Genomic DNA, 57671 nt, shown 5'->3' with positions numbered 1-57671 from the left:
CCGATCAGGGTGCTCAGATGGACCACGCCGATCGACGGCGTCTCGGGCCAAATTTTTTCAGTGACGAGAGGGTCGCAGCCAATTCAGTATATTGGCCCTTTGGTGAAGCGAGCAGAACCGACCGAGGCTGATTTTATCGATATCGAACCCGGACGATCGATTTCGGCGACCGTCGATCTGTCATTGTACTACGCCATCTATGAAGCAGGGAACTATGCGGTTACCTATGATACAGAGCGAGTGGGTCTGCTGGTTGGTCATCCAGCTGCCCTGAGACGCGCCCAGGTTCTGAGCAACGCCGCCACGTTCAGGCTTCTATCCGGTCGAATTCCTCCGGAACGGATACCGCTCTCGGCACCCAGATTCGACCATTGTGACAGCTCTCAACAGGCTGATATTGGCGCTGCGCTGGCGGAGGCAAACAACATAGCCTCGGCTGCCCTGCAGGTTTTGCAGGGCACGCCCTCTGCCCAGCAGCCGAATTCCCAACGATATCGGACATGGTTTGGGGCGCATACCGTAGGACTGTACGCAAAGGCCACTGGAAATTTCTCGAAGATTGCGGATGCTCTTGCAAACAAGACAATAACGTTTGGATGCCACGGCAGCATCTGCGGACCGGATGTCTATGCGTATGTGTTCCGTGATCAACCTTATAATATTTTTGTTTGTCAAAAGTTCTGGTCGGCCGCTCTGAAAGGAACGGATTCAAGATCTGGAACGATTGTACACGAAATTAGTCACTTTGAGGTCGTCGCCTTCACGGACGACTATTCCTCCGGCGGTCAAAATTTCGCCAAGCAACTCGCGGTTGAAAACCCCCCGCAAGCTACAGAAAATGGCGATAGTCATGAATACTTTGCCGAAAATAGCCCCGAGCTTCCGATGTGAGGAACGCCACACCCAATTGAGCTAGCATGGATGCGGGTGCCGCATCGCCATCGGAAACGAGCAAGGATCACCGAGGGTTGCAGCCTCGTTGATGCAAATCGACATTCCGCGGCGACCAGCGGGCGTCACAGCTTTCCTACTCCGTTGTGCTCGCTTTTTTTCTGCGCCGATTGGTATGCGACTGCGCAACGGCCATCTTTAGCTCCGGTGTGATCTCCACAGGCGCATTCTCTGCCCCATGTGGGTTCTGCAGCCCCTCGACGTGGACGGTCGGGAATGGGAGTTCGATGCCCTGCTCCTTGAAGGCCTGGCGGAGGCGTAGAAAGAATCTGCCTTTCATAGCGAAGGCGCCTCCAGGCCTGGTTGTGACCTTGACCCTCAATACGATGCCGTACTCACCGAACTCCTGTACGCCCTGCATCTTGATCGGTTCGATCACCCAGTGTTTGAATTCGGGATCTTCCGCCAACTCCAGGCCTATCCGCTTGATCAGCTTGCGAGCGAAGTCGATGTCGGTGTCATAGCCGACGGTGATGTTGAATTTGTCGGTAACCCAGTCGCGGCTCTGGTTCTGGACGGCTCCGAGTTCACCGAAAGGTATTGTGAACAGCGGGCCCCGATGGTGCCGCAGCTTCACGGAGCGCAGCGAAAAGCTCTCCACCGTACCCCTGTAGCTGCCCGATGAAATGTATTCGCCGACGCGAAACGCATCGTCGAGCAGATAAAACACGCCTGAGATCACGTCCTTGACGATGGTTTGTGCACCAAAACCCACGGCGACGCCGACGACGCCGGCGCCGGCAATCAGCGGGCCGATCTGGATACCAATTGAGGCGAGCATCATCAGCACCGCCATAACGACGATCACTGCCAGCAGAATGTTCTGGATGATGGGCAACAGCGTGCGCAGCCGCGCCTGCTGCGGATCGAGGGTTGGGATGTCCTCCTCGCCGATCACCGCATGCGGCGTTTCGATGCCCAGCTTTCGTTCGATCAAGGCCTTGATGATCGACCAGCCGAAATCGGCGGCAAGAGCAATGACAATGACATTGATCAAGCCGCGCAATATGAGCGTGGTCGTCGTATCGCCGTCTCGCATGGCCTGCATGTCCAGACCCCAGACACGCGCAAGAAGGTAAGCCGCCGCCAGGATCAGGATCATCCGGATTCCGCGATCGATCACAGCGATCGTCACCGCCGGGATCGTAGGCCGGCCGGCATCTTCCGAACCCGGCCGCAGGACGAAATTGACCCCGCGCTGCGTCAGCAGGATTGCAAAAGGCAGGACGAATGCGGCCAAGGTAAACCAAAACCACGTGTACAGGCCGACGATGCGCTCCAGGAACAGAGCGACGAAATAGGCAGTCAACAGCCATGTCGCTGCCGTGTGGCCGTGCCCATCGTCCCGCCGTGTCCTAGGCCGACGCCAGACGGCAAGCAGCAGGAGCACCAGCAGCACGAAATCGGCGCCCACCGACAGCACCATCATGCCGTCACGGTCGATGCCGAGACCCGGCAGGAGGATAAAGGCGGCGGCGAAGAAGGCGAAGACGCCGACGATCCGCGTCAGCCAATAGGACCAATGGTCGGCCGTCTCGTTGCTGACCGGCAAGGCACGAACCTCGACGGCGTTCTCGACCTGCATGAAGGAAGGGACGAGCAGGGCTATGAGGTACGTGCGCACCCCCCATGTAACGACTGCAGCCATCAGGAATGTCAGCACGATCTCACGGATGAGCATTGGCCAGTCGAACAGCATGAACGCGCCGGCGCTGCCCAGCGCGAACGAGACGATCAGCAGGCTGGAATAAAGCAGGCGGCCACCAATCTTCTTGGCCCGCCCGGTCGGCGTATCCTTCGATTGCGCGATAATCCAAAGGCGAAATGGACGCGTCAGCTTGTACGTTGCCCAGGTGAGCGCAAGGCCGGCAGCGATGAAAATCGCGATCAGCATCAATACGCCGGCAGGTCCCCTGCTGGACATATCCTCCATGGTCGCTTCCCGAACGCGCGCGAATTGGCCGGGCAGCGAGGGCAAAGTTCGCACGATCCGTTCGATGTGATGCTTGATCCGATCGAGCGTCGAGGATGCCATCGTGTTCATCTGGCCCGGTGCGGCCGCGGCGTCGGACGATGCGTCAGCCGGTGAAGCGCCTGCCGCGGCAGGGGCTGCCGTTGAGCCGGCGTCCTGATTTCGTTGTTCGGCCACCCAGGCCTTCACCGACGGATCGTCGAGAAGCTCGAACAGCTGTTTGACCCTTTCGGGCGGGACGGTCGCCGGCGCCTGGGCCTGTGCCGGACCGGCCAGGAAGAGGGCTATCCCGACGACAAGCGACCCGGCAATCAGGACAAACATCGCGGTTAGATATCGGAGACGTCGTGCCGGACGCGCCGGATTCCTGGCTCCCAATCGTCGAATCATGAGCGGCATCGCGCTGTAGCCTTCCCTCAAAACGGCAAGCAAGACATCCATGCCCGTCGTTGCTCCTACCTTGAAGAAGCCCATGTTGTGGTGCAAGACGTCATCATTGCGAGCTAGACAATTGCGCGATATCGCCGCGCGTCCGTGCCCACAACGAAGTGTGATTCTGGAGTGAATAGCGCCATCGGGCCTTTCGCGTTCGCGCCGGTCGGCGCAGTGTGCAGAGAAGTCGGTGGGTTCGCGGATTGCTAGGCGATCTGCGGCTTCTTGGGTGATTCAAATTGAAAATTGCGCCTTCATGTTTCAAAACAGGTCGGTAGACCAGGATGGTTTCGGAGCCTGCGGGTCGGTGACGGCCCTCAAGGCGAGAATTCGAAAAGACGTTCAACAATGACCCAGCACGCAGAAAACACTCGAATTCTCATGTACAGCCACGACACGTTCGGGCTCGGCCACCTGCAGCGCTGCCGGACTATCGCGCATTCGCTGGTCGAGGATTTCCGCGGACTTCAGGTGCTAATCATTTCGGGTGCGACCATCGCTGGCGCCTTTGATTACCGCGCCCGTGTCGACTTCGTGAAGATCCCCAGCGTCATCAAGTTGCGCAACGGCGAATATACCTCGCTGGAAAAGGATATCGATCTGCACGAGACGCTAAGGATGCGCCAGTCGATTATCCGCCACACGGCCGAGAGCTTTCGGCCGGATATCTTCATCGTGGACAAGGAACCGCTCGGCCTGCGCGGCGAGATCGAGGACACGCTGTCCTACCTCAAGACGCGAGGCACCACGCTCGTGCTGGGCCTGCGCGAGGTGATGGATGCGCCGCATCTGCTCGAAGCCGAGTGGGCACGCAGGGATGTGATGCGAAAGATTGGCATGTTCTACGACAAGGTCTGGGCCTATGGTCCGCCGGATTTCTACGATCCGTTGACCGGCCTGGATGTGCCGCCGGCTGTCAGGGCAAAGATGACCTTCGTCGGTTTCCTGCAACGGAGCCTGCCGCGGAACGAGTTGCCCGGCCATCGGCCCGAGGGCGACTATATCCTCGTTACCACCGGTGGCGGGGGTGACGGCGCCGAACTGATCCACGACGTTATCGATGCCTATCAGCAGGATCCGCAATTACAGCACAGGGCGCTGATCGTGCTTGGGCCTTACATGCCGGCGCGCAAGCGCAACAAGCTGCTCAGGAAGGGGTCCAAGATCCCCTACATCAAGATCATCGAGTTCGACAACCGCATGGAAGACCTGATCGCCGGCGCCAAGGCGGTTGTGGCGATGGGCGGTTACAACACCTATTGCGAGATCCTGTCTTTCGACAAGCCGGCGCTGATCGTGCCGCGCATCGAACCCCGCGAGGAACAGCTGATCCGCGCCCGGCGTGCAGCAGAACTCGGCCTCATCGAGATGCTTTTGCCGGAAGAGGCCAAGGATTCCCAGCGGTTTGCCGATGCACTGGTGGCGCTGCCGGACCGGCCCCGCCCGTCACAGAGCAATCCGCATCTGACGCTGGAAGGGCTGCCTCATATTTCCGAAATCGTCGCGGAACTGCTCGACCGGCGGGCCGGCCATCACCTTTCGGTCATCGAAGGATCGAACTGAGTTGCAACGTCGCAAGATCGTCGTGGTTCTGAAGGGCTATCCGCGGCTGTCGGAAACCTTCATCGCGCAGGAACTGCTCGGTCTGGAGCGTGCGGGGTTCGACTTGGTACTCGTCGCGCTCAGGCGGCCGACCGACGCGAAACGCCACCCCGTGCATGACGAGATCAAGGCGCCGGTCCATTATCTGCCGGAATATCTGCATCAAGAGCCGCTACGCGTGGTTCGCTCGCTGTTTGCCTGTCTGCCGCGTCCGGGCTTCTGGCGCGCGCTCGGATCGCTGGCGACCGATATCCCCCGCGACTTTACGCGCAATCGCGTGCGCCGCTTCGGGCAGGCACTCGTGCTGGCGGCCGAATGGCCGCAGGACGCGGGATGGTTGCATGCGCACTTCGTGCACACGCCGGCATCGGTGACGCGCTATGCCAGCCTGCTTCTTGGTCTGCCCTGGAGTTGCTCGGCCCATGCCAAGGACATCTGGACTTCGGAGGACTGGGATCTGGCCGGCAAGCTGTCCTCGGCGCGTTGGACGGTCACCTGCACAAAAACAGGCTTCGACCGTCTGAAGGAACTCGCCAACGGCAACTCGTCCGTGCATCTGAGCTATCATGGGCTCGATCTTGATCGCTTCGGCAGCTTCGGCGAGGCGCGAAAGCAGCATGACGGCTCGGCGCCGGGCGAACCGGTTGTCGTTCTCAGTGTCGGGCGCGCCGTCGAAAAGAAGGGTTACGATATCTTGCTGGAGGCCCTTGCCCTCCTGCCAGCCGATTTGGCGTGGCGTTTCGAGCACATCGGCGGCGGCGAGGAACTGGAACGGCTCAAGGCGCTGGCGCGAAAGCTCGGCCTGGATGGTCGCGTCGCCTGGAAAGGTGCGCTTGCGCAGGAGGAGGTGCTTGAGCACTACCGAAGCGCCGACATTTTCGCCCTGGCCTGCAGGATCACTGCAAATGGTGACCGGGACGGCCTGCCGAATGTTCTGGTCGAGGCGGCCAGCCAGCGGCTTGCCTGCGTGTCGACCGATGTTTCCGGCGTGCCGGAGCTTTTGTCGCCGGATGAAACCGGGCTGCTGGTTCCGACGGAAAACCCGATTGCCTTGGCACAGGCGCTGGAGCGCCTGATCCGTGATCCCGCGCTGCGCGCTCGCCTCGGCGACGCCGCCGAACGGCGCGTGCGAAGCAATTTCGACCATATGGCAAGCATTGGGCAGCTCAAGCAGCTGTTCCAACAGGAGTGGCAGGCTGCCGAATGAAGCGGCTGCGCGCCTTCTTGTATGTCCAGCACCTGCTCGGCATCGGTCATCTCGCGCGCACCAGCCGCATCGCGGCGGCTCTGGTCGATGATGGGTTTGACGTCACCGTCGTGACCGGCGGAGCGCCGGTCGCGGGGTTTCCGGGACCGGGGGTAAAGTCGGTAATCCTGCCACCTGTCACCTCAAGTGATGAAGGATTTTCCGGCCTTGTCGACCTGCAAGGCAAACCCATCGACGATGATTTCAAGAAGCGGCGTTCAGAGATGCTGCTGCAGGCATTTCGGGATTGCAGGCCTGATATCGTCATGATCGAGGCGTTTCCATTTGGACGCCGGCAGATGCGTTTCGAACTCATGCCGCTGATCGAGGCCATCGACGCGACGTCGCCCAGGCCGCTGTTGGCGACGTCTGTCCGTGATATCCTTCAGGAGCGCGTCAAGCCGGGCCGAAACGAGGAAACGGTCGATCTTATCAACAGGCATTTCGACCTTGTCATGGTTCACGGCGATCCGGCTTTCGCAACCATCGACAAGACATTTCCACTGGCTGGGGCGATCACAGCCGAGGTCACCTACACGGGGCTCGTTGCGGCGCCGCCACCGCCCGCGGCCTCAGAGCGCTTCGACGTTCTGGTGTCGGTTGGCGGCGGCGCTGCCGGAAAACACCTGGTCAGCTCCGCCATCGCCGCCGCAAGGAATGCCAACAACGCTTGGAAATGGTGTTTGATCACCGGCCCAAACTTGCCGAAAGACGAATTTGACGCCATCGCGCGCGATGCCACGCCGGGGCTGTCCATCTTCCGGTTCCGCGAGGATTTCGCCAGCCTGCTGACCGGCGCCCGTCTGTCGGTCTCGCAGGCGGGTTACAACACGGTCTGCGATGTCCTGCGCGCGGGTTGCCGCTCCCTGCTGGTTCCATTTGCAGCCGGTGGGGAAACCGAACAAACGGTTCGCGCCCTGATGCTCGAAGAACTCGGTCTTGCAACGGTGCTGACGGAAAAGGACTTAACGCCTGAAGGTTTGGCGCAAGCGATCGAACAGGCGCTGGTGGCGCCGGCGCCATCCGCGCATCGCCTCGACCTGGAAGGCGCGCATCACGCGGCGCAAATCCTGCGCGAGCGGCATCGAACCTGGTCCTTGAAGTCCTAACGCGGGTCGCGCCCGGGTTAGAGACGCGCAAAGCGCTTCAAACAGTTCCAATCAGCATGAAGCGCGTATAATTCTTCGTCGGCAGCTCGCCGGAGAACCTGATCTCGCGCAGCGCCGCCATGACTTCGAAGGCTGCCAGTGAAGCCACGCAGTTGACGTGCGTCGGCTCGCTGAAATAGTCGTTCGATTGCAGCAGGACCGTCGTGCCGCGCGGAAGCAGAGCAAGCCAGGCGCCGAGATCGGCTATGTGTTCGCAGCTTGTATTGACCACAAGGTCGGGTTGCCCGGCCGCATAGTCGAGTGCGTACATATCGTCCGTCAGCGCCCGGAACCGGTCGCCGGCTTCCCGGTTGAGGGTCAGGGCCACCGCGCCGACTTCGGGATCGATGTCGATGCTATCGACCGCCGCTATGTCGAAACGGGCGTCGTTGAAAAGCATTGCCGGCAATACGCCGTACCATCCACCCAGCACCCATATGCGCTCGAACCGGCCGCCGCAGCTTTCGAACAGCCTGTCGAGCGCCCACATCTTGCACGCGACCTGTTTGTGGTTGAAGGCGTTGGCGATGTCGGCCCGCGGATGCTTGGCGATGACGCGTGCCAGCCCGCTCACGAGAGGGTGGTTGACATAGGCAGCAATTCCCCGCGTAAGGTCCAGGGCCTGCTCGTGCCCGTCCAAGGCGGCATTGCGTGGTTGCGTGACATCCATCATAGTCGTCTTGTATGGTGGGATTTCGGGCGACACAACGCAATCTTGCCCCCCGCAAGGCTGTTTGATCCGGGACGTGATTATGCTGTTAGCCGCTGCGCCATTGCCCGGAGAGGGCCGGTTGCATCTGTCCGGACCGAAGGCGTCCTGGGTGCTGCACTGCGGCTGCGAGCTTGTCTTTGGCGACGAAGACCTTGCCGATGCGCCCTTCGACGGCAGGTGCTCTCACATCCTGCATCCTTCCAGCTGAAGGACCCACAGTCGCATATGGAACCCAGCCTAGCCCGCTATATCTGGAGGCACACCAGGAAGCAGCAGCTCTGGATATTGATGATCGTCCTGCTTTCGATGATCCCGTATTTCATGTCCTTCGACCTGCCGAAGCTGATCGTCAACGGCCCGATCCAAGGCAAGGGCTTCGAGCAACCGGGCGCCACCCAGCCATTCATGAGACTGCACTATGACCTGCCGTTCATTGGCGAGGTCCAGTTCTTCTCCGGCTTTCAGCTCGACCGCTCGGCGACGCTGCTTGCCCTCAGCGTCGTGTTCCTGTTGCTGGTCGTCATCAACGGCTTGTTCAAACTCTACATCAACACCTACAAGGGCCGCCTCGGCGAACGCATGCTGCGGCGTATCCGCTTCGATCTGGTCGATCGAGTGCTGCGGTTTCCGCCGTTTTACTTCAAACGGGTGAAATCCGCCGAAGTGGCGACCATGGTCAAGGACGAGGTGGAGCCGCTGGGCGGCTTCATCGGCGACGCCTTCCTGCAGCCGGTGCTGCTCGGCGGCCAGGCGCTGACGGCCATGCTGTTCATCATGGTCCAGAATTTCTGGCTCGGAACGATAGCGGTCGTGATCGTGGTGATCCAGATCGTGCTGATCCCGCGAATGCGGCGGCGGCTGATCGTGCTCGGTCGCGAACGGCAGCTGACGGCGCGCGCGCTTTCGGGCCGGGTTGGCGAAATCGTCGACGGCATCGGCGCGGTTCACGTCCACGACACCTCGAACTACGAGCGCGCCGACATAGCTGCCCGGCTCGGGCTCATCTTCAAGATCCGCTTCGATCTTTACCAATGGAAATTCATGGTAAAGTTCCTCAACAATTTTCTCGCGCAGCTGACGCCCTTCCTGTTCTACATGATCGGCGGGTATCTGGTCATCGAGGGGCGGCTGGACGTCGGCCAGCTCGTGGCCGTGATCGGCGCCTACAAGGACCTGCCCGGACCGATGAAGGAACTGATCGACTGGGATCAGGCGCGGCAGGATGTCCAGGTCAAATATCAGCAGGTCGTCGAACAGTTCACCGTCGACGGTGTCATTGCACCGACAATCGGGGCATTGACGATCGACGCCCCCGGGCCGATGACCGACACGCTGTCGGCGATCGGTCTGTCGGTAGCGGACGATGGCGGTGCATTGCTCCTCGACCGTATCTCCCTCCAGGTCAAGCCGGGTGAGACGGTGGCGCTGGTCAGTACCGCAACAGGTGGAGCGGAGGCGCTGGCGGAAGCCTTCGCGCGGCTGAACCGGCCGAAAGGCGGCAAGGTCGCTTCGGGCGCCCACGACCTGCTTGAACTCCCCGAAGCAGTGACCGGCCGGCGCATGTCCTATGCCTCGTCGGATGTTTTCTTGTTCCAGGCAAGCCTCCGCGACAACCTGCTCTACGGGTTGAAGCATGCCCCGCTGACATCGGTGACTTACGACGGCGCTGCGGCGGACCAGCGCCGCTGGAACATCCACGAGGCGCGCCGGTCGGGCAATCCCGATCATGATATCCAAAGCGACTGGATCGACTATGCTTCCGCCGGCGCTACCGGCCCGCACGACCTCTTTGAAGCCGTGCGCCGGGTGCTCGACGCGGTTATTCTGTCGCGCGACATTCTGGATCTTGGCCTGCGCTCTTCGGCCGACCTGACGCGTCACACGGAGCTTGCCAGGCGAATCGTCGAACTGCGTGCGGCGCTGCGAACGCGGCTGGAACACGAAGGGCTGAGCGGACTGGTGGTTCCTTTCGAACCGGGCGCCTACAACAAGGAAGCAACGATCGGCCAGAACCTGCTCTTCGGCGCTGCCGCCGGCCCCGAACTGGCCGACAGGGCTCTGGCGGCCAATCCGTATTTTGCTTCTGTGCTGAGCCAGGCCGGCCTCGACCGCACGCTCTACGAAATGGGCATGGAGATCGCAGACCAGGCGATCGAGCTGTTTGCCGACCTGCCGCCCGATCACCAGTTCTTCCAGCAGCTCGCCTTCATGAGCGCCGAGGAGATACCCGCCTACGAAACCTTGCTGCAACGGCTCAAGAACCGTCCCTACGAGGCGGTCTCAGAGAACGATCGCGCCATGATCGTCACCTTGAGCTTTGCCTATATCGAGCCCCGGCATCGCTTCGGCCTGCTGAGCGACGAGCTGATGAGCAAGATCGTCGCTGCGCGCAACGGATTCTATGAAAACCTGCCGCCCGAGCTGCAGAATGCGGTCGAACGGTATGATCCCGCCAAATACATCGCCGCGGCTACCGTCATGGACAATGTCCTGTTCGGCCGCGTGGGCAACAACCATCCCGACGCGCCGGACCGCATACGCTCCATCGTCTATGACATTCTTGACGAGCTGGGGCTTTATGCCGAAGTTCTGGATGTCGGTCTGGACTTCAATGTCGGTTCCGGCGGCAGGCGGCTGACCGGTGGACAGCGACAGAAGCTCGACGTCGCCCGGGCCCTGCTCAAGCGTCCCGATTTTCTCATTCTCAACCGGCCGCTGTCGGCGCTCGACCAGCGTATGCAGGACAAGGTGCTGCAAAACGTGCTCGAGGAGGCCAGACGCGACGGCCATTCGCCGGCAATTGTGTGGGTGGTGACGAATCCGGCAATGGGGATGATGTTCGATCGCGTTGTCGTCTTCGACTCGGGCCAATTGGTTGAAGACGGAACACACGAGACACTTTTGGCGGAGAGCGGTATCTTCAAGGAACTGCTATCATAGAGCATTGGACATTCAGATGGGATCATTCTGCCGGTGGGAACTTGTGGCAAGGTCAAGGGATTCGGGTTTCCGGCTGATCGGGCCCGCCACCTTTCGCGTGGTTCGTCCCGCCACCCGGAAACAGAATTGATCCTATCTGGGGGTCGGTTGTTCTAGTCTCGCAGACGTGAGTTTTGGGAAGGTTCGCGACAATGCTGCTCAAGGATGAGGTTGGAATGCTGCAACGCGTTCCCTTGTTCTCTGGCATAGAGCCGACAAAGCTCAAGCTGCTTGCGTTCACATCCGATCGCGTGAGCTACGCCGCCGGCCAGATCCTTTTCCGGCAGGGTGATGAGGGAGATGCGGCCTATGTCATCCTTTCAGGCAGGGCGGATATTCTGGTCGATTCCGACAGCGGACCGATAAAAGTTGCCGAACTGCTGCCAAATTCGATCGTTGGCGAGATCGCCATATTGTGCAACAGCTCCCGCACGGCCACCGTCAGAGCCGCAAGTCCGGTCGAAGCCTTGAGAATTCATAAGGATCATTTCCTGAGGCTTATGAAGGAGTTCCCGGAAATGACCATCGAGATGGTTCGGGTTCTTGCCGATCGCCTGAGCCATACGACCGCGGATCTGATCGACGCGCGAAGCGCCAATAACGAATGAATTGCGCTCGATCCTTGCCGTCGTGATGGTACGGGCCTCTCACGGACAAGGTCATCAGGAGGAAAACCTTTCTCGCCTAGCAGCAGTTGTTTGGCTACGATGGCCGAGGGGGACTACGAAGGGCTTGCATGGACGACGACGTTTTCCTGGTCAGGTTTTGGGGCGTGCGCGGCAGCATTTCGGTATCGGGGCCAGAATTCTCTCGCTATGGCGGCAACACAATCTGCATCGAGATGCGATGCGGCAAGCATACGCTTCTATTCGACGCGGGCTCTGGTCTGCGGCCTGCCGGCTGGGCGCTTCGGGCGTCGGGCGTGACCGATTTCGACCTGTTTTTCACCCATTGCCATTACGATCACGTCATCGGGCTGCCGGCTTTTAAGCCGATGTATGACCGGAGCGTCAAACTCAGGCTTTGGTCCGGGCATCTTGCAGGACGCATGACGACCCGGCAGATGGTCGATGAGTTCATGCGGCCGCCCTGGTTTCCGGTGAGACTGGATGTCTGCAAGGCAAGCCTCGACTATCGCGATTTCGTATCCGGAGACGTGCTTCGGCCGGGCCAAGGGGTGGTGGTCCGAACCGGCAGTCTTACCCATCCCGGTGGCTGCATAGGCTACCGGGTCGAATGGGGTGGCCGCGTCGTGGCGGTGATCACGGACACCGAGCACGAGCCGGGCCAGCTCGATCAGGCGATCCTCGATCTCATCGAGGATGCCGACCTCGTCATTTACGATTGCACCTACACCGAAGAGGAAATGGAGCGCTACCGCGGCAACGGGCACTCGACATGGCAACAGGGCGTCAAGCTCTGTGAGGCTGCCGGCGCGCGGGGGCTTGCCCTGTTTCACCACGATCCGTCGCGCACCGACGATCAGTTGGACGAGATGGAGAAATTGGCCAAAGACAGGTTTGCCGGCGCTTTTGCCGCGCGGGATGGCCAGACGCTCGTATTTCCCGTCTCATCGCATAAAAAGCGCTGAGCTATTTTCCTTTGCCGGCGCTGCGCCCGATCAATGTTCTGATCGGAAGCCATGCGCAGCCTTCAGCCTGTACGGTGACTGCGAACAGCCGTTCAAGGAAAAGCCAGGCCGATTCATCATGCACGAGATGGTGGGTGAGCAGGCCGACCGGTTCGCCGCCATCGAATGCCTGCTGCAGTTGCGCGACGATAGCCTGAACCAACAGGCCATGATCGCGGCAACCGCGCGTGCCATGCCAATCCATGATGTCGACATTGCTGTTGATGACCGCCAGCGAAGCCGGCTTCGGCGGCCCATAGACCGACAATGCCGTAAATCCTATCGATCCAAGGTCGGAAACCAGGCCGGCGTCGATCCTGTTCCAGGGTGGCACCAGCATCGGAACGGCACGTGCGCCGTGCAGGCCAGTTACGTGCGACAGCCCGCGCGCCAGGTCATCAAGCACCGCCTCGCGCGGCCGATGCGGGCCGAGCTCCTGCTTTTTCTGGTCCTCTGGCGCATGATTCCGGTGCGCCCAGCCATGGATTGCGACCGTGGCATGCGGCGCCTCGTCAAGCCGGACGACAAGCTTCTCATCAGTCCGGGCCGGAATCACGGCCAGGGTGACCGGAACCGCGAATTCACCGGTGAGGTGGAGCAGCCGGTCAAGCGCGGGCGTCGGATCCACGGCGTCATCGTCGCGCAGCCAGAACTCTGCCTTGCGGCCCGCCCGTTGCCAGCGCGCTAGGTCTTCCACCAGGGGTTGCCAGATCCGATCGGGTGTCATGAAACCGGGATCTTCGCAAGAAGTTCGGTCAGACACGCAGCCGCTGCACCGAGGGAACGCTCTTCGAGGGTGAAGCGTCTGGCTTCCGCGGCCATGATGGTTCTTTCGTCGTTCCGGGTCAGGAGCCTTTCAATGGCGGAAGCGAATGCCGCCACATCGCCCGGCGGGGTGAGAAACCCGGTCTGGCCATCCCGCACGACCTCCGGCACGCCGGCGATGTCCTGGGCTACCACCGGAAGGCCGGCGGCCTGTGCTTCAAGATAGGCAATGCCATAGGCTTCGCCGAAACCCGGCCAGACGTAAATTCCCCCACCGTAGAGGACATCCGGCACGGCGGTTGGCTCAATCGCGCCAAGCCATTCGATACGGTCGGCGGGCAGGCCCGCGAATTGCGCTTTGACCTCTTCACGGACAGGCCCGTCCCCGACGACCGAGATGGTCCAGGGCAGGTGGCCGATCGAGCCGAGTGCTTGCGCCAGCATGCGATAGCTTTCGAGCTTGTCGCCCGGGCGCATCATGGCGACGGTAATGAGGCGCGTCGGACAGCCCCGTGTCGGGGTTTCCCGGAATGCCGATGTGTCGATGAAGGGCGAAAGCATGCCCAGAGCGGCATCGGGTATCGCCTCTGCCAGTCCCTGACGATCCCTTTGCGTGAAGCAGATGTTCAGCGCCGCCTGTTCGACAGCTCGCACCACCAACGCTTGCGCATCGGCCCACAAACCGGTGTTGCGCCGCGTCGAATAGGAGGCTTCCGCTGTCACATAGGGGACGGCAAAGGCCGATGCCAGCTCTGGCCCGATCGGGTCGGGCGCCTTGTAATAGGGATGATAGGTGAACCAGAGATCGGGTTTGCCATCACGATCCCAAAGCCTTGCCAGCCGCGCGGCTTCCTCTCGGGCCTCGATCTTGAGCGCATCGAAACTTTTCGACTCCGGTTCGCGTAGATAGAAGCGCAATTCGGAAGCCAGTTCGACGCTATGCCCGCCGCGCTCCAGCGCCTTGACCAGCGCCCTTGCCATCTGGCGGTCGCCGGAGGCAACGGGATGATTGGGTGACTTCAGCGGCGCGTAGAAGGCAATTCGCATTTCCGGACCCTATCATCGCAAAGCCAGCGCAAGTCAATTTCGCAGCACGATCGACTTCACCTTCAAGCAGTGGAAATGTGCTATCTCATGCTCATGGAAACAGCCGCCGCGTCCGACCCGTTTGTCGCTTCTCTGCCGGTCTTCGCAAAGTTCGAAAGCGTCGCCGATATAGACAACTATCGGCCTCTCCCCGATGGCTGGGCGTTGGCCACGGCCGACATCGTCGGCTCGACCAAGGCGATCGAGGCTGGGCGCTACAAGACCGTCAACATGGCCGGCGCCAGCGTCATTTCGGCGCTGCTCAACGCGCTTGGCCGGCAAGACCTTCCCTTTGTCTTCGGCGGCGACGGCGCGCTGGTGGCGTTTCCCGGCTCGGCGCTGGAGATTACCCGCAACGCGCTGGCGGATGTGCAGAGATGGGTGGCGGACGAACTGAACCTGACCCTGCGTGCCGCAATCGTGCCGATAAAGGACATAAGGGCGCAAGGCCGCGACGTTCGCGTGGCGAGATTTCAAGCCTCCGAAGCGGTCTTCTATGCGATGTTCGCCGGCGGTGGCGGCAGTTGGGCGGAAGCCGAGATGAAAGCGGGGCGCTACCGCATCGATCCTGCGCCGACTGGCGCGCGGCCGGATCTGACCGGCCTCTCCTGCCGCTGGAACCCGATCGAAGCCCGGCATGGCGAAATCGTCTCGATCATAGCCATACCGGGGGCGTCGCGCGACTTGCGCGGTTTTCAGTTTCTGGCGTCCGACATCATCGCCCTTGCCGGCAGGCAGGAACGCGATGGCCACCCGGTACCGGTGAACGGGCCGGACTACAGTCTGCTGCCTGCCGGCCTCGATATCGAGGCGCGCGCCACGGCGCCGGCAGGACGCCGGTGGCTAACGAAGCTGTGGGTCATGTTCCTGATGACGCTCACGGCCGTCACCGACAGATATGGCTGGACGATCGGCAGTTTCGATCCGAAGGTCTACAAACGTGACGTGGCCAGCAATTCGGATTTCCGGAAGTTCGACGACGGCTTGAAGATGACCATCGACGTCGACGCGGATGTGTTGCAACGGATCGAGAACCGTCTGAAGCAGGCGGAAGAGGCGGGCATCTGCAACTATGGCCTGCACCGCCAGAAGTCGGCCTTGATGACATGCCTCGTCGCCTCGCCGCTGCAGCGCGATCACCTTCATTTTATCGATGGCGCGGCTGGCGGCTATGCGATGGCTGCCGCCAGCCTAAAGGCGAAGGTGCCGGTTCGATGACGGGGTTGCGGAAATCGATCTTGGGCAATATGCCTCGGCCGTGGTTCCTAGTGAGCCTCGCCACGGGAACGGACCGCCTGTCCGAATTGACGGGAAAGCAGATTTTTGGACGCCTCGCGATCGATATATGACCGTCTTCTGGACCGGATTTCGACCCGCGCCGCGCAAGTCGGCGTGATCGGACTGGGCTATGTCGGGTTGCCGCTGGCGGTTGCGATCGCACGCGCCGGCTTTCCGGTTTTGGGCTTCGATATCGAAGCCCAGAAGGTCGAGAGCCTGAACAACGGCCAATCCTACATCGAGGCAGTGACGTCGACTGCCCTTGCCGACCAGGTGGCGGGCGGACGGTTCCGCGCCACTGCGGATTTTGCCGAACTGGCCGTCTGCGATGTCATCATTATCTGCGTTCCGACACCGTTGACGAAACACCGTGAGCCGGATCTCTCCTTTGTCAGGAACACCGCAAGCACCATTGCGAAGCATCTGCGTGTCGGCCAGCTGATCGTGCTGGAATCGACCACCTATCCCGGCACCACTGACGACGTGATCAAGCCGATACTGGAAGAAACCGGCTTGCAGTCGAAGATAGACTTCTTCCTCGGCTTCTCGCCCGAGCGCGAGGATCCCGGCAACCGCAGCTTTGAAGTCGCGACTATCCCCAAGGTCGTGGCAGGCGATGGCATGGAAGCGGCGAGGCTCGTGCAGGCTTTCTACCAGGGCGTGGTCAAGACCGTCGTTCCGGTCTCCACCACCGCGACCGCCGAGGCGGTCAAGCTGACGGAAAATATCTTCCGATCGGTCAACATAGCGCTCGTCAACGAGTTGAAGGTCGTGTTCGACGCGATGGGCATCGATATCTGGGAGGTTATCGAGGCAGCAAAGAGCAAGCCCTTCGGCTACATGCCCTTCTATCCTGGCCCCGGACTTGGCGGGCACTGCGTTCCGATCGATCCCTTCTACCTGACGTGGAAGGCGCGTGAGTACGAACTGCCGACCCGCTTCATCGAGCTGGCGGCAGAGATCAACACGGCCATGCCGCATCGCGTGGTCGATGAACTGGCGAAGGCGCTGGACAGGCGCTGCGGCAAGGCGCTCAGCCGCTCGCGCATTCTCATCATCGGGCTAGCCTACAAGAAGAATGTGCCCGACATCCGCGAAAGCCCCTCGCTGCGGCTCATTGAGCTTATTGAAGAATGGGGCGGCAAGGCGGAATTCCACGATCCGCATGTCACCGAGATTCCGGCCACGCGGGAGCATATGGCGATCAAGGGGCGCCGCTCGGTCGAATTGACCGAGGCGGCCTTGAAGGATTTCGATGCTGTCGTCGTTGCAACCGACCACGACGCGATCGACTATCGGACGATCGCTGATCACGCCCTTCTGGTCGTCGACACACGCAATGTTTTTGGCCGCCTCGGGCTGGCCCGCGAGAAAGTGGTGAAGGCCTGACAGCGTCCAAGCCGGCGAATTTTCTACCCGATGTCAGGATCGTGGTTGCACTCCGAAGGCAGCTTCGCCACATAACGCCCCAGAACATAGATGCAGTTACGTCCGCTGCCGCAAGGACAGTCATCAGGGAAATTCTTCGCCGCTTTTGCCGCCGAAGCAGGTCTCGTTGACTTCCGGGGATTATCCTTGGGGTCGTTGGCGGACTGTTTTATGGCGGATCAAACGACAAGGGCTCCGTCTTCGACGGGTTGCGAGATAGCATGAGCACAGCGCAGGCAGAAATTTCCACCATTCTCATGGATAAGGTTGCTGATTGGCTGAACCAATCGGCGCTGGCGGGCAGCGACCTGGAAACATTGGTAAAAGGCTTTTGCGAGCGGCTGGCTGCTGCCGGCCTGCCGCTGAAGCGGGTGCATCTGAGCTTTTCGATGCTGCATCCGCTTTATGATGCGCTTGGCTTCACCTGGGTTCGCGGCCAGGGCATGGAAGTGGAAGGCTTCCGCGTTGAGCCCGGCGAGCCGTCCGACAGATTCCTGACCAGCCCGTACTACCATCTGCTCAGCAACAAGCTCGACCATCTGCGTCGCCGGATCGACCCGTCATTGCCGCCGGAGTTTCCGATTTTCGGTGAACTCGCGCTTATGGGCGTCACCGACTACATGGCTTTCGTCCATCCCTTCAGCGACGACACCAGTCAGGGCATGATCGGGTCGTGGTCCACCGACGGCACTGCAGGCTTCAGCGACAGCATGATTTCAGCGTTACTTCGCATCCAGAGCCATCTCGCGATCGCAACCAAGATGGCGGTGCTCACCAAGCTCGCCGACAACATGATGACCACCTATCTCGGCGGCGACGCCGGCAGGCGCGTGCTTGACGGTCAGATCAGGCGCGGCGAGGGCGATACGATCCGGGCCGCACTGGTCATGGGCGACATGCGCGGGTCGACAAGGCTTGCCGCAACCTCGGGCCGCGAAATCTATATCGATACGCTGAACCAGTTTTTTGACGCCGTTGCCGCACCTTTCAATCGCAAAGGCGGGCAGATCATGAGTTTTATCGGGGACGGCTTTATTGCCGTGTACCCCTGCGAAAGGCACCGCTCGCAGTCCGAGATCGCCTGCCAGGCTGCTCTTGCGGCAGCGCACCAGGCTAGCGCGCGGGTCATGGATCTCAATCTGCGCCGAAAGCAGCAGGGGTTGTCCGACATAAAATTTGGCATCGGCCTGCATGTCGGCAATGTGATGTTCGGCAATGTCGGGCTTACCGACCGGCTCACATTCTCAGTCTTCGGCTCGGCTGTGAACGAGGTCCAGCGCCTCCAGATCCTGACCAAGAAATATCCGCACAGCGTTCTCGCCAGCAAGGACTTCGCCAGCTATTGCGGCGCAAACAGCTGGCTGACGCTGGGCCATGAGGAGCTGACCGGCATCAAGCAGAAGCTGACGGTGCTTTCACCCGATCTGTCGGGTGCGCTCGCGCTCGATGAAGACGGTGCGATGGAGACGATTCACGATCGAAAATCGGAGGCCGAGCAGGTCATGCTGCTGCATCGCGATGCAGCCCGGCTGTCGGCGGGCGACCCGAGCAAGCTCCAGTAGGCGCCACGAACCAACCCGAACGCCCTTGGCAGGCGGTCCGGTCGCCGGCGCCGCCGCTGGCGACCGCTTCGAATCCAAGTTGCTCTGAGCTGGCAATGCGCTAGTCTCGCTTTCTGGAAGTTGCCAGAGTGGGGCTGGTTTAAGAATGAATTCAGGTGTTGACCTGCTGCGGATCGAGGATGTTGGCATCTCTTTTGCCATTATCGGCGGGCCGTTGCATGCCGTCAGGCGCGCAAACCTTCGCGTCCTGCCCGGCAAGGTTACCGCGCTTGTGGGCGAGTCGGGTTCCGGAAAATCGGTTCTCAGCCAGGCGGTGATGGGCATTTTGCCGAACACAGCCCATGTTCGTGGCCGTATCCTGTTTTCCGATCCTGAAAAGCCCGGCACGACGCAGGATATCCTGCAGATGTCGCGCGACGGACCTGAAATCCGGGCGTTGAGAGGCAGCCGCATCGGCAAGATATTTCAGGAGCCGATGACATCGCTGTCGCCGTTGCACACGATCGGCAACCAGGTCAGCGAATCCCTGCAGATTCATACGCCCATGGCTCGGGCGGAGCGCAAGGCGCGGACCGAGGAAATGCTCAGCCTTGTCGGCTTTCCCAACCCCAAGCGCGCCTATGACATGTATCCGTTCGAACTTTCGGGAGGACTGCGTCAGCGCGCCATGATCGCCATGGCGCTTGTCTGCCGGCCCGCTCTGTTGATCGCCGACGAGCCGACGACGGCGTTGGACGTCACCATCCAGGCGCAAATCCTGCAATTGCTGCGCGAGCTTCAGAGCAAGCTGAACATGGCGATGCTGCTGATCACGCACGACCTTGGCGTGGTCGCCAATGTCGCCGACGAGGTGGTGGTCATGTACCATGGCGAGATCATGGAAGCGGGACCTGTCGAGGCGATATTCCGCCGGCCGGGCCACCCCTACCTGAAGGGCCTGATGGCTGCCGTACCGCATTTCGACCTGAAGCCCGGCGAAAGGCTGAAGGCGCTGCGCGAGGTGCCGGTGAATGTCGGGAACCTGCTCGGCAAGCAGACGGCGCCGGCGTCCACGGGGCCGGACGACATCCTGCTGTCGGTCAGGGATCTGACAAAGACCTTCACCATCCGCAAATCCGGATGGTTCGGCGGGGATCATCAAACCTCAATTCGCGCCGTCGACGGCGTGAGCTTCGATATCAGGCGGGGAGAGTGCCTGGGTCTGGTCGGCGAAAGCGGCTCCGGCAAAACCACTGTCAGCAAGATCCTCATGCGGGCCGTCACCCCCAGCGGCGGCTCTGTGATCTTCAATGGCCGCGATGGACCGATCGACGTCTTGGGAGGCGAGGGAGAGGCCCTGCGCCTGCTGCGCGCGAAAATCCAGATGGTTTTCCAGGATCCGGTTTCGTCGCTCTCACCTCGCATGACGGTGGAGAACATCTTGAGCGAGCCGCTGGAGATCCATCAACGTGGCAATGCCGCGTCCCGCCTCGCAACGGTCAAGAGCCTGATGCAGGCGATCGGGCTCGATCCGCGCTTCATCAAGCGTTATCCGCACAGTTTCTCCGGCGGGCAGCGTCAGCGTATCGGCATCGCGCGGGCCTTGGCGCTGGGGCCTGAACTCCTGATCTGCGACGAGCCGGTTTCGGCGCTCGACGTCTCTGTCCAGGCGCAGATCCTGAATCTTCTGAAGGACCTGCAGAAGGAACTGGGCCTGACCTACCTGTTCATATCCCACAACCTCGCGGTGGTGGACTACATGGCAGACCGCATCGCAGTGATGTGCGGCGGGCGTATTGTCGAGCTTGCGCCGCGCGAAATCCTGCTCAGGAAGCCGATCCACCCTTACACGCGCTCACTGGTCGCTGCGGTGCCTTTTCCCGATCTCGACAGGCCGATGGATTTCAGGACCCTGAAGCTCAGCGGCGCTTCCGACACCAGCGCATGGGGACCGCAATTCCGCGACGAGGGCGACGAGAATGTGCTGTCGCCGCTCGATCTTGGCGGCGGCCACCTCGTGCTGGCCCGACGTTCGGCCGATGTCAGCGAGCTACGCCATTGATCAGCCGGCGCACAGTCCTTGGGCTCATGGCTTCGGCAATTCTGCCGGGCACGGTGCGCGCCGGCGATCTGGAGCCGGATTTTCTTCAGCCGCGGCTGAAGGCCAGGTCGCTGCCGGCACTCGCCGAACGCCTGCCCAAGCGCCCGCGCGCGTTGAATCTCGCTGCGATGGGCCGGCAGCCCGGCCAGTATGGCGGCACGCTGCGTACGATCATCGGCAGCCAGAAAGATATCCGGATGATGACCATCTACGGATACGCTCGCCTGGTCGGCTATGACGAGAAGCTTAACTTGCAAGCCGATATTCTCGAAAGTTTCGACGTGGCGGATGATCGCGTCTTCACTTTCAAGATACGGGAAGGACACAAATGGTCTGACGGCAGCCTGCTGACGCCGGAGGATTTTCGCTATTGCTGGGAGGATGTCTGGCTCAACGATGAGCTTTCGCAAGGCGGGCTCGCCCCGGTGCTGCTGGCGGACGGCAAGCCGCCACGCTTCGAGATCGTCGACCCGTTGACGGTCCGCTACAGTTGGGATGCGCCGAATCCCGACTTCCTGCCCAAGCTCGCTGCTGCTTCGCCGCTGTCGCTTGTTCTGCCGGCTGCCTATCTCAAGCAGTTCCACAAGAAATACCAGGATCCATTCCGGCTCGCCGGCCTGATGAAGGAGAACCGGGCCCAGAAATGGACGCTCCTGCATATCCGCATGTCGCGGCAGTATCGCCCGGAGAACCCGGATCTGCCGACCCTCGATCCCTGGCAGAACCGAACCAAGCCGCCGGCCGAGCAGTTCGTCTTCGAACGGAACCCGTTCTTTCATCGAATAGATGAGAATGGCCGGCAACTGCCCTATGTCGACCGGATTGTCATGAATGTCAGCTCGTCGGCGATCATTTCCGCCAAGACCGGCGCGGGCGAGAGCGACCTGCAATGCATGGGAATTGACTTCGCCGACTACGCGTTCCTGAAGGACGCGGAGAAGCGCTACCCGGTGAAGATGCGTCTGTGGAAACGCACACAGGGCTCGCGGCTGGCGTTGCTGCCCAATCTGAACTGTGCCGACCAGGTGTGGCGCGGCCTTCTTCGTGACGTGCGCGTGCGCCGCGCGCTTTCGCTCGCTGTCGACAGGCGCGAGATCAATATGGCCGTGTTCTACGGATTGGCGCAGGAGAGTGCCGATACGATCCTGCCGGAGAGCCCGCTCTACCGGCCGGAATTCGCGAAAGCCTGGATCGCCCATGATCCCGACCGGGCCAATGCCCTGCTCGACGAAGCCGGGCTTCAGACTCGTGACGATGACGGCCTGCGGATACTTCCCGATGGACGCCCGGCGCAGATCATCGTGGAAACGGCCGGCGAAAGCACGCTGGAAACCGACGCGCTCGAACTCATCACCGATCACTGGCGCCAGATCGGCATCGCCCTGTTCATCCGGACCTCACAGCGCGACATCTTCCGCAGCCGCGCGCTTGGCGGCCAGATCATGATGTCGATCTGGTCGGGCATCGACAATGGCGTGCCGACCGCCGACATGAACCCCTACCAGCTGGCCCCCACCATCGACGACCAGCTGCAATGGCCGCTCTGGGGTGCCCACTACTTGTCTCATGGCACGCTGGGTGAGGCGCCCGACCTTCCGCCTGTGGTCGAGCTGATGGCTTTGCTCAAGCGCTGGAACGCATCGACCGAAGCCACGGAGCGAGCCGAAATCTGGAATTCGATGCTGTCGATCTACACCGATCAGGTGTTTTCGATCGGCACGGTGAACGGAACGCATCAGCCAATTCTGGCGTCCTCGCGGCTGCGCAATCTGCCTGACAAGGCGCTCTACGGCTACGACCCGACCTCCTACTTCGGTGTCTACATGCCGGATACATTCTGGCTTGGAGAGTCCTGAGCGTGCTTCGATACATTGTCTGGCGCATTGCCGTGATGGTTCCAACGCTGCTGATCATATCGGCGCTGGTGTTCACGATCATCGAACTTCCCCCAGGCGACTATTTCGACAGCTATGTCGCCGAGCTTCGGGCTCAGGGCGAAGCGGTGGATTCCGATCGCATCGAGATGATGCGGAAGGACTATGGTTTCGACAAGCCGCCGGTCATTCGCTACTTCTACTGGGTCGGCGGGATGCTGCACGGCGATTTCGGCTATTCCTTCGAATATGAGCTGCCGGTTCGCGACGTCGTCGGGGACCGAATGTGGCTGACCGTGTTGGTGTCCTTCGTCACGATCATCTTCACCTGGCTCATCGCCTTTCCGATCGGCATTTACTCCGCCACGCATCAATATAGCTGGGGCGATTACGGCCTGACTTTCTTCGGCCTTCTCGGCCTTGCCATCCCGAATTTCATGCTGGCATTGATCCTGATGTATTTCGCCAACATCTGGTTCGGCACGTCCATCGGCCATCTCATGGACCAGCAATATCTCAGCGAGCCGATGAGTTGGGCCAAGGCGAAGTCGATCCTCGCCCATCTCTGGATCCCGGTCTTGATCATCGGCACCGGGGGCACGGCAAGCATGATCCGGCGCCTGCGCGCCAATCTGCTCGATGAGCTTCACAAGCAATATGTCGTGACCGCGCGCGCCAAAGGCCTTCATCCCTTCAAGGCGCTGATCAAATATCCGCTGCGCATGGCGCTCAATTTCTTCATTTCAGACATCGGCTCTATCCTGCCGGCCATCATCTCCGGCGCCGAAATCACCGCGATCGTGCTGTCTCTGGAAACGACCGGGCCGATGCTGATCAAGGCGCTGCAAAGCCAGGACATGTATCTGGCAGGGTCGTTCCTGATGTTCCTCGCCTTCCTCACGGTCATCGGCGTCCTGATTTCCGACCTGGCGCTTGCGCTGCTTGATCCACGAATTCGTTTGCAGGGCGGCAGCACCAAATGAACACGCAAACGCCGCTGCCCGCTCCGGGTGCCCCACTGCAACACTACGTTTCCATCGCGCCCTTCGACCTGCAGTCGGTCGAGGCGATGACGCCGGAGCAGTCGAAGGTCTTTCAGGCGTCGCAGTTGCGGCTGATGTGGTGGAAATTCCGACGGCACCGGCTTGCCCTTGTATCCGGCCTGTTCCTGGCGGTGCTCTATTTCGGGATACTGATCTGCGAGTTCCTGGCGCCCTACAATCTCCATACGCGCAACATGGACTACATCTATTCGCCGCCGCAGCGGGTTCACCTGTTCCACGACGGCCAGTTCGTCGGGCCGTTCGTCTATGGCCGCCGGATGACGCTGGATATGGACACGCTCAAGCGGAACTACGTCGATAAGCAGGACGATGTTCAGCGTATCCGCTTCTTCTGCAAGGGCGACAGTTACCGGTTCTGGGGCCTGTTCGAAGGTGACAGGCATTTTGTCTGCCCTGCCGAAAACGGCCAGCTCTTCCTGGCCGGCACTGACAGGCTGGGGCGCGATGTGTTCTCGCGCATCATCTATGGCGCACGCATTTCAATGACGATCGGCCTCGTCGGCATCAGTTTCAGCTTCCTGCTCGGCATAGTCATCGGAGGACTGGCCGGCTATCACGGCGGCATTTTCGACCTGATCGTTCAACGGATAATCGAAGTTCTGCAATCGATCCCCAGCATCCCGCTATGGCTGGCTCTGGCGGCGATCATGCCGATAACCTGGAGTCCGATCCTGATCTATTTCGGCATCACGGTCATCCTCGGGCTGCTCGACTGGACCGGGCTGGCGCGGGCGGTGCGCTCGAAGCTTCTGGCCTTGCGCGAGGAGGATTATGTTCTGGCCGCGCAATTGATGGGCGCCAGCAGCAGCCGCATCATCCGGCGGCACCTCATTCCCGGCTTCATGTCGCACCTGATCGCGACGGCGACGATCTCCATACCCGGTATGATCCTGGGCGAGACGGCGCTTAGCTTCCTCGGGCTCGGCCTCAGGGCGCCGATAACCAGTTGGGGCATCCTGCTCACCGAGGCGCGCAGCGTCAGCGTGATCGCGTTCTATCCATGGCTGCTTTTGCCGATGCTCCCCGTCATTCTCGTCATCCTGGCCTTCAACTTCCTCGGCGACGGCTTGCGCGACGCCGCAGACCCCTACAAGTGACATTGCTGTTCCGCGGCGCGCCGGGCCGCCGGCTCCGCCCGGTAAGATCCTTGTTGGCAGCCTGTTCGGTTGTTGCGGTGCTGATCGTTGGCCTCTATATGCGGCGAGGCTCGATCGGGGGTTCCACCCGCGAACCGATCTGTTCGCTGGCAATTGCCGATCTCTTGAGCTGGTTCAGGACACAAAAACGCATATGTCTCGCCTCGAGAGCTTCATCCGCAGGCTGACCGCACAGCGCGACATTCTCGATCAAGTCTGCGCGGAAGTGGCGAAGATCGAGGGCCCCGTGCTCGAGCTCGGCCTCGGCAATGGCCGGACGTTCCACCATCTGCGCGAGCGCCTGCCCGGACGCCGGATCGTGGCGTTCGATCGCGCACTGGCCGCGCACGCCAGCTCAATTCCCGAAGCTGAAAACCTCGTGCTCGGCGAAATACGCGAGACGGCGAGCAGGTTCATCGGCATCGGCGCCGCTCTCGTTCATGCCGACATCGGCACCGGCTATGAAGATCGCGATGCAGTGACCGCTACCTGGCTTCCCGATCTGATCGCGCGCCTGCTCCGCGTCGGCGGCATCGCGGTCAGCGGCACGCCGCTCGATCACCCGCAATTGCAGCGCCTCGCGCCGCCACCTTCGGTGCCCGCCGATCGCTATTATATCTGTAGGCGCGTGTGAGGGCCGGGACGATCTAAGAGCGTTTCACCGTTTCAAAGGAACGGCGAACCGCTCTATCTCTTTGTTTTGACGCAAATTCCGGACGGAAGGCTACGGCGAAGTCGCCGAGCCTACCGCTCACGCCTTCCTGGAATTGCTCTCGTCTTCAAGGGATCGTGTACACTGCTATCTCTCGCTCAATGCCGCGCAGCGAGACCTCGTGGGGTACGGGTGTGAGGGCGTTCCTGTGCAACAGATCGGCGGTGAGATTGTCGTCGACCACCGCGCGAGTGGCGAAGATCGCCTGTGTGTTTGCAAGGTTCTGCACCCGTGAAGCAATGTTGACCGTCTGGCCGAAATAGTCCTGTCGCTCGTTCAAAGACACGGCGATGCAGGGGCCGGCATGGACGCCGATCTTGAGCAGCAGATCCTCGCGCCCGCTCGTGTCGTTGAGCGCACGCATGGCATCGCGCATCCTGAGAGCCGCGGCAATCGCACGGTCAGGCGTCGCGAAGGTCGCCATCACCGCATCACCGATCGTCTTCACCACCGCGCCGGCCTCCGCCGCGACGATCTCGTGCAGAACCTGGAAATGCGCGCGCACGAGATCGAAGGCCGCAAGGTCGCCCACCCGCTCGTAAAGCGCGGTCGATCCGCGCAGGTCGGTGAACAGGAAGGTCAGGCTGGTGATCTTCAGGCGCTGGTCGATGTCGAGCGTATCCGCGCGGTAGAGATCGCGGAACGTCTGGTTGGTGAGCAGGCGCTTGGCGGTGAGGAATGGCCGACGCTTGCCCAGGAAATCATGCAATGCCTCGCCGGCGATGAAGACCGCCGGCAGCACGCGGGTGTCGGTCCGGTTTTCCAGCGAAATGCGCAACGGGCCAGGCTGCATCTCCAGTGTCTGGTTCTGGACATGGTCGCGGTCGAAGACCAGAGAGAGGCTTCGGCGCTCCTTTGTTGGTTCGCCCTTCACGTCGATGAATTGCGCTGAATGGGTGACCGGCTCGAAGACGATGATGAATTCGGAGGGAAGCTGTATGGGCAGAACCGCCTTCTCACCGGGCGCAAGCTCGATATCCTCCAGCGAGAACGATTCCAGCTTTTTCGCGAAATCCTCATCCGGTACATCGACGCCGGACGCCCAGTAGATCTGGCGGAAATATTCCACCATCGGCAGGTCGTGTGGATTATGGGCGGCAATCCTGCGTATGCGGGGACTGACGGTAAATGTCACCTCGACCATCTCGTCGAGGGTCGGCGAATAGCCCTGAGAGCACAGCGCGCAGGTGTATTCGTCCTTCTGCAGGGTTTTCAGCGTGGCGTTGGTGTCGAGCACGCCGCCGCAGCCGGGGCACAGGACATTCCAGGAAACATCGAAGATTCCCACCCGCGCCGCATGCAGAAAGGCGCTGATGGTGCGCTCCTCGTCCAGGCCATGCTTGCTGGCGAAGGCTGGCGCGTTGATGCGGCAAAGTTCTCGGTCCTTGCCCTCCGCGATGGTTCGCTTGATCGCGTCGATTGCCAGTGGGTCGACATCGGTAGATTGCCGCAGAAGCGAGAACAGATCCTGAGCTTCGTTCATCGTGCAGGCTCCGGAAAATGCAACCCGAGGCGTGTTGGCCGGACCGTCTTTGGTCCGACTGCTCCCTTTTACGTCGAAACGTACAGTACGGCCATTCGAATAGACAAGCGACAGTCCAATCTTCATTCGGCCGATTTTCACCGGCCGCATGCGGCACTATGATGGTCCATGGGCATTCATCTTTGGGGCTCTCCCATGCCGACATCCGACAACCCGCCGTTTCCCGCGGCGCTGCGCCTCTTCTCCGCGATGGTCATTATCGTCCTGATCGTCGGCGCCGGCCTGTTTTTCGCGCCTGTGCTGGTCAAGCCGCGCTGGCCCTGGGCCGTCACGCCGTTCAATGCCCGCTTCCTCGGCGGCTTCTACACCGCCGAAATGGTCGTGATGGCGGCGCTGCTGTTGTGGAATCGATGGTCGCCCGGCAGGCTCGTATTGGTCATGGCCTTCATCTTCACCGTCATCGTGTCGGCGGCTTCGTTCATCAATCTCGGCTATTTCAACTTCGAGCGCAAAGCGCCCTGGCTCTGGTTCTTGGTCTATCTTGCCTCGGCCGCGGTATCAGGGCTGTTCCTGTGGCAGGCCAGGACCCGTCCCCCTGCAAAAGGGGTGACCTTGAATCCCGCATGGCGCCGCTACCTGCCTGTGGAATCGGCGATCCTTGGGCTCTATGGCCTCGGCCTGTTGCTGTTTCCCATGACATTCAGCAGCATCTGGCCATGGCCGGTCGATGCCTTCCATGCTCAAGTCTACAGCGCCATCTTCCTCGCCGGCGCGGGCGGCACATGTCTCGTCTGGAGGAGCGCGCCGCGCGAGGAACTGCTGGTGCTAGGCCTGGCGCAGTTTCTCGTTGGCCTGCTTGCCATCCTTGGCCTCGTCATCACCGACGCTGCGGTGCACCGGATCGACTGGACGGCGACCGGAACATTGTGCTGGCTCGCTGTTTTCGCCTGGATCGGCATCAGCGGCGCCTTCAAACTCTACGCCGCCTCGCGATATTTTGGCTCACAGTCGGCATCATAGGTTGCGAAGACGGCTGGATTTTTAGGTGGCGCCCGGTGCATCGTGGCGTGCCGATTGCCTTAGAGGATTTCACCGTTTCAACGGAAACGGCGAACTGCTCTATCTCTTTGTTCTGACGCAATTCCAGGCGGAAACCGCTTTACACTTTTTCTGGAATTGCTCTAGCCAGGAACGCCATGAGCAGCACGACTTCGCCATCCTCCGAGAAAATCCAGCCGCAGCTCCGACCCGTCCGGCCAGGCGATGCGGAGGCGCTTTGCGCGATCTTCAACATGCCGGGCTTTCGCTGGGGCACGTTCAGGATGCCCTTCGAGCGGGTGGAGCAGGTGGAGCGGCGCATCGCCAAGTCCGGTCAGGAAACCACCTGGATCGTTGCGGAGTTGGACGGCAAGGTCGTCGGCCATGGCAACTTGGTGGTGCAGGGTTCGCCGCGCCGTTCGCATATCGGCGAGATCAACATCGGCGTCGACGATGCCCTTGTCGGCAAAGGCATCGGCTCTGCCATACTTGGCGCGCTGCTCGACGTGGCCGACAACTGGCGGGCCCTGAAACGGGTCGAATTGACCGTCTATGCCGACAACGAACCGGCCATCCGTCTCTATTCTGGCCACGGCTTCGAGGTCGAAGGTCGGCATGTGAAGGCCGGTTTCACCGACGGGCAGTACCATGACCTCCTGAGCATGGCCCGGCTGCGATTCTAAGATCGGCTGCATGGTCTTGGCTGTCTGGTCTCCCTTGGCGTTTTCACCGCAAGCGGCTAGACGGGGCCAATGACCGCCGCCTTTGATCCAACCCCTGCGCCTCCGGCGGAAATTCTGGCGGTGCTGTCGCTGCTCTGCCCGGAAGTCGTGCGTGACATCGAGCAGAACTGGAATGCACCGGTTTCCGATTACGCCCGCCATCTGTGGCGGCCGGTGGCAAGGCCTGCATCGGGCCCGGCGATCACTGCCCGCTCGATCCTGCGCGAAGTCCTGCAGCAGCGCCTCAGCGTCGTCATGCAGCCTGAGGAGATCGGCAAGGCTCTCGAAGAGTTCGAGCACAGACCGGTGATCCAGTCCGGCCTGCATTGCCTGCTGCTGATGGACCGGATCACCTTTGACGCCCTCCTGCTTGCCTGGTTCGGCGCGATCGAAAACGGGCTGTCGGCCTTCGTTGCTTTCATGGGAACGACGATGACCATGGAGACAATTGGCCGGGAGGGGCCTGGATGGCTCGATGTCGGCGACGACAAGGTCAACCTGTTTAGCATGGGCCGCCACAAACTGTGCCGCAAAAGCGCCTGCGCGGCGGGTCCCGTTTCCCTCAACAAGCGCGCGCTCGAAGCAGTGGGCGATGAAACCGATGCCAGCCGCTGGCTTGGTACGCTGCTTGCCAGCCAGGACAAGGTGTTCGGAACCGCCGCCGATGCGCTGACAGCGCTCAACGAGGATCTGGTCGCAGATTGGGATCGTTCCGGCATGGCCCGGCCGGTTTTCATCGATGACCGGCTCGCCGCTTCTGCCATGGCGCGGCATCTGGAACATGACGGCAGCCTTCTTTCCAGGCTGCTCATCGAGCCCGCAAGACGCCACCGTCTCGAACATGCCCTGCAAGAGGCCGCATCGGGACCATTCGGCAGATTCCTGCCCAATGCCACGGACTATTTCTGGGGTATCCGCGAGCAGCGCGTACGCAAGCTCGAGCTGAAGGACGGGCATCTGATCGAGCCTGACAGGCCGCAAGGTCTTTCCATCCCGTTCGAGCGGCTGCAGCTGAGGCAGGCGCTGCTGGACGGCGTGCTGCTGCCGAACCTGTTCCTGATGTTCCTCGTCCTTGCAATATTGCCGCGGGTGCGGGTAGTGGGCGGCCTGAGACAGATTGGCTATGTAGCGCTTTTCCACTCGATCCTGTTGGCTGTGCTAGATGAAAACGTGCCGGAAGAGCGCGATCTGGCAGCGGAGCTGCAGGTTCGGGAAAATGCCTGGGGGATGCGGGTCATCGATGAAAAGACCTCGGTCCGTGAGCAGCTCGCAGGCTTGCCGGAAGGGGCGCTTTTGCCGGACCTGCTTCGGCAGTATCGATTGCGGACATTTGCCCAGACGACCGACGACCTGAAACTGGTTCGCGAAAACGCCCGATGGCGCAAGATCGGCAAGGCAGCGATCAAGGCGACCTGAGCCCCTCAGGCTCTATTTCAGGCTGATTTTCCAGTGCGTAACCGCAAGCGATGGCGACCATCGGTGAACCTCCGGCCGCTTCATTCGAGCACCGCCTCAAGAATGGCAACAAAGTCATCGAGCGAACGATCGCCGCGAATCTCGATGCGCGGAAGGTCGATGGGATCGCCATCGAGGCCCGCCGGCCCATGTCTGCCGCCGAAGCCGATCCGATAGCCGCACTCCCTGGCCAGCCGGCCAAGCCGCCGGTCGGTGACTGAGAAGGGTGCCGCGAACGCCGTGGTTGGCCGACCGGTCCACCGTTCGATGAACATACGCGAGCGCAAGAGCTCGGCGGCCAGGTCAGCGGTCGACAGGCCATCGATTGCACGATGCGTCGCCATATGGCTGCCGAAGAACGCACCTTCGCCGGCGAGGCGTCGCACCGTCCCGGCGTCCATAAGCTGCGCCGGCGGACCGTTGTGGGCGTCCCACTCTGCACTCTTGCCCACCAGGTCCGTCACCAGGAACACTTCCGCGGTCAGGTCGCTCGCACGCAGGATCGGCCAGGCATGGTCGGCAAAGTTCTGAAAACCGTCATCGAAGGTGATGAGCACCGGGCGGCCAACGAAAGGCTGACGGTTGGCGATGGACCATTCCAGCTGCTCGGACGCAATCGCGTGAAAACCGTTGGCGCGCAGCCATGCCATCTGGCTGCCGAATAGGGCGGGCGTGCACCGAAAACGGGCGAGCGCGGCCGGACCGTCTTCGGCAACGGAATGATACATAAGGACCGGCATACGCTGCCGCCGCTCGCTGCGTGCGACGTCGCGGCGCAAGGCCCGCGCTCCGCCCCAGACGATTTTTCGCGCAACCCCCATTTGGATGGGCGCGCGGATCGGCACATGATCAATCACCGGTGCCGTCACCATATCGTCCGGCGACAAGCGGCGAAAGCGGTCTATGCGATAGAGCTCCGTGTGGATCGATTGCTCGAGGACGAGGCCGTCGGTCCCTGCCAGCGTCTCCGAGATCGCTTGTGCACCGAATGTGTTCCAGTCGAAGCCCGTCCTCTCAGGATTGTCGCGCAGCACGAATGCGTGTGCGGTGATGAGCCTGCCGCCCGGCGCCAACGCCTCAACGACTTTGTTGGCGAAGCGTTGCAACTCGGCGAGATCATCCAGGTAGTAGAGCACTTCCGAACAGAAGATCAGATCCATTTCATCCGGCAGCGTATCCGCCATGAAATCCAATACGCCGAACTCGACATTCGGCTGATCGCCGCCGCGCGCGCGTGCCCGCTCGATGGCTACGGCGGAGATATCAGTTGCGGTCAGATGGCCCACTCGCGGCGCCAGCTGCCGCGTGAAGTGACCCTCCGCGCAGGCCAGCTCAAGCGCTCGTCCGATGCGACCGGCAGGCAGAATTTCGAGCTGCCGCTCATATTTCTCCTGCTCATAGGACGAACTGTAGTTCCAGGGATCCTCGGTCGCGAAATGGCGATTCCAGAACGACGTGCGATCCTTGTCGCGACCATCGGCGGCCCGTGCGGGGCGCGACGCCGGAAGAGCCTCCGTAGCGTCGGCGCTCGAGGCAACCAGCTCCCGCGCCTGCGCGGCCAATTGCGCGAGTTTGCCGAAGTGGCTGTCCCGACCAGTCCGGCGTACAGGCCGCTCAGGGGGCACGAAATTCGGCGCCAATTCAATCCAATGACGTCTTGTCACGGTCCCGAGTGCGCCGAACTGCACCCGCGCCTCGATCTGGCCGTCCATCATCAGACAGGCGTAGATCTGATCGATTCCTTCCGGAAGTTCGACAGAGGTCGGGTTTCGCGCGTCGACGCGAATTCCAAGTGTCTGCGCCAGTCGGCGCGGCGCGGCAAGGTCGTCGACGTCGAGAAGCATTTGCTCAAGCTGATACTGGGCGCGGCGAGCCGCTGCAGGATCGCCCCAGACCTTGCCGAGTTCGACGATCAACTCGGTGACGGCGCCGCCGAACCTGTCCCACCTGGCAGCCAATTGCGCTGGCGTCGACAGGCTTCCAACCATCAGGCCATCGAAGACCACCCTAACGGCCTTGCGCACCCACTTGCGCGCTACTGGGAGCGCGCGCAGGGACTGTAGGTTGATCGGGCGCGAGCCGCGGCCGCAATCCGACGCGGCGTTCCACAACGCGAACCACGCGAGGGCTTCGGCAGCGGTGCCGCCATTGGCCTCGATCGCTCCATTGGCGTGAGCCGATGCCGGGTGTTTGACCCTGGGATCGGGAGAAAAGCCGCGGGCGATCACGATTTCCGCATCTGCCACCATCTGCGTCGAATTGCGATAGAGCGCGCTGGGGCTGATCCGATGGAAGGCGAGCGGCTCGTCGACCATCACCCAATTCTTGCCCAGGCGTGCCAGACGCTGCCACAGATCCCAGTCCTCGCAAGTGCGCAGCGAGACATCGAAACCGCCCAGCCCGACAATCGTCTCCCGGTCGACCAGCAGCGCGTGCGTGCGGACGGCGCACTGGCGGGCGAATGTTTCGAAGGGCTGGTTCGCAACCTCCGGCGAGATGTTCGACGGGGTGAGCGCGCCGTCGGGCATCACGCGCCGGGAACCACAATAGGCGGCCACCGCATCGGGAGCGGTTTCTAGTGCGGCCAGCATTTTGGCGAGGAAGCTGGCATCCACCCAATCGTCGGCATCCAGAAACATCAGCCACTGGCCGCGCGCTGTCGAAATCCCGCCGTTGCGCGCGCCGGCGGGGCTATTGGCGGAAGAGTTCAACGTTCGAAATCGGGCATCGCGCTCCATATGAGCGGCGATGATAGCGGGGGTGCGATCGGTGGAGGCGTCGTCGACGATGATCGCTTCCCAATCCGCTATTTCCTGATCGAGTAGGCAATCGAGCGCGCGCGCCAGCGTCGCCTCCGCGTTGTGCGCAGGCACGACGATTGAAACCAGGGGAATATGTGCCACGCCGTCTTACCCGCGCCCGGTTCGAAGGGAGAACGAGGGTCCCGAAACATAGCCAGCGATTTCCTGGATCATCGAGCTTTGGTTTTCTTCGGCAAGAGTCGGCGAATGTGGAAAACGGATGATGGCATCGGATGGCAGCACTGCCCTGTCAAGATCGGGGGCGGACTGGAGGCAGGCAAAAAGGATCGGCTGCAGTTCAAGGCCTGACCTCACTCACCTGTCATTGCACAATGCCGGCTTTGCGCAGCCCGTCCACCATGCGTTCGAAATCGGCAGGGTTCTTGTAGGGCATGACTTTGCGACGGTATTCCAGCGAATAATCTGGATTGACGCGAAGCACCTCCTGCCATGCCGCGCGGGCCTCGGCTAAACGGCCCAGTTGGCCGTAGCAGGCGGCTAGAAGCGCGCGCGAGACGTCAGTGACGGCATTGCGAGCCAGCCGTTGCATCAAAAGGTCAATGGCCTCTTCGTACCTTCCAAGTTGAAACTGCGCCAAAGCCTGGAAGTGCAGAAGCACGTCCGGAAAGTATGGGTTCAAGGTCTTCCCTCGGGCGAAACTCTCGAGGGCCTCCTCGGATCTGCCCGAAAAGTGCAGCGCCTCGCCGAGGATGACGTGCCCTTCGGCGAAGTTCGGATTGAGGACTAACGCGCGCTCGGCCTCGTTGATGGCGCCATCGTGCCGTCGTGTGTACAGCTTGGTTATAGCCAGCGCCCAGTGCGCCCAGGGATCGCTGTCATCCAGCGTTACCGCTTGCGTTGCTGTCTCTTCGGCTTGCGCCATCGATTCCGGCGGCGACGCACTCCATTTGTTCAGGTAATCGAGCGCGTGCGTGAGCGCGAGGAGAGCGTGGGCAGAGGCAAACGCCGGGTCCAGTTCGATGGCACGTTGCAAGAGGTTGCGGGCTGCGAGGTTCGTCTCCTTCGTCAACTGGTGCCAGAGTTCCCGGCCCCGCATGAAATAGTCATACGCCTCAGTGTTGCGCGAGTGCTCGGGCGCCAGCCGCTGACGGTCACCCTCGGTCAGATTGAGCGCCAGCGCTCCGACGATCTGCTGCGTCACGTCGTCCTGCACGGCGAATATGTCGGTCAGGTCGCGGTCGAACCGCTCCGCCCAAAGATGGCCGCCCGTGGTTGCATCGATGAGCTGCGCGGTGATGCGCACCCTGTTCCCCGACTTGCGTACGCTGCCCTCAAGCACATGCCGCACGCCGAGCTTCGCACCCACGTCCTGCACATGGACGTTCTGGCCCTTGAAGGTGAACGACGAATTGCGGGCGATGACGAAGAGCTGCGACAGTTTGGACAGCGCCGTGATGATGTCCTCGGAGATGCCGTCGGCGAAGTAGTCCTGTTCGGTGTCCCCGCTCATGTTGGCGAAGGGCAGGACGGCGATCGACAGCTTCGGCGGCGCTGCCGTCGCCGGCCGGCCCGTCGCGGTTTCCGGGGCCGCGGCCGCCTTGGTCGCGGCGCTGCCGACTTGCAGCGAATAGACCCGGATCGGCTCGGCGATGTTCTTGAGCTGCGTGCTCCCGAGATCGCTGACTGAGAGGTCGAGCCTCGCCTTGACCTGGCGATAGGCATCCTCGGACAGGCAGATGGCGCCGGGCAACGCGACGCCTTCCAAACGCGAGGCGATGTTGACGCCGTCGCCCATCAGGTCGCCGTCGCTTTCTTCCACCACATCCCCCAGATGGATGCCGATCCTGAACTCGATGCGGCGGTCCTGCGGCACGCCGGCATTGCGCTCAACCATGCCATTCTGAACCTCGACGGCGCAGCGCACGGCATCCACCACACTGCGGAACTCAACTAGCGCCCCATCCCCGGTGCGCTTGATCACCCGCCCGTTGTGCACCGCGATGGTGGGATCGATCAGGTCGCTGCGCAGTGTCCGTAGTCTGGCCAAGGTAAGATCTTCGTCGGCGCTCGCGAGCCGGCTATATCCGACCACATCTGCCGCCAGGATTGCCGCTAGCTTACGATTCTCGCTCATGGTCCGTCTCCTCATCTCCACGATAGCAGGAAGACGCAGGGCAAGAGGGAACTTTCGTAAAAGACGGCGACGCAGCCGCAGGGCTCGGCAGCGCTCTGCCGCCGGACGCACGGGTCGTTCGATGCCCATTTGCGCTGCCGCTTGCTGGTCGGCTTTTATCGGTTCATGCTTGTGAATACCGTGGCCGTGAAGCGCTTGGCGAGATCACGCCGCCACGGCCGCGAGTGAGGTCTTGATCCATGGACTGCTCAGGCTGCGGTTTCGAGGTTGAGAGCGGTTTCGCTTTCTGTCCGAAGTGTGGCAGGCGCCAGCCCGTGCCATGCGGCAGTTGCGGCTACCTCTGCGCACCTGATTTCGAGTTCTGTCCGAAATGCGGGATAAGCCTCGGCGCGCCGGCAAAGCCGGTCGAACGGCCTGCTCCGACACCAAGCCGGACCCCTGAGCCGCCTTCTCGACCTGCGTCGCAGCTTGCGAACGTCGAGAGCGAAGAACAGCCGCATCCCGTCTCTGACGCCGATCGCCGGACGGTAACGGTCCTGTTCGCCGACCTTTGCGGCTTCACGACACTCAGCGAGCAGCTCGACCCCGAGGTCATGCAAAAGCTGCAGAACGAACTGTTCAAGGAATTGACGGCGGCCGTGCGAAACTTTGGTGGTTTCGTCGACAAATTCATCGGCGATGCACTGCTCGCTTTGTTCGGTGCGCCGGTCGCGCACGAGGACGATCCGGAACGAGCGCTTCGCGCCGCTCTCGACATGATCGCCAGGACGGCGAGGCTCGGCGAAAGCGCCCCCCGTTCCGGCTCGCCTCTGCTGCTCCACATCGGCATAAACACTGGTCCGGTCGTTACCGGAGGATTGGGCATCGGCGCCGCCAAATCCTATTCGGTGACCGGCGACACAGTGAATACGGCGCAACGGCTGCAATCGCTGGCCGCACCGGGCGAGGTGCTGGTAGGCGAGCTCACCCACAGGCTGACCCGGCACGCCTTCTCTTACGAGTCGCTGGGCGATGTCGTGCTTCGCGGCAAGGCTGGCAGTGTGCTCGTCCATCGACTGGATGCACCGCTTGCGGCGCCGCGCGCCGCGCGTGGGCTCGAGGCGCTCGGCCTCGGCGCGCCGATAATAGGTCGCGGTGCCGAGCTCAATAGAATGCTGGCGAGCCTTGACCAGGCGTGCGGCGGCTCGGCCCAGCTTGTCCGCCTCGTCGGAGAAGCCGGTATCGGGAAATCGCGGCTGGTGAAGGAGTTCGTCGCCCGCGTCGGCGACGAGGATCGTTTTCGCAACGTCGCCGTGCGGCAGGCCACGTGCTCACCGCTGGGCGAACAATCATTCGGCGCCTTGGGCGCAGTTGTGCGCAGCGCTGCCGGGATGATGCAAAACGACAATGGCGACGAAATGCGGGAGAAGCTCGCAGCCTTGCTTACCGATCTCGGCCTGCAGGGCGAGGAGGCGAAGCGGCTGATGCCTTTGCTCTACCATGTGCTTGGCCTTGGCGACCCCGATGCCACCCTGCAGCATGTCGAGCCCGAGCAGCTGCGGCGGCAAATTCTCTACGCAGTCCGCACAATCATCGAACGGCGGCTTGCCTTGTCGCCGCTGCTGATTGTCGTCGAAGACCTGCACTGGGCCGACGCCGCTTCGCTCGAGGCACTGCGTTTCGTGATGGATAAGTTGGAACGCACGCGGTTGATGTTGCTGGTCACGCATCGTCCGGCGCCGGACAACGACCAGCTCGACTCAAGTCGGGTCAGTCACACAGCGCTCCGGCTTTCGCCGCTCAACAGCGATGACGGACGCGGATTGCTGGCGGCGCTTTTCGGCGAGAGCTGGGTGAGCTCGGCAGGCGGACTTCTCGACCAGATCCTCGAGCGTGCGGGCGGCAACCCCCTGTTTGTAGAGGAGATCGTTCGCGGCCTTATCGATCGCGGTGTCCTGGTGCGCGAGGGCCAGCGATGGCGGACTGTGGCAGGCGAAGTCGCAACCGGCATTCCCGCCACTATCCAGGCAATGCTGCTTGCCCGCGTCGACCGGCTGCCCCCGGAGGTGCGCCGGTTGGCCCAGGAAGCCGCGGTAATCGGCCCGCGCTTCGATGCCACACTTCTGAAAGCCGTGACAGCCGACCCCGGCCGCCTGGAAGCGGGCTGCGAACTGCTTTGCGATGCCGAAATCATCGAGGAAGTTGTCGGATCTGGTTCGGTCTCGTCGCAAAGCTATCGCTTTACGCAAACATTGCTGCAGGACGTGATCTACCAGAACCTGCTCCTGCAACGCCGGACCGACATCCACGGGCGGGTCGGTACAGCCTTGGAGCAACTGTGCGGCGACAAGCCGGAACGGCTCGAGGATCTGACCGCGCTCGGTCATCATTTCGCACAGAGCGCCGAGCGGGAGAGGGGCGCGCATTACCTGCAGGTGGCGGGGGATCGCGCTCGCACGATATACGCCAACGACGACGCCCTTCGTTTCTACGAGCGAGCACTGACTGCATTGGGCGAAATAGGGCAAACACCGCTCAAACTGGCAATCGCAGAGCGCATCGCCGATCTGAGCGGCCCGTTAGGCCGTCGCGACGTCGCGCACCAGCACTACGAGACGGTGCTGCAGGCATATCGCGCGTCCGCCGATCGTGTCGCTTCGGCGCGGGTTTTGCGTAAGATCGGTCGGCTGCTCTGGGACGTCGGCAAGCGGGACAACGCAGTATCCCGCTATGCCGAAGCGGCAGCGCTCCTCGATGGCGCGGATGCCCCGGTCGAGCAGGCGCATCTCTGGCAAGAACGTGGCCGACAGGCGTTCCGTAGCGGAGATCACGCTCTCGCGGCGAAATGGGCAGACGCGGCGCTGGATTGCGTCGGCACTCTGACAACGGAGCATGTCTCCGAGGTGGGGCGCGATGCCACCCTTGTGACCGCCGAGGCACTCAACACCAAGGCTGTCGCCTTGGCTCGTCTTGGGCGAGACCGCGAAGCCGTTAGCCAGGTAGAGCGTAGCATTGAATTGGCCGAAGCCGCCGGCCTGCTGGGTACGGCTTGCCGCGGCTACACCAATCTCGGCGTGCTTTACACAACCATCGATCCGACAAAGGCGATGGAGGTCTGTCGGCGTGGCCTCGAAGTGGCGCGCCATATTGGTGATTTGGGCTTCCAGGCGCGCCTCCTCGCCAATCTGGCGGTCGCTTGCTGTACTTTCACGGATCGCTGTCCAACGGAGGGCGTGCCTGCCGCCGAGAAGGCCATCGAGATCGACCGGGCGCTCGACCAGCGCGAGCACCTGTCGGTGCCGTTGATCGTGCTAGGGCAGATCCACCAGTGCAACGGCCGTCCGGAACTGGCGGTTGGCCTGTTCCACGAAGCACTGGACGTAGCCCGCGAAACGGGCGAACCGCAACTGCTGTTTCCGTGCTATGATGGTCTCGCAACGCTTAATCTCGACCTCGACAATCTGGCCGAGGCCGAACGCTACTTTTCCCTGGCGCAGGGTATATGCGCCCAGCACGGGCTCGACCCGGAAGGGCTTGTGGTGCTGCCTTTTCTCGACTAGCCGGGGTGGGAGGTTGGAATGTCAGCGCGCATTGACTTGATACCGCTTCAACCGGGCGACCGTGCGCCGAACGTGATACTCGACGCCATCACCCACGAGGGCAAGATTGCGCTTGACGACTTTCGCGGCCAAAAACCGGTGCTGGTCGGCCTGTTTCGAGGTCTGCACTGCGCGTTTTGCCGGCGCCATATCGCCGCCCAGGCGCGGCTCGATCCGGAACTGCGCGAAAAGGGCGTGGGGAGCCTGACGGTGGTCAACACGCCCATCGAACGGGCGCGTCTCTATTTCCGCTACCACCCGATGCCGAACCTGCTTGCGGCCTCCGACCCTGAACGTGCTTCACATCGCGCTTTTGGCCTGCCCAATCTCGAATTCACCGAAGACGAGACGAATTGGCCCTACAAGGTCTCGATCGCAGCGGCAAAGGATATGCGGGTCAACGTACCGGGCGAGTTGCCCGGTCCAATGGATCCTTTTTCGGCCAGCGAAATCCTCAACAACAAGGACCAGTACGAAGTGACCGAAGCCGACGAGCAGATGATGGCGACCGGACACGGACAACTGATAGGTCAGTTCCTGCTGGACCGGCAGGGCATTGTCCGCTGGAGCTTCACCGAGGTTCCAGAGGGTGGGCGGCACATGTTTGGAGCACCAAGCCCGCAGGAACTGATGTCGGCCGTGTCCCAAGTCGCCCAATAGGCTTGCGAACGAGGTAATGCTCGCTTTCGCCCTAGCGATGTCGTCGGTGCATCGGCCTGGTGTCCGGTGGGTTTGCGCAAAGATTTTGCATTTTGGGCGCGTGCCAACCCAAGCCTCCCGAAATACCAGATATTTGTAGTCTTGGAGAATCGAGATCAACTCGTCGGCGTGTGGCTGACGACCCGAACACTGTTCGTCCTGATTCCGATTGTCGAATAGGCTGGCGGAGTTGTCGCAGAACGGCGACAGATGCGGGTTCAAGGCGGCCCAGCAGACGCGGGTACGAGTTGGGTGGCCGCTGGGCCTAACCAGCGTCTTTTGGGGGGCGCCGGCTAAGCCCGCATCTTATTCATTTTCCTGCAATTGCTAATTTAGCAAAAAGGCGGATGCTCGTCGTACTACCCATCGGAACGGTCCGATCTGGACAGGAATTCGTGCCTGGCGAACGCGTGCCGGCAGCCAGCCGGAGCTCGTCCCTTTGGATGATGCCTGTTTGGAAGCCGAGCTGTCGCCGCATTCGACTGGGCTCGCGAAATGAAGGCCGCGCCTCCCCGACAATTGCCTCGGCTCGGGCAATCCATGCCTTGCTATTCGGGTCAGGCGTTGACCTGCCTGAGCGAGGGCTTGCCCGTATCCGAAACTGGCATCGGGAAGGGCTCGACCTGTCCTCCGGTCTTGTCCAGATACTGCATCAGCGCGGTGACCAGATGGTAGAAGATGCTGGCCGGGACCTCCGTCGCCGCTGACCTGCCGCGCTCGTCGATCCTGTCGACCCACAGCCCGAGCGGCGCCGGATCGATATGCCATCTGAAGAGGCGGGCGACGCGCGCTTCGATCTCGGGTTTCAGGTCGGGTCCGCCAATGCCGTCCAGGGCGACGGCCGCCTTGACCGCCTCGCATTGCGGCCAGCTTCGGGAGAGCCGGTCGAGGGGGATCCCGTGCCGCGATACGGCAGCATAGGCCAGACCCGTGGCCCGGTTCAGTCCGCTGGCGACCGCCGACGAATAGAGCTTCCTCGCATAGGCGACCAGGTCCTTCTGCCCGCTCGCCCGGGAGAACTCGACGAGCAGCGAGGCCCATTCGAAATGATGCCCTGGTTCGGTCCACTGTCCGTCGTCTCCCGGCAGAGGCAGCCAGTCGACGTCGAAACGCTCCCCGAGCGTCCAGCTCTCCTGGTCGAAGAAATGGCACCGGAAGAGATCGATGACGCGCGCCGCCCGGCGCAGATAGGCGCGGTCGCCGGTGACGTCATGCCAGGCAAGGAAGGATTCCAGCATGTGCATATGCGGGTTCGAGAACCGCACTCCGTTCCAGCCGGGGCTCTCGAGGAAGCCATTCAGGCTGCCGTCCTCGAGATGGTTGTCGATGAAGCCAAATGTCTCCTGGGCAAGCCGCAAGGCGTCGCCATGGCCGCATCGATGAGCGTGGGCAAGCGCCAGCAGCACGCAGGAATGGTCGTAGGCGTCCTCCGCCGGATCGGCCACGCTGCCGTTGCAATTGAGGGTGCGCACCCAGCCGCCGCGGTCGCTGCGACCGTGTTTGACGATGAAGCCGATGCCATGGTCGATGAGCCTGTCGGCCGGTCCGTCCCAGCCGCGTTCCTTGGCCACCGCGAACGCATAGATCTGGCGCGCCATCGTGCGCATGCGCTTGGGTTTTCCGAGCGCCCTTGCATCGAAACCGAGCGCCTCGTGGAAGCCGCCATGCACATCGTCGACACCTGCCGTCGACCACAACGGCAGGGTTTCCTCGAAGAGCCAGTGCTCGACGCGCTTGCGCCATGATCCGCTGACGATGACGCGGTCCTCCGACGCCGTGAATTTCGTCTCGAGGCGTCCGCCCTTCTCCAGCTGTTCGACGACCTTCTTGACGTTTTGGCTGTGGCTTACGGGCGCGACGAACACGGCGTCAGGCGTGGCCACCACCGCCACATCCTTCATTCCGATGACGGTCAGCAGCCTGCCCTGGCTGCGCAGGTAGGAGCTGTCGCAATCCATGGCGACGACGTCGCCCATCACGACGTTGCCGTCGCCGTCGGTCGGGCTGGCCTCGAGCAGCGATTGCCACGATCCAAGGTCATTCCAGCGGAAGGAAGCCGTGACCATCGCGATGCCGTGGGCATGTTCCATGACCGCGTAGTCGATCGATGTCGACGGGACAGCCGAGTAGAAGCCCTGCGGCAGATAGATGCCGGAAATATCGGCCCGTGCGGTCTTATAGGCCCGCTCTGCGCCGTCCCAGATGTCGGGCCGGAAGTCGAGAAACGCTTGCCGCATCGTGTCGGCGCGAAACAGGAAGATGCCGGCGTTCCAGTAGAAGTGTCCCGAAGACACATAGTGGCGGGCGGTCTCTGCATCGGGTTTCTCGACGAAACGCGAGACGGCGGCCACCCCGTCGCCATTCGCCGACACCTCGACGTAACCGTACCCGGTTTCGGGATGTGTCGGCTTGATGCCGAATACGACGATCCGCCCCGACGCGGCCGCCGGCCTGCCCGTCTCGACGGTTTCCCAGAATTGCCTTTCGGTGGATATCTCATGGTCGGAGGGGACCACGAGCACAAGCGCATCGCCGCCATGCTCGGAGATCGTCTGCAGCGTGGCGATCGCGACCGCCGCGGCGGTGTTGCGGCCAACCGGTTCGAAAATCGGTTTGCCGCCATTGAGGCCGAGCGGACCGATGTCCGAGACAAGGCGGTCGGCATGCCGCTCGGACGCTATGAGGTAGATAGGCGTCTCGCCATCCGGCCGCGCCTTGAGGCGCCGGACCGTCTTCGCAAGCATGGAGCCGTCGCCCGAAAGGTCGTGGAACTGCTTGGGGTTGTCTTCGCGCGACAGCGGCCAAAGCCGTGAGCCGACGCCGCCGCTCATGACAAAACTTACGATCCGGTCCGGCATGGTCCAGTCCTCTCAGAATGTCTGGTTGTAGGCTCCGACCTCCGGATTGCGGCGCAGCACCGCATCGAGAGCCTCGAACATCTCCCGGCGCCGTTCCGGCGAGACGGGACTTTCCACCACAACGACGATTTCCGGTTTGTTCGACGAGGCCCTGACCAGACCCCAGGTGCCGTCCCGGGCGACGACACGCACCCCATTCACGGTGACCAGATCGGCCAGCGGCTGGCCGGCGAACTCGATCCCGTCTCCCTTCATCCGCGTGAATTCGCCGACAACCTTCTCGACCACACCGTATTTCTGCTCATCAGGGCAGTGCGGCGACATCGTCGGAGTGCCAAAGGTCAGCGGCAGATCGCGGTAGAGGTCCGCCAGCGTCTTGCCCGCGCTGCGGTCGAGCATCTCGCAGACGGCGATCGCCGTGACGAGTGCGTCGTCATAGCCGCGCCCGATCGGTGGGTTGAAGAAGAAATGCCCCGACTTCTCGAAGCCGGCGATGGCATTGAGTTCGGCAACGCGCCGCTTGATGTAGGAGTGCCCGGTCTTCCAGTAGTCGGTGGTCGCACCATGTTGCGCAAGGACTGGATCGGTCATGAACAGTCCCGTCGACTTCACGTCGACGACGAAGACGGACTTTCGATGCAGCCCCGAAATGTCTCGCGCCAGCATGACGCCGACCTTGTCGGCGAAGATCTCGTTACCTTCGTTGTCGACCACGCCGCAGCGGTCCCCGTCGCCGTCGAAGCCGAGCCCGAGATCGGCGCCTGTCTCCAGAACCTTGTCCCGGATCGCGTGCAGCATCTGCATGTCCTCGGGATTGGGATTGTAGCGCGGAAACGAATGATCGAGCTCCACGTCCAGCGGGACGACGTCGCAGCCGATGCGCTCAAGCACCTGCGGCGCAAAAGCGCCGGCGGTGCCGTTGCCGCAGGCTGCCACCACCTTCAGCTTCCTGCCGATCTTCTTTCCCGCGGTGAGGTCCTCGATGTAGGCCTCGCGGAATCCTGCCACGAACTCATAGCTTCCCCCGCCCGGGAGATCGAAATCGCCGTCCAGCACGAGCACTTTCAAGGCCGTCATCTCCTCCGGGCCGAAGGTCAGAGGCCTTTGCGCCCCCATCTTCACACCAGTCCAGCCGTTCTCGTTATGCGAGGCCGTCACCATGGCCACCGACGGCGCGTCGAGTGCGAATTGGGCGAAGTAGGCCGTAGGGGAAAGGGCGAGACCGATATCCTTGACGCGCGCGCCGGCGGCCATCAGCCCCGAGACCAACGCCATTTTGATGCCCATGGAATAGCTGCGGAAGTCGTGGCCGGTGACGATGTCCGGACCGACGCCCATTCGGCGGATCAGTGTGCCGAGCCCCATGCCGATCGCCTGCACGCCCATCAGGTTGAGTTCGGGCTCTTTGCCGGAGCCTGGATGCCCGAACCACCAGCGCGCGTCATATTCCCGGAAGCCAGTGGCCTTGATGAGAGCACTGGTCTCGAAGGCGAACGTGTTCGGCCTGGCCTGGCCGACAATCTTCAGGATCACGGGCTTGCTCCGCAATTGCCCGGGCAGTCATAGCACGCTGCCGGAACCCGGCCGCTTCATGAATTCGGCTAGCTCCGACGCCTGGTTCGCGCTGCCTCATCCAATAGGTGCATGCCCGCCAACGGCCGAAAGGATATCTCGTTCAGGCATTCAGGCTTTGTATCCTTGGGAGTGCGTCCTGTACGAGCGCGCACGACAAGGGTGGCTTGCTGATGCCGCTGATCGCGTTCCGCGAGAATGTCGACGAAAGGCGTTTCCGGCGCCTGGCTCGACTTCTGCAGGGCATTCAAACGGACATGGAAAGGGAGTCCGCTGAACTCCGCCGGTCCGCGGAAAGAATGACGGAATGCGCCGCATTCTCGCTTGCGGCGATGGAAAACGGCGACAACCCCGAACGCATGGCCGCGAAGATCGACACCCTCACGCGGAACCTGGCGATGAACCGTATGCGGCAAGTGTCGCTGCAACAGCAGCTGTCAATTCTGGACCGAACGCGCGCGAGGCTGTCGCGCATTCTCCCTTCCCATAGGGCGTAGGCCCATACGCCAATTGGCGGCGTTTACCTTCCGGGGGCCGGGCGTACTCTTTTGCGGCAGTCTGGGATCGCGGGGCCTCAGCTTTCAATGAAGACATCGGCCGAATGTCATGGACCGCCTGCATCGGGACGGCGCGCGCGAGAGACTTCCACGCGCGCCCGCGGGAGAATCTGAATGGACCGCGCATTCCCCCATCAATGGCCATCGACGGCAGAGCAGCTGGCTTCCAGCAGCCAGGAGTTCATCGGCGTCTCCGACATCGCCCGATTTCTGAAACGCTATGTCGCAACAATCATTGCCTGCCTGGCCGCGGCACTGCTGGTGGCCTGGTTTTACAATTCGACGACCGACCCGGTTTTCACCGCCAGCACGCAGATCCTGATCGAGCCAAGATTGCCCCAACACCTGCAGGACGGCGGCGAAGTAAACCTGTCGTTAGACACCGCCCAGGTGGAAAGCCAGATTGCGGTGATGCAGTCGGAGAAGATTGCACAGATGGTCCTCGACCAGCTGAAGCTCGTCGACGACTCCAAATTCAACCGATCGCAGGCACCGATCCTGACCGAGAGGGTCAAGAAGATCGAAGCGATCCTTGTTGAAACTTTGGGACTGCGGAACATCTCGTGGTTTGCCTCGGGCGTGCCCGAGACTCCTAAAAAGCTTACCGAGTACCAAAGGTCCCGGCGCACCATGCTGATTTTTCGCGAGGGCCTGGATGTGCGCAGGGTAGGCGTTTCCTACGCCATAAACATATCCTTCACCTCCCTTGATGCCGAGGGAGCAGCCAAGATTGCAAATGCCACGGCCGATGCCTTCGTGCGCGAGCAGATCGAGACCAAGGCCGAGGCGGCGAAGGAAGGCGGCGCATGGCTCGAGATGCGTCTTCAGCAGTTGCGCGACCAGATGAACAAGGCCATGGCGAAGGCGCAGGAGTTCCGGTCGCGGCACGACTACAGCGTCAGCGATGAGTCGGAAGCGCAGGACGGGGTAAAGGCCGAGCCGACGCTTGAAGAGCTCGAGGTGACCGCCGAAACCTACCAGAAGATGTACGAGAGCTTCCTGCAGGCCTACACCAATTCGGTAAGCCAGCAATCATACCCGGTTGCCGACGCGAGGGTGATCACCGCCGCGACGGCGCCGCTCGATCCGAGCGCTCCGAGACCGAAGCTGACACTGGTTTTCGGGGCGGTCGCCGGATTGATCTTCGGCATCGGACTGTCGTTCGTAAGATATATGTTCGACTGGACCATCACGTCGCCGCGCCAAATCCGGGACGGTCTCGGCATCGAATGCGTCGGAGAACTGCCTTCCATCGGCAGGGCGCGGGAAAACGGCGTCGTCGACGAAGTGCGAAGACATCCGCACTCCCGATACAGCGACAGCCTCAGGAAAGCGCGGACCGAAATCAGCCTTGCTGAGACCGACCACCCGATCAAGTTCCTTGGGTTGACCGCTGTGTCCAGCGACAGTTCGAAGAGTTCCGTCGCCAGCAATCTTGCCACGCTCTATTCGATGTCCGGCCTGAAGACGCTGGTGATCGATGCCGACGTCCGGCGACCGACCATGACGACGCGCCTGCTTGGCCCGCGCGGCTCGCTCAAATCATGCCAGGAACCTGTCCGGCTCAACATCGTCGGGGCTCCGGGGCGACCGTTCGATTTGCTTCCAGGTCCTGTGGTGAACACCAAGAACCTGTTGGTGCCAGAAAATATGGAGGCGTTTCTCTCGGACCTGGCTGCCTGCGATCTGGCCGCCTATGCCTATGACATCGTCATCTTCGACCTGCCGACGCTCGCCTCGGGAGCCGATATTCTGAAGATCGGATCCATCCTCGATGGCGTCGTCATGGTCGCCGAGTGGGGCAACACATCGCTCGACACGCTGCGTAATCTTGTCAGGACGCTACAGACCGGCAGGGCGCCCATCCTTGGCGTGCTGCTGACGAGAGCTCGCGCCATCACGTCGACCCACCGCAAAGCATGAAACGAGCAGCTCGATATTCCTCCCTCGGAAGTCGCAAAAGCGTGGAGGGGGATCATTCCTTGGGATTAGAGGGGATGGCGTCGGAGCGTCACGCTACCACCTTTGCCTTTCTTGCTCACGGGCCCCGCTGTTGGAAGAGTGTCGAGAACAATTTCGAACCGGCGACCGTCCCATGACAACAAACGCCTTCGAGAAGCCGTCGCATCAGGGAACGCCGATCTGGGTTCAGCCATTTCTCCCCGAGCCGGCCGATAGCCGAGCGGCAGTCCTGCACGCTGTTCCCGCGCCCGATCCCGGCAACGCCGGTGCTGTGCTGACAGACCTGTCTTCTCTAACTGCAGGAACGACGAACCCGCCCTTGGGAGGTCTCCTGAAGCGCATCATGGATCTGGCCATCGCGATAACGGCGCTGGTAGTGGCGGCGCCGGTTATGATCGTCGTTGCCTTGCTGATCAGGATAACTGCGGGAGGTCCGGCAGTGTTCTCGCATAGCCGGGTTGGCTTCGGCGGCAAGCCGTTCAATTGCTATAAGTTCCGCTCGATGGTCGCGAACTCGGAAGAGGTGTTCAAGGCATATCTGGAAGCCAATCCTCATCTGAGCAGGGAGTGGGAGGAGACCCACAAGATCAAGGACGATCCTCGCATCACGACCCTCGGTTGGATGCTGCGCAAGTCGAGCCTCGACGAACTCCCCCAGCTCTTCAACGTCATCCGCGGCGATATGAGCTGCGTCGGTCCAAGGCCGATCGTCAAGGACGAACTCAGGCGCTACGGCGACCACCTGCAGGAATATCTGCGGACGCGGCCGGGACTCACCGGTCTGTGGCAGGTGAGCGGCAGAAGCAGCGTCGACTACGCCAGCCGCGTGGCGATGGACAGCGAGTATGTGCGGAACTGGTCGGTCTGGCTCGATCTCGTGATCCTGTTCAGGACCATCTTCGCAGTGATGCGCTTCGACAGGGCTTCCTGAAGCAGCAGCCGGTCAGCCTTCGGAACGCTTCCAGCGTACGGAAAGGGACAGGCCGACGATGTAGGCGCAGGCCAAGGCGAACGCCAGGACAAGGAACCTGGCGACCGTCACATAGCCTGGCAAGCCAAGGCCATTCCAGGCCAAGCTGCCGATCATGAGCAGGGCAGTGGCCGCGATCAGGGCGGGGGCCTTGAATCGCAGTCCCATCAGAACGCCTGCCGCCGATACAGCGACTACACTCGTGAGCACCGACATCTCCAGCAAATGGCACCACCGGACCGATTGGCTCGCTGCGGCAGGAAGGCAACCTTGTCGCGTTGCCCAGTCCCTGCGCGGTTGGTGCGGAAGCCGGTCGACCGCCCCACTGATAGGCGGCCTACAAATGCATGGCAAGAGCCCGGATCATTGTATGAACAGTTCGCTGATATAGCGCTGGCGGCTCGCCTTCCCATGCGCGATCGATGCTGGCAACGAGGTGCCGCCCCCGCCGGAACCGATACGAGTTTGATCAGTTGGTGCCTTGAGCCGGGAGCGCCCCTGCCTGGACGCCGTCGTCCGCAGGCAGGGCAGCCAGGCCGGGCTGCGGCGGGGGGATTTCCACCTTCACGGTATCGCCTGGCTCGATCGGCGTCGTTTCGTCGACGGTAAGTTCCTTGGATTCGCCATCCGTGGTCCTGACGATCTTGAAAATCGGCTTGGCACTTTCGGCGCGCTCCTTGAGGGCGAGCAGGGCAGGAGCCGTGACGGCGGTTTCATGGAGCAACTGCGCCGCGGTGTTGGCTTTGCTGGTGACTTCATTGAGCTGCGACTGCGTTTCCCGCAAGGCCTCGGCGGCCTCGTTGGCGTTGCGATTGCCGAGGTTGAGGATTTCGATGTCGGTCTTGCTCATCTCCTGCTTGACCCGCAAGAGCGAGGTTTCGGCGGCCAATCTGTCGCTCTGCATCTGGGCGACAGTGCCCTCCAGCGCGAGTTCCCGCGGTGCAGCCGCCAGCCCCTTCTGGACAAGGCTCGAGACGCTCGCCAGTTCCTTCTCGATGAGTTCAATCTGTTTGTCGTGGAAGGTCAGCTGCTGCGTGAGCGTGTCCAGTTCCTTCTCCAGGAACTCCTTGAGCTCGCGCAGGGAACGCAGTTGCGTTGTCAACGAGTCCTTGCGAACGGCGAAGATCCTGCGCTCCTGTTCCATCGCCACCGCGACCGTCGCGTTCGAAGACCTGTCCTTCAGTTCCGCGGGGAAGGCGACGTCGTCGCTGCCGGCCAGCTCGGATTCCAGACGCGCTTTGCGTGCGAGCAGGCTGACGCTGCTGAGCGCCAACAGACCCACGTCGCCCTGGCCCGCGATGACTTCACGCTCGAGCCGCGGGATGTCATCCTCGTGTGTCCGCAAGCCGCCGGCGATTCCCAGCGCCTGCAGCACTGTCAGTCCGGGCCTGTAGGGAAATTCGCCGGCCTGCGTGACGTAACCGACGATATAGAATGGTCTATACTGGGCGATCTCGACGGCGACATCCGGCTGGCGGCCGAGGCCCATTTGCTGCATCAGGCGGTCGCCGATCGCGCGGGCGAGGTCGCCAGGTGCGGTGCCCTGCGCACGTATCTGGCCGACAAATGGCAGGAAGAGCGTACCGTCGGCACCGACAACGAATTCGTCGTTGAGCGCGGTCCACTCGAAGATCACGTCGCGTGATGCGCGCCATTCGTAAACCTTGAGCCTGACCTTGTCTTGCGGTCCAAGCAGATACTCGGCAGCCGCCGCCGGCAAGGTGCAGGCGGTTGCCACCGCCAGGGAAGTCGCCATCGTCACAAGCCATTTCCGCATTGTCATCCCCGCCGTCAGATTTTCAGGACGTATTCGGGCTCGATCCGTCCCATGGCAACGTGGAGGATCGCGAGCATGTTGCCCCTCAGCCTGCCTCTCCGGTCGACATAAGGCTCCGGCCGCAGGCTTTTTGCGAGATTGGCCGCAATATTCCTGAACATCAGGGGGAGCGCGAAAGAGGCCGGAACGGAGCCCTTCCTGATCAGGTAGATCGGATTGGCGACCTGCGAGTATCCGAACCGTTCACCGCTGGTGCGCCCCGACTTGATGCCGAGATGGACCCCCGTGATCGAGGTCACGCAGACCACACGGCCTCTGGACCTCAACCGGCTGGTGAAGTCTATGTCTTCCTGCCAGCCGTAGAGGACGAGGCGCTCGTCAAAACGCACATCACCCACCATCGAGGAACGGCAGGACATGTTGCAGCCGTAAGCGCCGACATGGTCGACAACCGGCGGCCCATAATGCGTTTTGCCCTTGGCTTCCCGCAGGGCGACTTCGGCATCTTCCCAAGTGAGGCCCGCATTCTTGGCCCCGTCCCTGACGACCATGCCCATTACCACTGCCCATCCCTCATTTTCCGCGAAGGCCGTCTCGACCTGCTCCAGATATTCCGCGGACGGAACGAAATCGTCGTCGAAGAATGTGATTACGTCGAAGCGCCCCAGGGAAGACCCGAGAGCCGTGTTCCGTTGGGCGGACGATCCCATTGGCCCGAAAACGAGCGACACGGGGAAGGGACTGCTTTTCGGCACCTCGACATGCGCGGCATCGGGCGCCGACAATATGACCTCGTCGGGGAGTCTCGTCTGGCCGCCCAGATATTCGAGCAGGCGCGTGAGCTGTTCCCTGCGGCCGAGGGTCGCGATGATCACTGCGAGTTTCATGCCCCGTCCAGCCTTCGGTTTCCGCCAACGCTAGACCGACGAGAGCGGCGAAACAGCCTGCATAAAAGGAGACGGAACGAGCCTGGCCTACCTCCGGCCACCGGCTTTTGGAGTATCCCGTCGAACGACACGCAGCCATAAGTATTAGCCAGGCATGCGCCCGGAGCAGCCTGTAACCGATCGGACAACTTGCCGCGACCATGACGTGGAAACGAGACTGCTGGACCTGACGGTACGAGGGGGATCCATGCTCCACGAACGCTCTTCCGATTTGGCGGTCGCGGCCAAGCTCGATGTCCCCATCGAGGAGCTGCCGGTCGCGCCGGAGCTTCGCGTCGACAGGTACGCCAGGATTGCCGTCGTTCACGACTGGTGTCCGAATTTCCGGGGAGGGGAGCGGGTTCTGGCGCAGATCTGCAAGCAGTTCCCCAATGCCGAAGTCTTCACGCTCTTCGATTTCCTGCCGGCCGAGGTGAAGGAACAGTATTTCCGCGACGTGGAATTCCATACCTCGGCGGCCAACCGGCTCCCGATGGTGCAGAAATTCTATCGCTCGCTGTTCTTTCTCTGCCCCTTCCTGATCGAGCAGTTCGACGTGACGGGCTACGATGCGGTGATCTCGTCGTCGGCCGCATTCTCGCGCGGCGTGATCACCAGGCCGGATCAGCCGCATCTGTGCTACGTGCACAGCCCCGTCCGCTACGCCTGGGACGAGCAGTTTTCCTATCTCCAGCAGGGGCATCTCGGCTTTGGTCCCAAGGGGATGCTGTACCGCTATATGCTTCACCGCCTGAGGACATGGGACACAAGGACCGCGCACGGTCCGGACCTGATGCTGGCGAACTCGAACTATGTCCGCTCCCGCATCCAGCACATCTACGGACGCGATGCGCGCGTCGTTTTCCCGCCGGTTGCTCTGGCGGAGCTGCCATGCGTGGAGGATAAGGACGACTACTACGTCTGCGCATCCTTCCTCGCGCCCTACAAGCGCACCGACCTCGTCATCCGGGCCTTCAACCAGATGCCGTCGCGCCGGCTGGTCATCGTCGGCGAGGGACAGCAATCGGCCAGCCTGCGGGCGCTTGCCGGCCCGAACGTCACCTTCTCGGGCTACCTGCCCCGGCAGGACTACGTGGACACGCTGGCGCGGGCCAAGGCGATGGTCTTTGCCGGCTGCGAGGATTTCGGCATAGCGCTGGCCGAGGCGCAGGCCTGCGGGACGCCACTGATCGCCTTCGGTCGCGGCGGCGCGGTCGACATCGTGCAGCGCCTTGGAGCATCCGCCGAGCCGACAGGGGTTCTGTTTAAGGCTCAGACCGTCGAGCACCTCAAGGAGGCGGTCGAACGGTTCGAGGAAAACAGTCATGCCATCGCGCCGCGCGCCTGCAGCATGAATGCGGCACGCTTTTCCGAAGAGAATTTCGACCGCGCCATCCTGGAGTCGCTGGCGGCCGTCCAGGCACTTCACGAGATCATGTGAGTTCGCGAACCCTGACGATCTTCGCCGCCGTATCGATGCCGTCGGCGATGGCCATCGCCTCGAGATAGTGCAAGGCTGTCGCTCTCCAGCTATATGCCGAGGCTCGCGCCCTTCCCTTGCCGGTCATCTGCAGCCGCAGGCTCTCGGAAGCGCGAAGCCGCATGAAACGGTCGAACCACGCCTCCGGGTCATCGGGCGGAGCAAACAGCGCCGCGTTCCCGCAGACCTCGGGAAGGCTTGCTCGGTCGGAGACCACGACGGGGCAGCCGATCGCCATCGCCTCGAGGGCAGGGAGGCCGAAACCCTCCGTGAGCGAGGGGAAAGCCAAGCATAGCGAATCCCCAAGCAGGGCCGCCAGCTCGCCATCGGAAATGCGCCCGAGCCAATGGACGTTCTGGCCCTTGGCTCCGGTCGATCCTGACCTGAAGACGCGCGAATCCGACATGCCGACGATGGCGATCCTGAGCCCGGCCGCGGCAAGGCGCTCGGCCATGTCGAGGACAAGCCCGACATTCTTGTGCGGCGCGGCGCTGCCGATCATGACGACGGTTTCGCGCGAGGCCGCCAGCCGTGTCCCGGCCGAGTGTGCAGGCTTCCATCGCAAGGCATGCTCATGGCCGTTCGGGGCAACGAAAGCCCGTTGCGCGGGAACGACGCCGTGCCCGGTCAGCTCGCGCAGCGAGTAGTCGGACACGGTCGAAATGCGCCACGCGGTCCTGCCGAGGCAGGGCAGCAACGCTCGGTAGAGACCTCGGAAGGCAAGCGAATAGCTTTGCGGGGCATTCCAGACGTTTGCGTCATGGATGCAGACGATATGCTTTCGGCAAAGCAGCGGTCCTGTGTTGCAAAGGCTGAGCAGTCCGCCGCCGCCGAGGGACGAGGGGAGCTGCGTCTGCTCCCAGACATGGCCGCTCTTGCCGCCGATCTCCCTGCGCCCGATGGCTGCGAGGGGGAATTCCTCGGACCCTGGCGGACAGTGCAATGCGACCTTGAGGCCGCGGGCGAGCGGCCCCTGTTCCGCTATCAGGGCGTCGAGCGAACGGACGACCTCGCGCGCGTAGCGCTGGACGCCCGTTGTCGGCTGCGAAAGAAAACGCCCGTTGATTGTCCAGCGCCTTGCCATGTCGGCCCCTTTTGAAGCCTTCAGTGTGGAACCGCGCGGGCGCCGGGTCACCATGGCCATCGGGTCATCCGGCCGGTCCGGAATCATCCGGATAGGCTAGGTCTACCTCAAACGTCTGAGGACCTTGGTTTTCCCGGGAATGCTAGTCTTGCCCGGGGTGCGAAAGACCGGGGAAGGCGGACATGGGCAAGCTCGACTTCGACACGGCGGAGCCGCCACTACCGAGAGCGGCCGCGCCATTGAACGGCCACCGCGCCGAGACACCGCTGGCAAGGTCGCTTGCCGAAGCAAACGAATCCCCGATCGGCCATTCCGCTCGGCCGTGGGCGGACCGCGACGCGCCGAGACGGCGCTGGACGATAAACGGGGACTTCACGACGCTTCGGCCGACCGGCGTGGCCCGGTACGCCCGCGAGGTTACCCAGGCCCTCGATGCCCTCATTTCGGAACGGCATCCGCTCTGTCGCGACCTGGAGATCGACCTCGTGGCGCCGCGTCCGATTGCCGAGCCTCTTGGTCTCGATGCAATCCCCGTCCGGGTCGTTCCCGAATTCAGCAGGCCGCGCCTTCCGCAATTCTGGGTGCAGGCGCAGCTGCCTTGGCACGTGCCCGGGGGATTGCTGAGTTTCTGCAACCTCGCGCCGGTCGCGCTACGGCGTCAGATCGCCTGCATCCACGATTTGCACACCAGGCTCATGCCGGCGAGCTACGGGCGGGGGTTCCGATGGGCGCATCGCCTGATCCTGCCGGCGCTCGGCCGACGCGCCGCCCGCATCACCACCGTCTCGCAACTGTCGCGCAGCCATCTGGTGGAGTTCGGCATCGCGCCGGACGAGAACATCGTCGTCACCTACAATGGCAGCGACCATGCAAAGCGATGGGATGCGGCGCGGTCGTCGCTGACCGTCGACCGCGGCAGGCCGTATGTGCTCTGCCTTGGAAGGCGGGATCAGGAATACAAGAACATGCGGCTTCTCGCCAGGCTGGCCCCGCTTCTCGACGAGATGGGTCTCGATCTCTGGATGCCGGGCGATGTCGACGAGACCACGGTCCTGCGATACGTCCCGGCAATGCCCGGCAACCTCGTGCTGCTTGGCCGCATCGGCGATGACGACCTCAAGAAGGCGCTCGAGGGCGCCCTATGCTTCCTGTTTCCCTCGCGCATCGAGGGCTTTGGCCTGCCCGCCGTCGAAGCGATGGCGTCGGGCTGCCCTGTCGTGGCCTCGACCTCGCCCTGCCTCCCGGAAATCTGCGGGGATTCGGCTCTCTACGCCGATCCCGACAACGTCCAGTCATGGGCAGAACGCGTGCGCCTGCTGATGCTCAACCCGGCCTTGCGCGAGTGGCTGGTAGCCAAGGGATCCGCCAGGGCGAACAGTTATTCCTGGCGCTGGATCGCCTGGAAATACCTGGAACTCATGATCCAGGTCGACGCCGATTTCGGGGAGTTCGATAGTTGATCGCCTGTAAACGGGAAACCTTCCGGGGGACTTGTTCTTCGAAGCAGCCTGAGGCTCCCGCAAACATGTTGAAGTCGGCGCCCGGAAGCCGCCAACCGTCGATGAGGAAGCGCCGCATTTCCGATCTCTGCTTTGCTTTTCCAGTTCGTCTGATGGGCGGACTGAAATCCAGGAGAGCATGATGAACGAGTGGATCGACCTGGACAGATTTCAAGCTGCGGGCAAAGGACCGTCCCCCAAGGCGGTTCTTTTCGACAACTCGCTGTCGATCCTGAACAGGACCGGTGCCTATCACATCGCCAAGGACCTGACCCGGGAATTCGTCCCGAGCCGGGCTAGGGTCCGGTACTGGCGGTTGGGTTCATTCGCTCCCGAGAACCTGGTCCGCAAGATTGTCGCCCGGCTGATGATGCTGGAAATCAACTGGCTGCAGGACAGCGAGTTGTTCCTGATCCGCGACGAGGTCGAAAAGAATGGCATCCGGCTGTTTCTGGATCCGCTCTTCGTCCTGAGGTCTCGCCTGAGCGAGAACGACGTTGTCCTGTGCCACGATGTCGGCCCGTTGACGCACCGCGACCTCTACGACGAACGGACTTGCGCCAGCTACCGTCTGGCTTACGAGAAAATCCGACGCGCCAGACCTGGGGTCGTTTTCGTAAGCAATTTCTCCGCGACCCAATTCGAGTCCCTTTTCGGCTCCGACTTCCGGTTCCTGAAGACAATTCCGCTATATCTCCGCACCGAACTGTTCGACGGCCCGGCGGAGCCAGTTCCCGGCATAGGCAAGCCGTATTTTCTTACGGTCGGCGCATTCGAAACCCGCAAGAACCAGATCGCCGCGCTGAAGGCATATCGAGACGGCGGATTCCATCGTCAGGGTGTCGGATACGTGCTGTGTGGATCGCGCGGCGACGGTCATGCGGAGATCTCGGAACTTGCCGCGACCATAGGCGGCGTAAAACTCCTGGGTTACGTGTCCGACACGCAGCTGCGCTGGCTCTATGCAAATGCCGAGGCATTCCTGCTGCCAAGCCTTCTCGAAGGGTTCGGCATGCCGGCGCTGGAGGCTGCCTACATGGGACTGTTGCCGATCGTGTCCACCGGCAGCGCCCTCGTCGAGGCCGTGGGAGGCAAATGCATGCAGGTGCGGCCTGACGATCCGGCGGCGATTGCAGACGCGATGCGGACGGCGCTTTCCCGGACCCCTGCGGAGAAAGCTGAAACAAGCCGCTCGCTGCGCGATACAGCCTCAGCTGCAACCAAGGATCGTTTCCTGCGGCAATGGAGAGATTTGCTGACCGCAGGCGCAGTTGGAAGTGCATCTTAGACGAACCTACGAGCGCAAAGGCCAAGTCGCGTCGCTGCATCCCGGCGCAACTGCACCGCTCCTGCCCGTCGTCGCATTGACGCGTCTATTGGGCGGCGACAAGCCGGTCGCCGAACCGGAGCACCTTGTCGGCCGTTTCGGTGCCGTCATCGTAAAGCTTGACCACTTCCTCTGGCAGCAGCCGGCTGACGTCAGCCGCACAGATATAGTCTCGCATCGTGGTGCCCGTGCTGCGGGTATCCACGTTGGCGGCACCGCGGCGGGCGACCACGTCATCGAGATGGACCGTCCTAAAGTCGATGCTGTATCTCGCGACCCCGGTCGTGTTCGGAACGGTTTCGTGCAGTTGCGCGCCGGAGAAGGCAATGATGCCGCCCGGCGGTGGCAGATAGCGGAGCGATCGTTCGTTCAACTCTTGCTGCGGCTTCGGCTGCTCCCGTGCATCGCTCTTGACGTGCTTGGCGGCGTCGGCGCGGTTCTTGGTGTTCCATTCGTAGTAATTGTAGATTTCGGAATTGTTCTTCACCGGGGCATCGAAGTAGCCGGGATAGAACCCCATCGCGTTTTCCGGGTCGAGCGGATAGATCGGTATCCACCAGTTGATCTGGCACATCGGAGCCGAGTACCAGGTGTCGCGGTGCGGATGGAAAGCGTAGGCGATCCCCGACGACAGGAAATGGGACGGATAGGCCGACCTCATCCTCGGGACGTCGAAATAGAGCTTCTCCAGATCCATTCCCCGTTCCTGCATGATGAGGGAGATCAGCCTCTTGCATTCCGGGTGATGGATGAAGGCGGGTTTGGTCTTGCCAAGTATCGAGGCGACGTCCTCAGCCGTCAGGTGCTCGTGGATCGCTCGCGGATCATGCGGTGCGAACGCCTTTTCCAGCATCTCCCTGGCGAGGCCGATCAAGGCCTCGGTAGTCGGTGTCGCCGAGAAGATGAAGATGTCTCCCGAGTAAAGCCTGCGGCGACGCTCTTCGTCGTCGTGGTTCGAATCGATGAACAAGGCTGACATTGAAATCTCCCGCCGAAAGGAAACGCTGCCGCCAACGCATGCGCCGGCTCGAGAAGCTTGCCTGTTGGCCGCCGGCGGCGACAGCGCCTCATTCGGAGTAGGTAGCGACGCGAGGCATGCCATTTTGTCTTAGCGACTGCATAGGCTACCCCGAAAGTGGCATTCCCTAAGCCTATCAGCCGAGCAAGAATGGCGCGACACCGACGCGTCGCTTGCGGAGAATGCCTGCTCCCTACGCCATCTCTGATGGCGCCTTGCCTTCAGCAGCCTGACCTGCCTCGCCGAGCCAGGATAGGAAGGGGCCATAGCACGCATCGTAGGAAAAGAGCTTGGCGAACACACGCGCAGTTCCCTCGGATTTCTGACGCCGGAGGTCCGTATTGCTCAGCAGCGCGATGACCGCCTGTGCAAAGTCTGCCGCGCCATCAGCCACGATCGCTCCCTCATCGAGCTGATGGGTGTCGGCGGCGTCCACACCTATTGAGGTCGTCACGAGAGGGCGGCCGTAAGACATGGCTTCAGCCACTTTGATCTTGACGCCGGCTGTGCCGGATACCAGCGGGGCCACGACCACTTGCGCGCGCCGATACTCGGGAGCGAGGTCCGGCAACGGTCCCACACACTCGACGCCACCAGCAGGGGCGGCCTCACAAGTGAAGGCCGCTGTTCCGACGATCCGGAATCTAGCCGCGGCGCATGAGGTTCGAACCGTTGGCCAGATATCCGACAGGAACCAGGACAGCGCGGCGCGATTTGGGTCTGTGGCATTCCCGACAAAGAGGATGACGGGCTCATTGCTGCCGGGTTGCTTTTCGTGATTGTTGAAGCCCATGCCAAGAGGGATCACACGTTTCACCCCGAGCCGATCGCGGGCGTAGCAAGCGTCATCCATGCTGTTGAAACCGACGCATTCCGCCGCCTTCAGCGAGCGCGACAGTCCATGCTCCTCAGCCCAAATTTTGTCTGCGCCGGGGTTTTCGCCGGCCACCATGTGCGATGCGCCACGGCGGTGCTTGAAATGGCCAACGAGTGAGAAGACCCTGTGGCCGCCGCGAGAGAGCCGGGAAGCGAAATGCACGGCATCATGGAACAATACGACAGCGTCCGGTCTCAGCGCTCCGATACTTTCCAGCACCCACTGGACTTCCCCCT

The 57671-nt window shown here is 62.0% G+C and carries 42 protein-coding genes (1 of these 42 running past the window's edge); 26 read left to right on the top strand and 16 right to left on the bottom strand.

From position 1 onward, the window contains the following. On the top strand, nt 1-891 hold the 3' portion of the coding sequence (locus PU724_RS22685; protein ID WP_354422840.1) for a M35 family metallo-endopeptidase. 177 nt of this gene lie to the left of the window's left edge; 891 of the gene's 1068 nt are visible here — the last part of the coding sequence; its start codon lies beyond the left edge, outside the window; its stop codon occupies nt 889-891. A gap of 136 nt (nt 892-1027) precedes the next feature. Here PU724_RS22685 and PU724_RS22680 read toward each other — a convergent pair whose 3' ends face one another. Then, a complete protein-coding gene (locus PU724_RS22680) occupies nt 1028-3364 on the bottom strand; it encodes a mechanosensitive ion channel family protein (RefSeq protein WP_426213652.1) in 2337 nt (778 codons plus the stop codon). A gap of 339 nt (nt 3365-3703) precedes the next feature. Between PU724_RS22680 and PU724_RS22675 the strand changes: the two genes are divergently transcribed. From PU724_RS22675 to PU724_RS22665, 3 genes are read left to right on the top strand one after another with little or no spacing between them, the layout of a single operon-like run. Beyond that, on the top strand, nt 3704-4918 hold the full coding sequence (locus tag PU724_RS22675; protein ID WP_127283545.1) for a glycosyltransferase family protein: 1215 nt from the start codon (nt 3704-3706) through the stop codon (nt 4916-4918). Between the two features lies 1 nt (nt 4919). Further along, entirely contained in the window at nt 4920-6164 is a 1245-nt protein-coding gene (locus PU724_RS22670) for a glycosyltransferase (RefSeq protein WP_354422844.1), read from the top strand. Next, the gene (locus PU724_RS22665; protein ID WP_354422846.1) at nt 6161-7312 is read left to right on the top strand and encodes a glycosyltransferase family protein; all 1152 of its coding nucleotides are present in this window, start codon (nt 6161-6163) and stop codon (nt 7310-7312) included. The genes PU724_RS22670 and PU724_RS22665 overlap by 4 nt, the downstream gene beginning before the upstream one ends. Before the next feature lie 37 nt (nt 7313-7349). Here PU724_RS22665 and PU724_RS22660 read toward each other — a convergent pair whose 3' ends face one another. Next, on the bottom strand, nt 7350-8024 hold the full coding sequence (locus PU724_RS22660; protein WP_426213651.1) for a class I SAM-dependent methyltransferase: 675 nt from the start codon (nt 8022-8024) through the stop codon (nt 7350-7352). A 264-nt stretch (nt 8025-8288) separates the two neighbouring features. On the opposite strand from PU724_RS22660, the gene PU724_RS22655 reads away from it, so the two are divergent. The 3 genes from PU724_RS22655 to PU724_RS22645 all read left to right on the top strand — a co-directional run bounded on the left by PU724_RS22655 (nt 8289) and on the right by PU724_RS22645 (nt 12633). Continuing rightward, nucleotides 8289-11003 carry an ABC transporter transmembrane domain-containing protein gene (locus tag PU724_RS22655; protein WP_128275067.1) on the top strand — a complete coding sequence of 905 codons (2715 nt, stop codon included), beginning with the start codon at nt 8289-8291 and terminating at the stop codon, nt 11001-11003. Nucleotides 11004-11194: 191 nt separating this feature from the next. Continuing rightward, nucleotides 11195-11650 (top strand): cyclic nucleotide-binding domain-containing protein, encoded by a 456-nt coding sequence (locus tag PU724_RS22650; RefSeq protein ID WP_127284751.1) that lies wholly within the window; start codon nt 11195-11197, stop codon nt 11648-11650. Nucleotides 11651-11778: 128 nt separating this feature from the next. After that, the gene (locus tag PU724_RS22645; protein ID WP_354422848.1) at nt 11779-12633 is read left to right on the top strand and encodes an MBL fold metallo-hydrolase; all 855 of its coding nucleotides are present in this window, start codon (nt 11779-11781) and stop codon (nt 12631-12633) included. A 1-nt stretch (nt 12634) separates the two neighbouring features. Here the strand turns inward: PU724_RS22645 and PU724_RS22640 are convergent, their stop codons facing one another. Both PU724_RS22640 and PU724_RS22635 read right to left on the bottom strand, forming a co-directional pair. Further along, entirely contained in the window at nt 12635-13399 is a 765-nt protein-coding gene (locus PU724_RS22640) for a polysaccharide deacetylase family protein (RefSeq protein ID WP_354422850.1), read from the bottom strand. Then, nucleotides 13396-14484: a glycosyltransferase family 4 protein gene (locus PU724_RS22635; protein WP_354422852.1), complete on the bottom strand. Its 1089-nt coding sequence runs from the start codon at nt 14482-14484 to the stop codon at nt 13396-13398. The genes PU724_RS22640 and PU724_RS22635 overlap by 4 nt, the downstream gene beginning before the upstream one ends. A 93-nt stretch (nt 14485-14577) precedes the next feature. Here PU724_RS22635 and PU724_RS22630 point away from each other — a divergent pair, with 93 nt between their 5' ends. The 8 genes from PU724_RS22630 to PU724_RS22595 all read left to right on the top strand — a co-directional run bounded on the left by PU724_RS22630 (nt 14578) and on the right by PU724_RS22595 (nt 25579). After that, nucleotides 14578-15741 carry a DUF3095 domain-containing protein gene (locus PU724_RS22630; RefSeq protein WP_354422988.1) on the top strand — a complete coding sequence of 388 codons (1164 nt, stop codon included), beginning with the start codon at nt 14578-14580 and terminating at the stop codon, nt 15739-15741. Nucleotides 15742-15846: 105 nt separating this feature from the next. Then, nucleotides 15847-17190 (top strand): nucleotide sugar dehydrogenase, encoded by a 1344-nt coding sequence (locus PU724_RS22625; RefSeq protein ID WP_354422854.1) that lies wholly within the window; start codon nt 15847-15849, stop codon nt 17188-17190. Nucleotides 17191-17450: 260 nt separating this feature from the next. Beyond that, the gene (locus PU724_RS22620; protein WP_127310538.1) at nt 17451-18791 is read left to right on the top strand and encodes an adenylate/guanylate cyclase domain-containing protein; all 1341 of its coding nucleotides are present in this window, start codon (nt 17451-17453) and stop codon (nt 18789-18791) included. Nucleotides 18792-18936: 145 nt separating this feature from the next. Beyond that, nucleotides 18937-20832 carry an ABC transporter ATP-binding protein gene (locus PU724_RS22615; protein ID WP_354422855.1) on the top strand — a complete coding sequence of 632 codons (1896 nt, stop codon included), beginning with the start codon at nt 18937-18939 and terminating at the stop codon, nt 20830-20832. A gap of 26 nt (nt 20833-20858) precedes the next feature. Then, entirely contained in the window at nt 20859-22727 is a 1869-nt protein-coding gene (locus PU724_RS22610; protein ID WP_407045997.1) for an ABC transporter substrate-binding protein, read from the top strand. A gap of 2 nt (nt 22728-22729) precedes the next feature. Next, on the top strand, nt 22730-23728 hold the full coding sequence (locus PU724_RS22605) for an ABC transporter permease (RefSeq protein WP_127285079.1): 999 nt from the start codon (nt 22730-22732) through the stop codon (nt 23726-23728). Beyond that, on the top strand, nt 23725-24906 hold the full coding sequence (locus tag PU724_RS22600; RefSeq protein ID WP_127285078.1) for an ABC transporter permease: 1182 nt from the start codon (nt 23725-23727) through the stop codon (nt 24904-24906). The genes PU724_RS22605 and PU724_RS22600 overlap by 4 nt, the downstream gene beginning before the upstream one ends. A 193-nt stretch (nt 24907-25099) precedes the next feature. Then, nucleotides 25100-25579 carry a class I SAM-dependent methyltransferase gene (locus PU724_RS22595; RefSeq protein ID WP_128272247.1) on the top strand — a complete coding sequence of 160 codons (480 nt, stop codon included), beginning with the start codon at nt 25100-25102 and terminating at the stop codon, nt 25577-25579. A 145-nt stretch (nt 25580-25724) separates the two neighbouring features. Here PU724_RS22595 and PU724_RS22590 read toward each other — a convergent pair whose 3' ends face one another. Further along, nucleotides 25725-27140 carry an adenylate/guanylate cyclase domain-containing protein gene (locus PU724_RS22590; RefSeq protein ID WP_128272249.1) on the bottom strand — a complete coding sequence of 472 codons (1416 nt, stop codon included), beginning with the start codon at nt 27138-27140 and terminating at the stop codon, nt 25725-25727. Nucleotides 27141-27335: 195 nt separating this feature from the next. On the opposite strand from PU724_RS22590, the gene PU724_RS22585 reads away from it, so the two are divergent. Then, nucleotides 27336-28160, top strand: coding sequence for a hypothetical protein (locus PU724_RS22585; protein WP_354422858.1), 825 nt, complete (start codon nt 27336-27338; stop codon nt 28158-28160). A 139-nt stretch (nt 28161-28299) separates the two neighbouring features. Here PU724_RS22585 and PU724_RS22580 read toward each other — a convergent pair whose 3' ends face one another. Then, entirely contained in the window at nt 28300-28434 is a 135-nt protein-coding gene (locus tag PU724_RS22580) for a hypothetical protein (RefSeq protein WP_426213650.1), read from the bottom strand. Here PU724_RS22580 and PU724_RS22575 point away from each other — a divergent pair. Together PU724_RS22575 and PU724_RS22570 are read left to right on the top strand one after the other, a co-directional pair. Continuing rightward, on the top strand, nt 28433-28861 hold the full coding sequence (locus PU724_RS22575) for a GNAT family N-acetyltransferase (RefSeq protein ID WP_426213649.1): 429 nt from the start codon (nt 28433-28435) through the stop codon (nt 28859-28861). The two genes, PU724_RS22580 and PU724_RS22575, sit on opposite strands and share 2 nt — an antisense overlap. 345 nt (nt 28862-29206) lie before the next feature. Beyond that, nucleotides 29207-30316 carry a hypothetical protein gene (locus PU724_RS22570; protein ID WP_354422862.1) on the top strand — a complete coding sequence of 370 codons (1110 nt, stop codon included), beginning with the start codon at nt 29207-29209 and terminating at the stop codon, nt 30314-30316. Between the two features lie 80 nt (nt 30317-30396). On the opposite strand, the gene PU724_RS22565 is transcribed toward PU724_RS22570, so the two are convergent. After that, the gene (locus PU724_RS22565) at nt 30397-33258 is read right to left on the bottom strand and encodes a trifunctional glycosyltransferase/class I SAM-dependent methyltransferase/polysaccharide deacetylase (RefSeq protein WP_354422863.1); all 2862 of its coding nucleotides are present in this window, start codon (nt 33256-33258) and stop codon (nt 30397-30399) included. A 220-nt stretch (nt 33259-33478) separates the two neighbouring features. Further along, nucleotides 33479-35251 carry an adenylate/guanylate cyclase domain-containing protein gene (locus PU724_RS22560; protein WP_354422864.1) on the bottom strand — a complete coding sequence of 591 codons (1773 nt, stop codon included), beginning with the start codon at nt 35249-35251 and terminating at the stop codon, nt 33479-33481. Nucleotides 35252-35490: 239 nt separating this feature from the next. On the opposite strand from PU724_RS22560, the gene PU724_RS22555 reads away from it, so the two are divergent. Further along, nucleotides 35491-38790, top strand: coding sequence for an adenylate/guanylate cyclase domain-containing protein (locus PU724_RS22555; protein WP_354422865.1), 3300 nt, complete (start codon nt 35491-35493; stop codon nt 38788-38790). An 18-nt stretch (nt 38791-38808) separates the two neighbouring features. Next, on the top strand, nt 38809-39489 hold the full coding sequence (locus PU724_RS22550; RefSeq protein ID WP_127309698.1) for a redoxin domain-containing protein: 681 nt from the start codon (nt 38809-38811) through the stop codon (nt 39487-39489). A gap of 596 nt (nt 39490-40085) precedes the next feature. Here PU724_RS22550 and PU724_RS22545 read toward each other — a convergent pair. Both PU724_RS22545 and PU724_RS22540 read right to left on the bottom strand, forming a co-directional pair. After that, nucleotides 40086-42386 carry an AGE family epimerase/isomerase gene (locus PU724_RS22545; protein WP_354422866.1) on the bottom strand — a complete coding sequence of 767 codons (2301 nt, stop codon included), beginning with the start codon at nt 42384-42386 and terminating at the stop codon, nt 40086-40088. A gap of 12 nt (nt 42387-42398) precedes the next feature. After that, nucleotides 42399-43919 (bottom strand): phosphomannomutase/phosphoglucomutase, encoded by a 1521-nt coding sequence (locus tag PU724_RS22540; protein WP_354422867.1) that lies wholly within the window; start codon nt 43917-43919, stop codon nt 42399-42401. Between the two features lie 212 nt (nt 43920-44131). On the opposite strand from PU724_RS22540, the gene PU724_RS22535 reads away from it, so the two are divergent. The 3 genes from PU724_RS22535 to PU724_RS22525 all read left to right on the top strand — a co-directional run bounded on the left by PU724_RS22535 (nt 44132) and on the right by PU724_RS22525 (nt 47408). Further along, nucleotides 44132-44455, top strand: a complete 324-nt coding sequence (locus PU724_RS22535; protein WP_292349445.1) for a hypothetical protein — start codon at nt 44132-44134, stop codon at nt 44453-44455. A 174-nt stretch (nt 44456-44629) separates the two neighbouring features. Next, the gene (locus PU724_RS22530; protein ID WP_354422868.1) at nt 44630-46438 is read left to right on the top strand and encodes a GumC family protein; all 1809 of its coding nucleotides are present in this window, start codon (nt 44630-44632) and stop codon (nt 46436-46438) included. 382 nt (nt 46439-46820) lie between these two features. Next, the gene (locus PU724_RS22525; RefSeq protein ID WP_426213648.1) at nt 46821-47408 is read left to right on the top strand and encodes a sugar transferase; all 588 of its coding nucleotides are present in this window, start codon (nt 46821-46823) and stop codon (nt 47406-47408) included. 12 nt (nt 47409-47420) lie between these two features. On the opposite strand, the gene PU724_RS22520 is transcribed toward PU724_RS22525, so the two are convergent. The 3 genes from PU724_RS22520 to PU724_RS22510 form a co-directional block, all read right to left on the bottom strand. Further along, a complete protein-coding gene (locus tag PU724_RS22520) occupies nt 47421-47672 on the bottom strand; it encodes a hypothetical protein (protein ID WP_320320591.1) in 252 nt (83 codons plus the stop codon). Between the two features lie 244 nt (nt 47673-47916). Further along, on the bottom strand, nt 47917-49203 hold the full coding sequence (locus tag PU724_RS22515; RefSeq protein WP_354422871.1) for a polysaccharide biosynthesis/export family protein: 1287 nt from the start codon (nt 49201-49203) through the stop codon (nt 47917-47919). A gap of 35 nt (nt 49204-49238) precedes the next feature. Then, on the bottom strand, nt 49239-50111 hold the full coding sequence (locus tag PU724_RS22510) for a glycosyltransferase family 2 protein (protein ID WP_354422872.1): 873 nt from the start codon (nt 50109-50111) through the stop codon (nt 49239-49241). Between the two features lie 247 nt (nt 50112-50358). On the opposite strand from PU724_RS22510, the gene PU724_RS22505 reads away from it, so the two are divergent. After that, nucleotides 50359-51591 carry a glycosyltransferase gene (locus PU724_RS22505; protein WP_354422874.1) on the top strand — a complete coding sequence of 411 codons (1233 nt, stop codon included), beginning with the start codon at nt 50359-50361 and terminating at the stop codon, nt 51589-51591. Here the strand turns inward: PU724_RS22505 and PU724_RS22500 are convergent. Then, nucleotides 51584-52714 carry a glycosyltransferase family 4 protein gene (locus tag PU724_RS22500; protein WP_426213647.1) on the bottom strand — a complete coding sequence of 377 codons (1131 nt, stop codon included), beginning with the start codon at nt 52712-52714 and terminating at the stop codon, nt 51584-51586. The two genes, PU724_RS22505 and PU724_RS22500, sit on opposite strands and share 8 nt — an antisense overlap. Before the next feature lie 182 nt (nt 52715-52896). Here PU724_RS22500 and PU724_RS22495 point away from each other — a divergent pair, with 182 nt between their 5' ends. Then, nucleotides 52897-54174: a glycosyltransferase family 4 protein gene (locus PU724_RS22495; RefSeq protein ID WP_354422878.1), complete on the top strand. Its 1278-nt coding sequence runs from the start codon at nt 52897-52899 to the stop codon at nt 54172-54174. A 181-nt stretch (nt 54175-54355) separates the two neighbouring features. Continuing rightward, on the top strand, nt 54356-55501 hold the full coding sequence (locus tag PU724_RS22490; RefSeq protein ID WP_354422880.1) for a glycosyltransferase: 1146 nt from the start codon (nt 54356-54358) through the stop codon (nt 55499-55501). Nucleotides 55502-55586: 85 nt separating this feature from the next. Here the strand turns inward: PU724_RS22490 and PU724_RS22485 are convergent, their stop codons facing one another. Next, nucleotides 55587-56519 (bottom strand): phytanoyl-CoA dioxygenase family protein, encoded by a 933-nt coding sequence (locus PU724_RS22485; RefSeq protein ID WP_354422882.1) that lies wholly within the window; start codon nt 56517-56519, stop codon nt 55587-55589. A 232-nt stretch (nt 56520-56751) separates the two neighbouring features. Next, nucleotides 56752-57654, bottom strand: coding sequence for a glycosyltransferase (locus PU724_RS22480; RefSeq protein WP_354422884.1), 903 nt, complete (start codon nt 57652-57654; stop codon nt 56752-56754). Nucleotides 57655-57671 lie beyond the last annotated feature (17 nt).

Origin of the sequence: Mesorhizobium abyssinicae, assembly GCF_049887195.1 — a bacterium.
Classification (GTDB): domain Bacteria; phylum Pseudomonadota; class Alphaproteobacteria; order Rhizobiales; family Rhizobiaceae; genus Mesorhizobium; species Mesorhizobium abyssinicae.
The sequence above is the reverse complement of the archived record's forward strand: the minus strand, read 5'-3'. Positions and strand labels throughout refer to the sequence as shown.

Bases quoted from the DNA above. Each gene is read 5' to 3' on its own strand.
- PU724_RS22680 (WP_426213652.1), bottom strand. From the start codon at position 3,364: ATGGATGTCTTGCTTGCCGTTTTGAGGGAAGGCTACAGCGCGATGCCG.
- PU724_RS22675 (WP_127283545.1), top strand. From the start codon at position 3,704: ATGACCCAGCACGCAGAAAACACTCGAATTCTCATGTACAGCCACGAC.
- PU724_RS22665 (WP_354422846.1), top strand. From the start codon at position 6,161: ATGAAGCGGCTGCGCGCCTTCTTGTATGTCCAGCACCTGCTCGGCATC.
- PU724_RS22660 (WP_426213651.1), bottom strand. From the start codon at position 8,024: ATGATGGATGTCACGCAACCACGCAATGCCGCCTTGGACGGGCACGAG.
- PU724_RS22655 (WP_128275067.1), top strand. From the start codon at position 8,289: ATGGAACCCAGCCTAGCCCGCTATATCTGGAGGCACACCAGGAAGCAG.
- PU724_RS22650 (WP_127284751.1), top strand. From the start codon at position 11,195: ATGCTGCTCAAGGATGAGGTTGGAATGCTGCAACGCGTTCCCTTGTTC.
- PU724_RS22645 (WP_354422848.1), top strand. From the start codon at position 11,779: ATGGACGACGACGTTTTCCTGGTCAGGTTTTGGGGCGTGCGCGGCAGC.
- PU724_RS22640 (WP_354422850.1), bottom strand. From the start codon at position 13,399: ATGACACCCGATCGGATCTGGCAACCCCTGGTGGAAGACCTAGCGCGC.
- PU724_RS22635 (WP_354422852.1), bottom strand. From the start codon at position 14,484: ATGCGAATTGCCTTCTACGCGCCGCTGAAGTCACCCAATCATCCCGTT.
- PU724_RS22630 (WP_354422988.1), top strand. From the start codon at position 14,578: ATGGAAACAGCCGCCGCGTCCGACCCGTTTGTCGCTTCTCTGCCGGTC.
- PU724_RS22620 (WP_127310538.1), top strand. From the start codon at position 17,451: ATGAGCACAGCGCAGGCAGAAATTTCCACCATTCTCATGGATAAGGTT.
- PU724_RS22615 (WP_354422855.1), top strand. From the start codon at position 18,937: ATGAATTCAGGTGTTGACCTGCTGCGGATCGAGGATGTTGGCATCTCT.
- PU724_RS22610 (WP_407045997.1), top strand. From the start codon at position 20,859: ATGGCTTCGGCAATTCTGCCGGGCACGGTGCGCGCCGGCGATCTGGAG.
- PU724_RS22600 (WP_127285078.1), top strand. From the start codon at position 23,725: ATGAACACGCAAACGCCGCTGCCCGCTCCGGGTGCCCCACTGCAACAC.
- PU724_RS22595 (WP_128272247.1), top strand. From the start codon at position 25,100: ATGTCTCGCCTCGAGAGCTTCATCCGCAGGCTGACCGCACAGCGCGAC.
- PU724_RS22590 (WP_128272249.1), bottom strand. From the start codon at position 27,140: ATGAACGAAGCTCAGGATCTGTTCTCGCTTCTGCGGCAATCTACCGAT.
- PU724_RS22585 (WP_354422858.1), top strand. From the start codon at position 27,336: ATGCCGACATCCGACAACCCGCCGTTTCCCGCGGCGCTGCGCCTCTTC.
- PU724_RS22575 (WP_426213649.1), top strand. From the start codon at position 28,433: ATGCCGGGCTTTCGCTGGGGCACGTTCAGGATGCCCTTCGAGCGGGTG.
- PU724_RS22580 (WP_426213650.1), bottom strand. From the start codon at position 28,434: ATGTTGAAGATCGCGCAAAGCGCCTCCGCATCGCCTGGCCGGACGGGT.
- PU724_RS22560 (WP_354422864.1), bottom strand. From the start codon at position 35,251: ATGAGCGAGAATCGTAAGCTAGCGGCAATCCTGGCGGCAGATGTGGTC.
- PU724_RS22555 (WP_354422865.1), top strand. From the start codon at position 35,491: ATGGACTGCTCAGGCTGCGGTTTCGAGGTTGAGAGCGGTTTCGCTTTC.
- PU724_RS22550 (WP_127309698.1), top strand. From the start codon at position 38,809: ATGTCAGCGCGCATTGACTTGATACCGCTTCAACCGGGCGACCGTGCG.
- PU724_RS22545 (WP_354422866.1), bottom strand. From the start codon at position 42,386: ATGCCGGACCGGATCGTAAGTTTTGTCATGAGCGGCGGCGTCGGCTCA.
- PU724_RS22535 (WP_292349445.1), top strand. From the start codon at position 44,132: ATGCCGCTGATCGCGTTCCGCGAGAATGTCGACGAAAGGCGTTTCCGG.
- PU724_RS22530 (WP_354422868.1), top strand. From the start codon at position 44,630: ATGGACCGCGCATTCCCCCATCAATGGCCATCGACGGCAGAGCAGCTG.
- PU724_RS22525 (WP_426213648.1), top strand. From the start codon at position 46,821: ATGGATCTGGCCATCGCGATAACGGCGCTGGTAGTGGCGGCGCCGGTT.
- PU724_RS22515 (WP_354422871.1), bottom strand. From the start codon at position 49,203: ATGGCGACTTCCCTGGCGGTGGCAACCGCCTGCACCTTGCCGGCGGCG.
- PU724_RS22510 (WP_354422872.1), bottom strand. From the start codon at position 50,111: ATGAAACTCGCAGTGATCATCGCGACCCTCGGCCGCAGGGAACAGCTC.
- PU724_RS22505 (WP_354422874.1), top strand. From the start codon at position 50,359: ATGCTCCACGAACGCTCTTCCGATTTGGCGGTCGCGGCCAAGCTCGAT.
- PU724_RS22500 (WP_426213647.1), bottom strand. From the start codon at position 52,714: ATGGCAAGGCGCTGGACAATCAACGGGCGTTTTCTTTCGCAGCCGACA.
- PU724_RS22495 (WP_354422878.1), top strand. From the start codon at position 52,897: ATGGGCAAGCTCGACTTCGACACGGCGGAGCCGCCACTACCGAGAGCG.
- PU724_RS22490 (WP_354422880.1), top strand. From the start codon at position 54,356: ATGAACGAGTGGATCGACCTGGACAGATTTCAAGCTGCGGGCAAAGGA.
- PU724_RS22485 (WP_354422882.1), bottom strand. From the start codon at position 56,519: ATGTCAGCCTTGTTCATCGATTCGAACCACGACGACGAAGAGCGTCGC.